Source organism: Peptoniphilus rachelemmaiella (assembly GCF_943169845.1).
Classification (GTDB): Bacteria; Bacillota; Clostridia; order Tissierellales; family Peptoniphilaceae; genus Aedoeadaptatus; species Aedoeadaptatus rachelemmaiella.
The window spans coordinates 1-57,377 of the sequence record NZ_CALPBW010000010.1 but is presented as its reverse complement, the minus strand read 5'-3'; the positions used below and the strand labels follow the sequence as shown (position 1 = coordinate 57,377).

56 protein-coding genes, 1 tRNA gene, 1 other RNA gene, 2 riboswitches and 2 other annotated features (1 of these 62 running past the window's edge) are annotated in these 57,377 nt (G+C 51.4%); of the genes, 43 read left to right on the top strand and 15 right to left on the bottom strand.

The features are described 5' to 3' along the window. The 3 genes in view from KO087_RS05650 to KO087_RS05640 are tightly spaced (at most 22 nt apart) and all read right to left on the bottom strand, a layout consistent with a single transcriptional unit that may run on beyond the window. Positions 1-275, bottom strand: partial view of a MetQ/NlpA family ABC transporter substrate-binding protein gene (locus tag KO087_RS05650; protein ID WP_215508328.1) — the 5' portion only. Its footprint begins 658 nt before the window's first position; the window shows 275 of its 933 coding nt (coding positions 1-275); its start codon is at positions 273-275; its stop codon lies off the left edge, out of view. Between the two features lie 22 nt (positions 276-297). Further along, a complete protein-coding gene (locus KO087_RS05645; RefSeq protein WP_215508327.1) occupies positions 298-963 on the bottom strand; it encodes a methionine ABC transporter permease in 666 nt (221 codons plus the stop codon). Further along, entirely contained in the window at positions 963-2,003 is a 1,041-nt protein-coding gene (locus KO087_RS05640; RefSeq protein WP_215508326.1) for a methionine ABC transporter ATP-binding protein, read from the bottom strand. The genes KO087_RS05645 and KO087_RS05640 overlap by 1 nt, the downstream gene beginning before the upstream one ends. A 57-nt stretch (positions 2,004-2,060) precedes the next feature. Continuing rightward, positions 2,061-2,292: a binding site (T-box leader), on the bottom strand. 110 nt (positions 2,293-2,402) lie between these two features. On the opposite strand from KO087_RS05640, the gene murB reads away from it, so the two are divergent. From murB to KO087_RS05575, 13 genes are all read left to right on the top strand, one after another. Then, positions 2,403-3,290, top strand: a complete 888-nt coding sequence (gene murB / locus KO087_RS05635) for a UDP-N-acetylmuramate dehydrogenase (RefSeq protein WP_215508325.1) — start codon at positions 2,403-2,405, stop codon at positions 3,288-3,290. Further along, the gene (rapZ, locus tag KO087_RS05630; protein WP_215508324.1) at positions 3,287-4,123 is read left to right on the top strand and encodes an RNase adapter RapZ; all 837 of its coding nucleotides are present in this window, start codon (positions 3,287-3,289) and stop codon (positions 4,121-4,123) included. The genes murB and rapZ overlap by 4 nt, the downstream gene beginning before the upstream one ends. Before the next feature lies 1 nt (position 4,124). Next, positions 4,125-5,120 (top strand): gluconeogenesis factor YvcK family protein, encoded by a 996-nt coding sequence (locus KO087_RS05625; RefSeq protein ID WP_215508323.1) that lies wholly within the window; start codon positions 4,125-4,127, stop codon positions 5,118-5,120. 42 nt (positions 5,121-5,162) lie between these two features. Continuing rightward, positions 5,163-6,107, top strand: coding sequence for a DNA-binding protein WhiA (whiA, locus tag KO087_RS05620; protein ID WP_215508322.1), 945 nt, complete (start codon positions 5,163-5,165; stop codon positions 6,105-6,107). A 1-nt stretch (position 6,108) separates the two neighbouring features. Next, positions 6,109-6,369 (top strand): HPr family phosphocarrier protein, encoded by a 261-nt coding sequence (locus KO087_RS05615; RefSeq protein ID WP_215508321.1) that lies wholly within the window; start codon positions 6,109-6,111, stop codon positions 6,367-6,369. Positions 6,370-6,417: 48 nt separating this feature from the next. Then, positions 6,418-9,846, top strand: coding sequence for a DNA polymerase III subunit alpha (locus KO087_RS05610; RefSeq protein ID WP_215508320.1), 3,429 nt, complete (start codon positions 6,418-6,420; stop codon positions 9,844-9,846). Positions 9,847-9,853: 7 nt separating this feature from the next. Next, complete coding sequence (locus tag KO087_RS05605; RefSeq protein ID WP_215508319.1) at positions 9,854-10,810, top strand: ATP-dependent 6-phosphofructokinase; 957 nt, start codon at positions 9,854-9,856, stop codon at positions 10,808-10,810. A gap of 8 nt (positions 10,811-10,818) precedes the next feature. Then, positions 10,819-12,564 (top strand): pyruvate kinase, encoded by a 1,746-nt coding sequence (pyk, locus tag KO087_RS05600; RefSeq protein WP_215508318.1) that lies wholly within the window; start codon positions 10,819-10,821, stop codon positions 12,562-12,564. Between the two features lie 40 nt (positions 12,565-12,604). Beyond that, a riboswitch (THF riboswitch) is annotated at positions 12,605-12,700 on the top strand. A 28-nt stretch (positions 12,701-12,728) separates the two neighbouring features. Next, complete coding sequence (locus KO087_RS05595) at positions 12,729-13,241, top strand: folate family ECF transporter S component (RefSeq protein ID WP_215508317.1); 513 nt, start codon at positions 12,729-12,731, stop codon at positions 13,239-13,241. A gap of 121 nt (positions 13,242-13,362) precedes the next feature. Continuing rightward, complete coding sequence (gene zupT / locus KO087_RS05590; protein WP_215508316.1) at positions 13,363-14,157, top strand: zinc transporter ZupT; 795 nt, start codon at positions 13,363-13,365, stop codon at positions 14,155-14,157. 65 nt (positions 14,158-14,222) lie between these two features. Beyond that, positions 14,223-14,394, top strand: a riboswitch (Lysine riboswitch). Between the two features lie 84 nt (positions 14,395-14,478). Further along, positions 14,479-16,092 (top strand): Na+/H+ antiporter NhaC family protein, encoded by a 1,614-nt coding sequence (locus tag KO087_RS05585; RefSeq protein WP_215508315.1) that lies wholly within the window; start codon positions 14,479-14,481, stop codon positions 16,090-16,092. Positions 16,093-16,225: 133 nt separating this feature from the next. Further along, a complete protein-coding gene (locus KO087_RS05580; RefSeq protein WP_215508314.1) occupies positions 16,226-16,591 on the top strand; it encodes a metallopeptidase family protein in 366 nt (121 codons plus the stop codon). Then, positions 16,584-17,366, top strand: coding sequence for a J domain-containing protein (locus KO087_RS05575; protein ID WP_215508313.1), 783 nt, complete (start codon positions 16,584-16,586; stop codon positions 17,364-17,366). The genes KO087_RS05580 and KO087_RS05575 overlap by 8 nt, the downstream gene beginning before the upstream one ends. 79 nt (positions 17,367-17,445) lie before the next feature. On the opposite strand, the gene KO087_RS05570 is transcribed toward KO087_RS05575, so the two are convergent. Continuing rightward, positions 17,446-18,246, bottom strand: coding sequence for an NAD(+)/NADH kinase (locus KO087_RS05570; protein WP_251374929.1), 801 nt, complete (start codon positions 18,244-18,246; stop codon positions 17,446-17,448). A gap of 58 nt (positions 18,247-18,304) precedes the next feature. Here KO087_RS05570 and KO087_RS05565 point away from each other — a divergent pair, with 58 nt between their 5' ends. Together KO087_RS05565 and ssrS are read left to right on the top strand one after the other, a co-directional pair. Continuing rightward, on the top strand, positions 18,305-19,159 hold the full coding sequence (locus KO087_RS05565; RefSeq protein WP_215508311.1) for an RluA family pseudouridine synthase: 855 nt from the start codon (positions 18,305-18,307) through the stop codon (positions 19,157-19,159). A 54-nt stretch (positions 19,160-19,213) separates the two neighbouring features. Next, a non-coding RNA gene (gene ssrS / locus KO087_RS05560) (6S RNA) lies at positions 19,214-19,393 on the top strand. 243 nt (positions 19,394-19,636) lie between these two features. Here the strand turns inward: ssrS and KO087_RS05555 are convergent. From KO087_RS05555 to KO087_RS05525, 7 genes are all read right to left on the bottom strand, one after another. After that, positions 19,637-21,034, bottom strand: coding sequence for an ABC transporter ATP-binding protein (locus KO087_RS05555; RefSeq protein ID WP_215508310.1), 1,398 nt, complete (start codon positions 21,032-21,034; stop codon positions 19,637-19,639). Continuing rightward, complete coding sequence (locus tag KO087_RS05550; RefSeq protein ID WP_251374928.1) at positions 21,022-21,651, bottom strand: energy-coupling factor transporter transmembrane component T; 630 nt, start codon at positions 21,649-21,651, stop codon at positions 21,022-21,024. Before KO087_RS05550 ends, KO087_RS05555 begins: the two co-directional genes overlap by 13 nt. 59 nt (positions 21,652-21,710) lie before the next feature. After that, the gene (locus KO087_RS05545) at positions 21,711-22,292 is read right to left on the bottom strand and encodes an MptD family putative ECF transporter S component (RefSeq protein ID WP_215508308.1); all 582 of its coding nucleotides are present in this window, start codon (positions 22,290-22,292) and stop codon (positions 21,711-21,713) included. 8 nt (positions 22,293-22,300) lie between these two features. Then, positions 22,301-24,019 carry an ABC transporter ATP-binding protein gene (locus KO087_RS05540; RefSeq protein ID WP_215508307.1) on the bottom strand — a complete coding sequence of 573 codons (1,719 nt, stop codon included), beginning with the start codon at positions 24,017-24,019 and terminating at the stop codon, positions 22,301-22,303. Then, positions 24,003-25,760 (bottom strand): ABC transporter ATP-binding protein, encoded by a 1,758-nt coding sequence (locus KO087_RS05535; protein ID WP_215508306.1) that lies wholly within the window; start codon positions 25,758-25,760, stop codon positions 24,003-24,005. The genes KO087_RS05540 and KO087_RS05535 overlap by 17 nt, the downstream gene beginning before the upstream one ends. Positions 25,761-25,820: 60 nt before the next feature. Then, positions 25,821-26,405, bottom strand: a complete 585-nt coding sequence (locus KO087_RS05530; protein ID WP_215508305.1) for a TetR/AcrR family transcriptional regulator — start codon at positions 26,403-26,405, stop codon at positions 25,821-25,823. A 244-nt stretch (positions 26,406-26,649) separates the two neighbouring features. Then, entirely contained in the window at positions 26,650-27,678 is a 1,029-nt protein-coding gene (locus KO087_RS05525) for an endonuclease/exonuclease/phosphatase family protein (RefSeq protein WP_215508304.1), read from the bottom strand. A 287-nt stretch (positions 27,679-27,965) separates the two neighbouring features. On the opposite strand from KO087_RS05525, the gene KO087_RS05520 reads away from it, so the two are divergent. From KO087_RS05520 to KO087_RS05415, 22 genes are all read left to right on the top strand, one after another. Continuing rightward, complete coding sequence (locus KO087_RS05520) at positions 27,966-28,613, top strand: hypothetical protein (protein WP_215508303.1); 648 nt, start codon at positions 27,966-27,968, stop codon at positions 28,611-28,613. 221 nt (positions 28,614-28,834) lie between these two features. Further along, positions 28,835-29,755: an aspartate carbamoyltransferase gene (pyrB, locus tag KO087_RS05515; protein ID WP_215508302.1), complete on the top strand. Its 921-nt coding sequence runs from the start codon at positions 28,835-28,837 to the stop codon at positions 29,753-29,755. After that, a complete protein-coding gene (locus tag KO087_RS05510; protein ID WP_215508301.1) occupies positions 29,739-30,416 on the top strand; it encodes an iron-sulfur cluster-binding protein in 678 nt (225 codons plus the stop codon). The genes pyrB and KO087_RS05510 overlap by 17 nt, the downstream gene beginning before the upstream one ends. Continuing rightward, the gene (locus tag KO087_RS05505) at positions 30,409-31,305 is read left to right on the top strand and encodes a dihydroorotate dehydrogenase (RefSeq protein WP_215508300.1); all 897 of its coding nucleotides are present in this window, start codon (positions 30,409-30,411) and stop codon (positions 31,303-31,305) included. Before KO087_RS05510 ends, KO087_RS05505 begins: the two co-directional genes overlap by 8 nt. Before the next feature lie 10 nt (positions 31,306-31,315). After that, the gene (locus tag KO087_RS05500; protein WP_215508299.1) at positions 31,316-32,356 is read left to right on the top strand and encodes a carbamoyl phosphate synthase small subunit; all 1,041 of its coding nucleotides are present in this window, start codon (positions 31,316-31,318) and stop codon (positions 32,354-32,356) included. Positions 32,357-32,365: 9 nt separating this feature from the next. Beyond that, positions 32,366-35,587 carry a carbamoyl-phosphate synthase large subunit gene (gene carB / locus KO087_RS05495; protein WP_215508298.1) on the top strand — a complete coding sequence of 1,074 codons (3,222 nt, stop codon included), beginning with the start codon at positions 32,366-32,368 and terminating at the stop codon, positions 35,585-35,587. 79 nt (positions 35,588-35,666) lie between these two features. Beyond that, a complete protein-coding gene (locus KO087_RS05490) occupies positions 35,667-35,909 on the top strand; it encodes a glutaredoxin domain-containing protein (RefSeq protein ID WP_215508297.1) in 243 nt (80 codons plus the stop codon). Continuing rightward, a complete protein-coding gene (thiW, locus tag KO087_RS05485; protein WP_215508296.1) occupies positions 35,902-36,396 on the top strand; it encodes an energy coupling factor transporter S component ThiW in 495 nt (164 codons plus the stop codon). Before KO087_RS05490 ends, thiW begins: the two co-directional genes overlap by 8 nt. 55 nt (positions 36,397-36,451) lie before the next feature. Then, positions 36,452-36,682 (top strand) — a binding site (T-box leader). Between the two features lie 39 nt (positions 36,683-36,721). Next, positions 36,722-37,228, top strand: a complete 507-nt coding sequence (locus tag KO087_RS05480) for a tryptophan transporter (protein ID WP_215508295.1) — start codon at positions 36,722-36,724, stop codon at positions 37,226-37,228. Positions 37,229-37,347: 119 nt separating this feature from the next. Further along, positions 37,348-38,181: an energy-coupling factor transporter ATPase gene (locus tag KO087_RS05475; RefSeq protein ID WP_215508294.1), complete on the top strand. Its 834-nt coding sequence runs from the start codon at positions 37,348-37,350 to the stop codon at positions 38,179-38,181. Then, entirely contained in the window at positions 38,154-39,017 is an 864-nt protein-coding gene (locus KO087_RS05470; RefSeq protein WP_215508293.1) for an energy-coupling factor transporter ATPase, read from the top strand. Before KO087_RS05475 ends, KO087_RS05470 begins: the two co-directional genes overlap by 28 nt. Beyond that, a complete protein-coding gene (locus tag KO087_RS05465) occupies positions 39,010-39,822 on the top strand; it encodes an energy-coupling factor transporter transmembrane component T family protein (protein ID WP_215508292.1) in 813 nt (270 codons plus the stop codon). The genes KO087_RS05470 and KO087_RS05465 overlap by 8 nt, the downstream gene beginning before the upstream one ends. After that, positions 39,819-40,562 (top strand): tRNA pseudouridine(38-40) synthase TruA, encoded by a 744-nt coding sequence (truA, locus tag KO087_RS05460; protein WP_215508291.1) that lies wholly within the window; start codon positions 39,819-39,821, stop codon positions 40,560-40,562. The genes KO087_RS05465 and truA overlap by 4 nt, the downstream gene beginning before the upstream one ends. A gap of 82 nt (positions 40,563-40,644) precedes the next feature. Next, the gene (gene rarD / locus KO087_RS05455) at positions 40,645-41,508 is read left to right on the top strand and encodes an EamA family transporter RarD (RefSeq protein WP_215508290.1); all 864 of its coding nucleotides are present in this window, start codon (positions 40,645-40,647) and stop codon (positions 41,506-41,508) included. A gap of 111 nt (positions 41,509-41,619) precedes the next feature. Further along, a complete protein-coding gene (locus tag KO087_RS05450) occupies positions 41,620-42,327 on the top strand; it encodes a lantibiotic protection ABC transporter ATP-binding protein (protein WP_215508289.1) in 708 nt (235 codons plus the stop codon). Next, positions 42,324-43,064 (top strand): lantibiotic immunity ABC transporter MutE/EpiE family permease subunit, encoded by a 741-nt coding sequence (locus tag KO087_RS05445; RefSeq protein ID WP_215508288.1) that lies wholly within the window; start codon positions 42,324-42,326, stop codon positions 43,062-43,064. Before KO087_RS05450 ends, KO087_RS05445 begins: the two co-directional genes overlap by 4 nt. Continuing rightward, positions 43,061-43,801, top strand: coding sequence for a lantibiotic immunity ABC transporter MutG family permease subunit (locus KO087_RS05440; RefSeq protein ID WP_215508287.1), 741 nt, complete (start codon positions 43,061-43,063; stop codon positions 43,799-43,801). Before KO087_RS05445 ends, KO087_RS05440 begins: the two co-directional genes overlap by 4 nt. A gap of 38 nt (positions 43,802-43,839) precedes the next feature. After that, a complete protein-coding gene (locus KO087_RS05435; RefSeq protein ID WP_285814622.1) occupies positions 43,840-44,520 on the top strand; it encodes a response regulator transcription factor in 681 nt (226 codons plus the stop codon). Then, the gene (locus KO087_RS05430; protein WP_215508286.1) at positions 44,511-45,887 is read left to right on the top strand and encodes a sensor histidine kinase; all 1,377 of its coding nucleotides are present in this window, start codon (positions 44,511-44,513) and stop codon (positions 45,885-45,887) included. The genes KO087_RS05435 and KO087_RS05430 overlap by 10 nt, the downstream gene beginning before the upstream one ends. A 111-nt stretch (positions 45,888-45,998) precedes the next feature. Continuing rightward, on the top strand, positions 45,999-46,373 hold the full coding sequence (locus tag KO087_RS05425; protein ID WP_215508285.1) for a GntR family transcriptional regulator: 375 nt from the start codon (positions 45,999-46,001) through the stop codon (positions 46,371-46,373). Further along, positions 46,373-47,227, top strand: coding sequence for an ABC transporter ATP-binding protein (locus KO087_RS05420; protein ID WP_215508284.1), 855 nt, complete (start codon positions 46,373-46,375; stop codon positions 47,225-47,227). Before KO087_RS05425 ends, KO087_RS05420 begins: the two co-directional genes overlap by 1 nt. Then, on the top strand, positions 47,214-47,882 hold the full coding sequence (locus tag KO087_RS05415; protein ID WP_215508283.1) for an ABC-2 transporter permease: 669 nt from the start codon (positions 47,214-47,216) through the stop codon (positions 47,880-47,882). Before KO087_RS05420 ends, KO087_RS05415 begins: the two co-directional genes overlap by 14 nt. Before the next feature lie 42 nt (positions 47,883-47,924). Here the strand turns inward: KO087_RS05415 and KO087_RS05410 are convergent. Then, positions 47,925-48,000 (bottom strand) — tRNA-Thr (locus KO087_RS05410). Positions 48,001-48,168: 168 nt separating this feature from the next. Here KO087_RS05410 and KO087_RS05405 point away from each other — a divergent pair. The 5 genes from KO087_RS05405 (at position 48,169) to KO087_RS05385 (ending at position 53,480) form a co-directional block, all read left to right on the top strand. Next, positions 48,169-48,987, top strand: coding sequence for a tRNA 2-thiocytidine biosynthesis TtcA family protein (locus tag KO087_RS05405; protein WP_349665973.1), 819 nt, complete (start codon positions 48,169-48,171; stop codon positions 48,985-48,987). 1 nt (position 48,988) lies between these two features. Beyond that, entirely contained in the window at positions 48,989-49,744 is a 756-nt protein-coding gene (locus KO087_RS05400) for an exodeoxyribonuclease III (protein WP_215508281.1), read from the top strand. An 81-nt stretch (positions 49,745-49,825) separates the two neighbouring features. Then, positions 49,826-51,034 carry an FprA family A-type flavoprotein gene (locus tag KO087_RS05395; protein WP_215508280.1) on the top strand — a complete coding sequence of 403 codons (1,209 nt, stop codon included), beginning with the start codon at positions 49,826-49,828 and terminating at the stop codon, positions 51,032-51,034. A 250-nt stretch (positions 51,035-51,284) separates the two neighbouring features. Then, entirely contained in the window at positions 51,285-52,379 is a 1,095-nt protein-coding gene (locus tag KO087_RS05390; RefSeq protein ID WP_215508279.1) for a copper amine oxidase N-terminal domain-containing protein, read from the top strand. 321 nt (positions 52,380-52,700) lie between these two features. Continuing rightward, complete coding sequence (locus KO087_RS05385) at positions 52,701-53,480, top strand: copper amine oxidase N-terminal domain-containing protein (RefSeq protein WP_215508278.1); 780 nt, start codon at positions 52,701-52,703, stop codon at positions 53,478-53,480. A gap of 98 nt (positions 53,481-53,578) precedes the next feature. On the opposite strand, the gene gorA is transcribed toward KO087_RS05385, so the two are convergent. Both gorA and KO087_RS05375 read right to left on the bottom strand, forming a co-directional pair. Next, positions 53,579-54,928 (bottom strand): glutathione-disulfide reductase, encoded by a 1,350-nt coding sequence (gene gorA, locus KO087_RS05380; protein WP_215508277.1) that lies wholly within the window; start codon positions 54,926-54,928, stop codon positions 53,579-53,581. A 75-nt stretch (positions 54,929-55,003) separates the two neighbouring features. Next, positions 55,004-56,017, bottom strand: a complete 1,014-nt coding sequence (locus KO087_RS05375; RefSeq protein ID WP_215508276.1) for a YeiH family protein — start codon at positions 56,015-56,017, stop codon at positions 55,004-55,006. 100 nt (positions 56,018-56,117) lie between these two features. On the opposite strand from KO087_RS05375, the gene KO087_RS05370 reads away from it, so the two are divergent. Beyond that, on the top strand, positions 56,118-56,978 hold the full coding sequence (locus KO087_RS05370; protein WP_215508275.1) for a LysR family transcriptional regulator: 861 nt from the start codon (positions 56,118-56,120) through the stop codon (positions 56,976-56,978). 172 nt (positions 56,979-57,150) lie between these two features. Here the strand turns inward: KO087_RS05370 and KO087_RS05365 are convergent. After that, on the bottom strand, positions 57,151-57,377 hold a 227-nt coding region (locus KO087_RS05365), incomplete at its 5' end, for a transposase (protein ID WP_215507030.1).

The following is a 57,377-nucleotide window of genomic DNA, read 5'->3' as shown; positions in this document are numbered from 1 at the left end:
GGGGTGTTGTAGTCGGTAAAGACCACGATGTCCAAGGTAACGCCGTCTTTGGCAGCATTTTCTTTCGCTTTTTCCCAAAGGCGTTGGTCGTCGCCGACGACGCCGATTTTTACCACTTGGCCTTCTTTTTTCGCATTGGCCGTTTGTGCGGTATTATTTTTTCCGCTGTTGTCGGCATTGTTTTTTGCCGCGTTATTTCCTCCGCCGGCACATCCGGTGAGCACCAGGGCCGAGAGAAGGGCGATAGAGGTAATTTTCTTAACTAATTGCTTCATTTTAAGCTCCTTTCGCTTTTGCTTAGTGTTGTACTTTCTTCACCCACAGGTTAAAGAGGCCTTGGGTAATAAAGACTAAAATTAATATAAGGACGGTGGACACGATGATGATGTCGTTTTGATAGCGGTTGTAGCCGCGGGTAATGGCCAGGTTGCCCAGGCCCCCTGCGCCGACGGCACCGGCCATGGCGGTGAGGCCGATGAGGCTGATGATGGTCATGGCGCTGGCCCGTAAAATGGCGGGAAGGCCTTCTTTTAAATAAACGCCGAAGACGATGTTCGCCGGGGAATCGCCCATGGATTTCGCCGCTTCGATGATACCACCGTCTACTTCGGCCAAGGCATTTTCAATTTGCCGTGCGTAGAAGGGGGCGCTGCCCACAACCAGGGGAACGATGGCGGCGGTATTGCCGATGGTGGTCTTGACGATGGCGCGGGTTACCGGGGAGATGAGGGCCAGTAAAATAATGAAGGGAATGGAACGGAAGATGTTGACCACCTTATCCAAGACCCAATACACTTTTTTGTTTTCCCACAGGCCGCCCTCTTGGGTCAGGGTCAAGGCCAGGCCGCCTAACATGCCGATGATGCCGGCGATAATCGACGTGACCACCACCATGTAAATGGTGGCGCCGGTTTCCGTAATAAAATCTTGTTTCGATGCGATGGCATTGGCAAAGAAGTCCATTAAATCACCTCCTTATCGACGACGCGAAGGTCGACGTTTTGATCGATCATGTATTGTTTTGCCTGTTTAATGGCGTCGGGAGAGCCTTCAAAGAGCACCACAAGATTGCCGAAGGGCACATCTTCTAAAAATTCGATGCTCCCGGACAAAATATTGGTCTTCACGTGGAATTTCGTGAACACGTCGTTTAAGACCGGGTTGGTGGCGGAGGCGCCGATGTAGCGCAGGTGGATGAGCTCGCTGGTGGGATCGTCACCATTAAAGTAGCCGTGGTCCTTGAGCTTGTCGATGGTTTCATCCCAGTGGCTTGCGGTGTTCACAAATTGCTTTGTGATTTCCTCTTGAGGATTGGCAAAAATGTCGATTAAGGAGCCGGCTTCCACCACCCGCCCCGATTCCATGACGGCGACTTTGTTGCAGATTTCTTTCACCGCCTGCATTTCGTGGGTAATGAGGACAATGGTTAAATTCATCTCCTCGTTTAACCGCTTCAAGAGATGGAGAATGGAGGTGGTGGTCCGGGGGTCCAGAGCCGATGTGGCTTCGTCGCAAAGCAGAATCTTCGGATCGTTGGCCAAGGCCCGGGCGATGGCCACCCGCTGTTTCTGTCCGCCGGAAAGTTCTCGGGGATAGCTGTTGGCCTTGTCTTCAATGCCCACCAGTCGCAGAAGATCCATGGCTTTTTTCTCTTTGTCTGCATCGGAAAGCTTGCTGTCTTTCAGAGGATAGAGCACATTGCCTAAAATGGTGCGGGCGTTCATAAGATTAAAGTGTTGAAAAATCATGCCGATTTTTTTGCGGCGCTTTCTCAGCTCCTTCACCGGCAATTTGGTTAAGTCTTCGCCGTTTACGACGACCTCCCCGGATGTGGGGGGCTGCAGTAGATTAATGGTGCGAACCAGTGTGGATTTGCCTGCACCGGAGTAGCCGACGATGCCGAAGACATCCCCCGGCGCCACGTGGACGGACACATCGTCCACCGCCGTAAAGGCCTGGCGGTCTTTTTCAAAGACCACGGAAATATGTTTTAAGTCGATCACGATGAACCTCCTCGTTCAAAATGAAAATAAAAAAACGTCCTTCTTTTCCCATAGGAAAAAAAGGACGATAGAAATCGTGTTACCACCTTTATTTATGTAAATCTCACGATTTACACCTCAACGAGTACCATCATACTCCGGCGCTGTAACAGGCGCACCTGTAAGAATCTAGTATCGACCCTTAGAGTCAGAGGCCATGTTCGCCCGAAAACCAAAACGCTTCTCTCACCAAATGAAGCTTCTCTGTAGTTCGATCCCTTCAGGTTACTCTCCTCGTCAAACTCGGTGAAGCAATTCTAACAAGGACATCCTCTACTTGTCAACCCCCTTTTTTGAACTTTCTTTGCATTTGTTTGGTACAATAGGTTTACAGAATTAAAAATAAAGGAGTTTAGATAGATGGACAGATTTGTAAGAGAACACGTGATTGAGCATCGCCCCATGAAGGAAGTGACCAGTTTTCAAATCGGCGGGCCCGTGGATTATTTTATCGAACCCCGCACCGAGGAGGAGCTGCGCCAAGTCATCGTTGCGGTTCAAAAAGAAAACTTGCCATGGATGGTCATGGGCAAGGGCACCAATATGGTGGTTTCCGACAAGGGGATCCGTGGCGCGGTGATCCGTCTGGAAAACTATTTTGCAGGCGTTCGGGTGGACGGCACGCGGGTCATCGCTCAAAGCGGTGCCTCACTCAGAAAAGTGGCGGAGGCGGCCTGTAAGGCATCCCTGGAGGGCTTGGAATTTGCCCACGGGATTCCCGGCGCCGTGGGAGGCGCCATGACCATGAACGCCGGTGCCTACGGCGGGGAAATGAAGGATGTGGTGGAATCGGTGAAGGTCATGCATCACGACGGCACCACGGAAGTGATCCCCGCAGATGCAATGGACTTTCGCTACAGAAACAGCCGCGTCTACGACGAAAAGCTCGTGGTGTTAGAGGCCACTTTCGCCTTGAAGCCGGGGGATGCGGCGGCCATTCAAAGCCGTATGGATGAATTGTGGCAACGCCGCCTCGCGAAACAGCCCCTGGAATACCCCTCGGCGGGGAGCACCTTTAAGCGCCCCGAGGGCTACTTCGCAGGGCAGCTCATCGATCAGGCGGGCTTAAGGGGCCTGAAACACGGCGGCGCTCAAGTGTCTGAAAAGCACTGCGGCTTCGTCATCAATTGCGGCGACGCCACCTGCAAAGATGTGGTGGAGCTCATCCGCACGGTACAGGAGGCGGTCTATGAAAAACACGGCGTGGAACTGGAGACGGAAGTGAAAGTGTTGGGAGAAACGGAATGAAGCTTTTAGTACTCACAGGCTTATCCGGTGCCGGAAAAAGCCAGGCCCTAAAGGCGGCAGAGGATTTAGGCTATTACTGCGTGGATAATTTGCCTCCGGCGCTGTTTCCGAAATTCATCGACATGGTGGAAGAGGCCCAAATGCCCTTGGTGGCACTGGTTTTAGACATTCGCTCGAGCCTGTTTTTTAACGAGCTGGATGTGGCCATTCAAACCTTGGACAAAGAGGTGGACGATGTGACCGTCATCTATTTGGAGGCGGATCCCCACGTGTTGATTCAGCGCTTCAAGGAACTGCGCCGTCCCCATCCTTTGAGCTCCTCTATCGCTAAGGGCATCGAAGAGGAAAAGCGGCACATGGAGCCCCTCCGCGCCCGGGCGGATCACATTATTGACACATCGAAAATGACCAATTATAATTTAAAAATTCGCCTAAAGAGCATTTTAATCGAGGAGCGAGGCAAGCTAGGCATCTCCGTGATCTCTTTCGGCTTTAAAAACGGCATTTTGGAAGAGGCGGATCTCGTATTCGATATGCGCTTTTTGCCCAATCCCTACTATGTCAGCGAGTTGAAGGCGAAAAACGGATTGAATCCCGAAACCCGGGACTACGTCTTCGGGAAGAAAAAGGCGGAGGATTTCGTCGCCTTTATTGTCAACTACATGAAGACCTTCGGCGACGATTACGTGGCAGAGGGGAAGGAGCATTTAACCATCGGCATCGGATGCACCGGCGGTTTCCATCGCTCCGTGGCCATGACGGAAAGACTGGGAGAGGCCCTGCGCGAGGCGGGCTATAGGGTCATCGTGGGCCACAGAGATTTGGGCGTGTAGCATGAACGATCCGAAATTTGTAGTCATCGGCGGCGGCACGGGGATCTCCGTTCTTTTGCGGGGCCTGAAGCGCTTCAGCGACGACATTACGGCCATCGTCACCATGGCCGACGACGGGGGCAACAGCGGCATGCTGAGGAGAGACTACGGCATGCTTCCCCCGGGGGATGTGCGGAACTGTTTGGTGGCTCTCGCCAATGCGGAGCCTTCGCTGAAAAACCTCCTGCAGTACCGCTTTAAAGACGGGAATTTAAAAGACCAGAACATGGGCAATTTAATTATTACGGCTCTGACAGATATTCACGGCGGCTTCGCCGAAGGGGTGAAAGAAGCGGCGGAGGTACTCAAGATCACCGGGCGGGTGCTTCCCGTGACGGAAGAATCCATCGCCCTCATCGGCCATTACGCCGATGGGGCGAGCATTCGCGGCGAATCCGCCATTCCCCGCTACGCCTACGAAAATGACGCGGCCATTACCTCCATCGAGCTGGATCCCGAGGCGCCGAAGGCCAACGGCGATTGCATCGATGAAATTTTCGCGGCGGATCTGTTGGTCCTGGGGCCCGGGAGCCTTTACACCTCCCTGATCCCCAACATCCTCGTGCCCGAGGTCGCCCGTGCATTAAACGAGGCCCGCGCCCCCTTGGTCTATGTGGCCAATATAATGGAGCAGCGCGGCGAAACCGAGGGGATGAGTTTAAGCGATCACTTAGAGGCATTAAAAGCCCACGGCCTTACGAGACCGGTGAAGTGCATCCTTGCAAACGATGCAAAAACGGATCCGAATCTCCTGGAAAAGTACGCCCGAGAAGAAGGGGTGCGGCCCATTTATTTAGCGGCCGAAGAGCGGAAGGATCTGTCGAAAAAAGGCGTAGATGTGGAGGAAGGCGCCTTTATGGCCACAGGGGGCGATCTCATTCGCCACGACGGCCTTCGCGTGGCTCAACGACTTTTAAGCTTATGTGACCGTTATGGGGAAATCCATTGCAAGGGATGAAAAACTGCTCTATAATAGAGAGGTAGTAGAATCGAGGAGACTGTGAGTTTTTCAAAAGATGTAAAAAATGAATTGGCCCGCGTGCCCATGGAGGACATGGCGATTCTTCACGCGGAGCTTGCGGCTTACGTGCGCACCTGCGGCGTGATCCGCCTGAGGGAAGGCCTTAAAATAGACCTTTCCTTCCACACGGAGAACGCCTCCGTGGCGCGGCGCATCCTTTCCGCCATCAAACGCCTCTTCGGCAGCGATGTGGAAGTGGCGGCGACGCAAAATATGTATTTGAAGAAAAACAAGCAGTATCGCATTCGCATGACCGACGAAGGATCGGTTCGCTCTCTTCTGATGGATAGCGATTTCCTTCGTCCCGACAATGTTTTTCAAATGCACTATGCCGTGGATCCGGCCCTGTTAAGAGATGCGGCGTCGATCCGCGCCTACATCCGCGCCTCCTTTTTAGGGGCGGGGTCCGTGACCAGTCCGTCGAAGGGCTATCATCTGGAGATGATTTCTCACGACAAGGTCCACGGCGAAGACATAAGAAAATGGCTTTCGCGGGCGGGCTTTTCGGCCAAGGGCATTTACAGAAAAGACGATTACATCCTGTACTTAAAAGAGGCGGAAAAAATTTCCGATTTCCTGGCATTTATGGGGGCGAGTCGCTCCGTCCTGGAATTTGAATCCACCCGGGTGGTTAAAGACGTCAGGAACAATGTGAACCGCCTGGTAAATTGCGAAACGGCCAATTTGTCCAAGACGGTGAACGCCGCGGCGAGACAGATGAGAGACATCGATTGGATCCGAAAGACCGTGGGCCTTTCGTCTTTAGGCGAAGAGCTCATGCCCGTGGCCCTCTGTCGCATGAATCATCCCGAGGCCAGTTTAACGGAGATTGGCGAAATGATGGTGCCGAAAATGTCGAAAAGCGGCGTGAACCATCGCATGAAAAAAATACACGAGCTGGCGGAAAAGCTGAGAGGAGTTTAAATTGAAAGAGTCTAAGGTTATACTTAAAAACAAAGAGGGTCTGCACGCCAGACCGGCGGCCATGTTTGTTCGGGTGGCCAATCAGTACGAATCGGATATTACGATTGTTCGCGACGGCGAAGAGGTCAACGGCAAAAGCATTATCGGCATTATGAGTTTGGGTATTTTTTCGGGTCAAGAGATTATCCTGCGGGCCGAAGGCAAAGACGAGGACGAGGCCATCGAGGGCATGGTTGAATTTGTAGAAAAACAATTAGATTAAAAGAGCTGGCCTTTTCGACAGCTCTTTTTTTATTTAGAGAGGACGACTATGGGATCTTTCGTACATTTGCATTTGCACTCGGAGTATTCACTTTTAGATGGCTTTACGAAAATCGCCGATCTCCCCGAGCGGGTGAAGGCCATGGGCATGGATGCCGTGGCCCTGACGGATCACGGAAATATGTACGGCATGGTGGCTTTTTACAAGGCGGCGAAGGCGGCGGGGATCAAGCCCATCTTGGGCTGCGAAGTCTATGTCACGAAACAGGATAAATCGGTGACGGAGAAGAGCAATCGGCGCTACCACCTGATTCTTCTCGCGGAAAATCAGCGAGGCTGGGAAAATTTAATGGCCATCGTCTCCACCGGCTATGTGGAGGGCTTTTACTACAAGCCTCGGGTGGATATGGAGGATTTAAGAAAGCACAGCGAAGGGATCATCGCCACTTCCGCCTGCTTAGGCGGTGAGGTGCAACAGGCCCTTCTTCAAAACGACGAGGCAGGGGCCAAAGAGGCGGCCCTGCGTTACCGGGAAATTTTCGGCGAAGACAGTTTCTTTTTGGAGCTTCAGGACCACGGCATGCGGGAGCAGAAAGAGGTGAACCGCAAGCTTTTGCGTCTTTCCAAAGAGACGGGGATCGGCCTTGTCGCCACCAACGACTGCCACTACTTAAATAAAGAAGATGCCGACGCCCACGACGCCCTCTTGTGCATTCAAACGGCATCGATTTTAGACGAAGAGCAGCGCATGCGCTTCCCCTCCGACGAATTTTACGTGAAGAGTCCCGAGGAAATGGCGGAACTTTTCCCCTACGCCCCCGAGGCCTTGGAGAACACAGTGAAAATCGCCGCCCGCTGTGATGTGGAGCTGGAGTTTCACCACCTGCACCTGCCCCATTTCGAACTCCCCGAGGGCTACACCAACGAAGGCTATTTGCGGGAGCTGGTGGAAGAGGGACTCGTGAAGCGTTACGGCGAAGTGAATGAGGCCGTGCGCAGTCGGGTAGAATTTGAATTGAACACGATTTTTTCCATGGGCTATACGGATTACTTCCTCATCGTGTGGGACTTCATCGCCTTTGCCCGTGCATCGGGCATCGAAGTGGGACCTGGCCGCGGCTCTGCGGCGGGGAGCGTGGTGTCTTACGCCTTGGGAATCATCGACGTGGATCCCTTGAAATTCGGTTTGCTCTTCGAGCGATTCTTAAATCCCGAGCGGGTGAGCATGCCGGATATCGACGTGGACTTTTGCTACGAACGCCGGGAAGAGGTCATCGACTACGTCATCGACAAATACGGCGAAGACCACGTGGCGCAAATCGTCACCTTCGGTACCTTAGGCGCCCGCGCCGCCATTCGCGACGTGGGCCGGGTCATGGACCTGCCCTACGGCCGGGTGGATTTTGTGGCGAAGCAGGTGCCCAATGAATTAAACATTACTCTGAATCGGGCCTTGGAGATTTCGCCTTCTTTGAAAAAAGCCTACGATGAAGAAGAAGACGTGCATCGGCTCTTGGATTTGGCTCGCCGACTGGAAGGGGTGCCTCGCCACACCTCCACCCACGCCGCCGGTGTCGTGATCAGTCAAAATCCCATGACCGACTACGTGCCCCTGACGCGAAACGGCGAGATTATCTCCACCCAATTTAATATGATCGAGTTGGAAGAGCTCGGGCTGTTGAAAATGGACTTTTTGGGCCTAAGAACCCTGACGGTGATTCGCGACGCCCTGGCCTTTATCGAGCGGGACTACGGCAAAAGGATCGACTTCGATGCCATGGACTACGACGATCCCGAAGTGTTGAAGCTCTTTCAGCGGGCGGAAACCCTGGGCGTGTTTCAATTTGAAAGCGGCGGGATGCGGGCCTTTTTAAAAGACTTAAAGCCCACGAAATTTGCCGACCTCGCCGCCGCCAACGCCCTCTTCCGGCCGGGGCCCATGAATCAGATTCCGAAATTTGTGGAATCGAAACACGATCCTTCGAAGATCTCCTATCCCTACGAGGCGGTGAAGGATATTTTGGAAGAAACCTACGGCTGCATCGTGTATCAGGAACAGGTTATGGAAATCGTGCGCCGGGTCGGCGGCTACTCTTTGGGCCGCGCCGACTTGGTGCGGAGGGCCATGAGCAAAAAGAAAATGGCCGTGATGGAACAGGAACGGCAAAACTTTATTTACGGCAGCTTAACCGACGCCGGGGAAGTGGACGTGGCAGGCGCCCTGAGAAACGGCGTGGACGAGGCCAGTGCCGACAAGATTTACGACCTCATGATCGACTTTGCCAACTACGCCTTCAACAAATCCCACTCCGTGGCCTACGCCGTGGTGGCCTACCGCACGGCCTGGCTGAAGCGCTACTACCCGGCGCAATTTATGGCGGCACAAATCACCTCCTTTATGTCCAACACCGATCACATGCGCATGTACATCGAGGAAGTGAAGCGGCTGAACATTCCCCTCTTGCCGCCGGATGTAAACAAGAGCTTTTTGAAATTCAATGTGGAAGACGGGGCCATTCGCTTTGGTCTGAAGGGCATTCGCAATGTGGGGGCCAATTTCGTCCGCGCCATTGAGGACGCTAGGTGCGAGGGGCCCTTTGCCTCCATGACGGAATTTATTCGCCGAGTGGATAAAGCGGCCCCCGGCGCCATGAATAAGCGCAGCATGGAATCTTTGATTAAGGCCGGCGCCTTCGACAGCCTGGGAGGAAACAGGCCCCAGTATCTGGCCGTTTACGACAAGCTCATGGATCAGATTCAGGGAGAAAATAAGCGGAACATTCCCGGCCAGGTCAGTTTGTTTCAACAGACGGAAAGCGCCGCAGGCGACGTGCTTCCGAAGCTGAAGGACTACGACCAAAAACAGAAGCTGGAATACGAGCGGGACGTGCTGGGCATTTACGTCTCCGGTCATCCCCTGGAGTCTTACAGCGAAAGCTTAAAGCAACAAACAAATTCAAACACGGCGGATATAAAAGAGGCTCTGGAAACCGCCGATGTCTTGTTTAATCGCACCTTAGGCGGCATGTTGAGAGAGACCAGAACCTTGGTGACGAAGAAAAATAAAATGATGGCCTTCGGCATTTTGGAAGACCTTTACGGCACCATTGAGCTCGTGGTCTTTCCCCAAGTCTATGCTTCTCTGCCCCCGGGCTTTTTTGAAGAGGGCAAGCTTATTACCGTCACCGGCCGCATTGAAGGAAGCGAAGTGGAAGAAGGCAAGGTCTTGGTGGAATCCATTCGTCCCTTGGAAGAGGCGGCGCAGAAGGTGTTTATTCGCCTGAAAAATCGCGACCTTCAAGAGGAGATTGAAGGGGTGTTGGAAAAGCACAGCGGCGCCCTGGATGTGATTTTATATTTCACCGAGGAGCAAAAAGCTCTGGGTCTTCCGAAGCGCTTGGCGGTCAACTACGACGACGAATTGATTCGGGATCTGAGTGTGTACGTGGATCCCGCGGAAGATATTATCAGAAAGTGAGGCGACTATGGCCATAGGCATATTAACCAGCGGCGGCGACGCCCCTGGCATGAACGCAGCCATACGGGCGCTGGTGCGCTCGGCGGTGTACGAAAACATCGAGGTGCTGGGGATTCGAAACGGCTACACCGGCATTTTTAACGAAGACGCCATGTATATGGACCTGTCTTCCGTGGCGGACATTATTCACAAAGGCGGCACCATTTTAGGCACGAGCCGCTCGGAAAAAATGCGCACGGACGAAGGGCTTTTTGAAGCGAAAAAGCATCTGGAGGCCATGGCCATCGAGCACCTGGTGGTCATCGGCGGCGACGGCTCCATGCGCGGGGCCCTGTCCCTGTCGAAACTGGGTCAATCGGTGATTACCATTCCCGCCACCATCGACAACGACCTGGGCTACCAACACGGAAGCATCGGCTTTTACACGGCCATCGAGACCATTTTAGATGCCATCGGAAAGATCCGCGACACCTCCAGCGCCCACAAGCGGGCCAATATTGTGGAAGTCATGGGCAGACACTGCGGCGACCTGGCCCTTTACGCGGGCATCGCCGGCGGGGCGGAGAGCGTGATTTTGCCCGAGGTGGATTTCGACTTCGAGGCCGTGAAGAAAAAAATGCTCGCCGGCAAACTTCGCGGTAAGCGCCACCACATTATTCTTCTCACGGAAGACAAGCTTTCATCCTACGCCCTGGCCAGGGATTTGGAAGAGGCCACGGGCATCGAGACCCGGGTCACGGTGCTGGGCTATGTGCAGCGAGGCGGCATACCCACCGGCGCGGACCGCATCAACGCCTCCCGCTTAGGGGCGGAAGCGGTGAACTACTGCCGAGGCGGAAAAAAATCTCTGGCCCTCGGGATGATACAAGGCAAGCTTCAGGCCGTGGATTTGGAAGAAGCCCTGGCCGTGGAAAAAACCTTCGACAAAGATATGTACCACTTACTGGATAAAATTTCGATTTAGGAGAGACGATGAAAAAAACAAAAATCGTAGCGACCATCGGCCCGGCGTCTTGGGACGAGGACATCTTGCGGGCCCTTTTCACCGAAGGCGTCAATGTGTGTCGCTTAAATTTTTCCCACGGCGACCATAAGAGCCACAAAGAGACCATGGATAGGATCAAAAAAGTGCGGCGGGAAATGGATCTGCCCATCGCCCTCATGTTGGACACGAAGGGGCCGGAGATTCGCACCGCCACCTTTAAAGGCGGGGAAGCGGTCCTCGAAGAAGGGGGCGCCTTTGCCCTTTACGCCGAGGAGATAGAAGGTGACGCATCCGGTGTAACCATCACCTACGCCGGCCTCTACAAAGACGTTTCACCGGGGCAGGTGATCTTGCTTGACGACGGGCTCATGGCCCTTGAAGTGGCAAGCATCGAAAATAGGACCATTCACACGAAGGTCTTAAACGGCGGCGTGATTAAAGACCACAAGGGCATCAACGTGCCCGGTGCCTCCATTCAGTTGCCGGCCCTCACGGAAAAAGACGTGGAAGACATTCGCTTCGGCATCGACGAAGGGGTGGACTTTATCGCCGCTTCCTTTATTCGAAAAAAAGACGACCTCATCGCCATTCGCAATGTTTTGGAAAGCCACGGCGGCGAGGGAATCAAGGTCATTGCGAAAATTGAAAACAAAGAAGGCATCGACAACATGGATGAAATCGCCGCCTTTGCCGACGGCATCATGGTGGCGCGAGGGGACATGGGCGTGGAAATCGAAACGGAGCGCGTGCCCCTGGTGCAAAAGCAATTAATCGATCGGGCCATCGACGAGGGAATCCCCGTCATCACCGCCACGCAAATGCTGGATTCCATGATTCGAAATCCCCGGCCCACTCGGGCGGAAGTGGGGGATGTGGCCAATGCCATTATCGACGGCACCAGCGCCGTCATGCTCTCGGGAGAAACCGCCGGAGGCAAATACCCGGTGGAAGCGGTGAAGACCATGGCCAAGGTCTGCGCCTTTACCGAAGCCGCCCTGGACTACGAACACATTTTGAAAAAGAGCGACCAGTTTAAGCGAAACACCACCAATGTCATCGTGCGCCACGCCGTGGAAATGGCGGAAGAGCTTTCCGCCGATGCCATCGTCATCGCCACGGCCACAGGCTACAGCTCGAGAAATTTGGCGAAGTTTCGCCCGAAATCCGATGTCTTTGCCGTTACCGAAGACGACGCCGTGCTGCGGCAAATGAGCCTTCAGTGGGGCGTAACAGGCGTCAAGGGAAAGACCAATCAAAGGCAAATTTTTGAGGAGACGGCGAAAATCGTGAAGCGGGCCGGCTTTATTAAAGAGGGGGATTTAATCGTCATGGTGGCGGGAATTCCCCAAGGGGTGGCCGGCAGCACCAATGTGGTGAAGGTCCATCAAGTGGCATCCACCCTGCACAAAGGCGTGGGCATTGTCATGGGCAAAAAGACCGCCCGCGCCCGCATCGTCTCCGAAGACGGCACTTATATGCGTGATTTTACCGACGGCGACATTATCGTGGCGAAGGGCTATGAAAAATCGCTGGCGCCTTATTTGGCTCGGGCCGGCGGCTTTATCTCCGAAGAAGAAGGCCTTACGTCCCCTTCGGCCATTGCCGGCTTGTCCTTGGGCAAGTGCACCATTGTGGGCTGTAAGGGCATCACCGACGGCTTGAAATCCGGCGAGGTTATTACCATGAACGCCGACACAGGGGAAGTCTTCTTGGGAAGCGTGCGCACGAAGTAGCCTTGCACGATGGGCGTGAAATGTTTATAATTGTTTCGTAAGTAGAGTAGACAAAAGGCGTTAAGTGTTGAGAGATGGGAAGTTGCTCTCAAACGAAGAGTGAAGAGGCTCGCTATCTTTTGTCGCATCCGCTGCTGTCCTCTTAAGCAGCTTAAGGAGGAAAAATGAAACAATTGAATACGAAGAAACTTGCCTTTTTGGCCTTGATGGTGGCGATGCAAATCGTCTTTACCCGAACCTTGGGAATCGATCTCGGCAGTGTGCAGAGAATCAGCTTCTCATTTATTCCCGTCACCTTGGCATCGGCGGTGGCAGGGCCCATTCCCTCAGGGATTGCGGCGGCTGTGGCCGACATCATCGGGTTTTTCACCAAACCCACGGGACCTTACTTTCCGGGATTCACCTTTAATGCCTTTTTAGGCGCCGTGATCTACGGCTATTTCTTCTACAAGAAAGAGCTGACGCTAAAGCGCATCATCCTGGCCAATGTGGTAGCCACCTTGGTGGTGAATGTTTGCTTAGGTACCGTGTGGGTGCACATGCTTACGGGCAATCCCTACGGCCCCTTATTTACAGCCAAACTTCCTTTCCAAGGCTTGATGCTCGTCATTAAAATCGTCGTACAGGCCCTGATTCTGAAGCGCCTCACCGACGAGGCCGCGCGGCTGTTTCGATAAACAAGCGCCTCGCTACGGTAAAACCGTGGCCGGGCGTTTTTTTATTGCAAATATGGTAAAATAATGGACGTTAGTCATTCTTCCGGTACTGCCGGCGAAAAGAAACAGGAGTAAAAGCAGTATGTCCAATGTCGCAATCGCATTTTTAAGTTCCGCCTTGGCGGGCCTCGCCACCATGCTCGGGGCGGTGATCGTCTTTTTGTCGAAGTCGGACAATAAAAAATTTCTCTCCTCCGCCTTGGGCTTTTCCGCCGGCGTCATGATTTATATTTCCTTTATGGAAATGATGCCCATGGCACAGGAAAATTTTCTGAAGACCATGGCCGACAAGCAGTCGCAGTGGATGATGTTGGCCTCCTTTTTCGGCGCCATGGCCGTCTTCGGCCTTATTTCCCATTTGGTGCCGGAAGCCGACGCGCCCCACGACATTAAAACCGAACACGAGCTGGAAGAGAAGAGCAAAGAGCTGGCCCTGGAAGTGGTGGGACTGAAAAGCGCCATCGCCATCGGTGTCCATAACTTTCCCGAGGGAATGGTTACCTTCATGACCGGACTTATGGATCCCGCCATGGGCCTGTCCATCGCCGTGGCCATTGCCATGCACAACATCCCTGAAGGCATCGGCGTGGCGGCGCCTATTTACTTTGCCACGGGGGATAAGAAGCGGGCCTTGTGGCTCACCTTTTTAAGCGGCGTCTCCGAGCCTGTCGGCGCCATGTTGGCCTACCTTTTGCTGCGCCCCTTCCTTACGCCTACCCTCTTCGGCGTGGTCTTCGGCGCCATCTCCGGCATCATGGTTTTAATTTCCTTCGACGAACTTTTGCCCGCTTCCCGTGCCTACGGCGAAACCCACTTGTCTTTGTTGGGTCTGATCTTCGGCATGATGGTTATGGGGGCCAGTCTGGTTATTTTATAAAAAGAATTTGATTATTTCCTTGACATTTCTTTTATCTCTGTTATACTCATAGTCAACAATCGAATCCACATGATAGAGGCGCATTTCACATCAGTAGCGATTATCTCCGGTCAATGGATAATCGTGAAAGGGTGACGTGCCGAGGGTTGGGTGCTTGTGTCCACAAGTATCTTTCACCGGGACGTAGGAGAATATCCTGCGTACTGTCGTTCTACGGAACGGAGAGCTATCGTGCCTTTTGCGTTTCTTTTCGTATAACCAAGAGTCATGATAGTATCATGGCTCTTTTTTTCGATTGAAAACGCAGAAAGGAAGATTTACATGACAAACCAACGCAATCTTATTATCGCCTTAATTTTAGGCATTATCGCCATCGGGGCGAGCTTTGCCGTCGCCGCATCGGGTGCGAGCACCGAGGCCACGGCCTGGTCCCTCTTGCCGCCTATTGTGGCCATTACCTTAGCCCTTATTACCAAAGAAGTTTTCCCCTCCCTCTTCACCGGGATTTTCGTCGGCGCGATCTTGGCCAGCGGCGGCTCCTTTACCACCACCATGGACCACGTCATTAACGAAGGGTTAATCGGCGCCGTATCCGGTACGGCGGGGATTTTCCTCTTCCTCGTCCTCTTGGGCATGCTCGTCGCCCTCATCAATCGCAGCGGCGGCACCAAGGCCTTCGGCGAATGGGCGGCACAACACATTACCTCCAGACGGGGCGCGCAAACGGCGGCCTTCTTCCTGGGCATTTTAATCTTCATCGACGACTACTTTAACTGCCTTACCGTAGGCAGCGTCATGCGACCGGTCACCGACCGCTTCAAGATCTCCCACGCCAAGCTCTCCTACATCATCGACGCCACGGCGGCACCGATTTGTATGATCGCCCCTATTTCCTCTTGGGCGGCGGCCGTATCCGGCTATGCGGAAGGCACGGGCATGAGCGGCATTACCATGTTCGTTCGGGCCATTCCCTACAACTTCTACTCCCTTTTGACCCTGATCTTCGTCATCGTCTTGATTTGGCGTCGCGACGATTACGGTCCCATGCTTCGCTACGAAGAAGCGGCCCTTCAGGGAGACGACATTTCCGCACTGGAACACGAAATGCAAGTGGTTGAAACGGCGGAACACGCCAGTCTTTTCGACTTGGTCATTCCCATTATTTTCCTCATCATTACCTCCGTCGTCGCATTGATTTACGTCGGCGGCTACTTCGATCCCGCATCGGACTTCACCGGCGACTTCGTCGGCGCATTCGGTAACACCGACGCCACCGTGGCACTGCCCTGGGGCGCCACCATTACCTTGTTATTCACCATTTCCTATTTAATGATTCGCCGCGTGTTGAGCTTCAACACCTCCATGAATTGTTTAACGGAAGGGTTTAACTCCATGGTCGCCGCCATCATGATCTTAACCATGGCGACGGCACTGAAGAGCATTTCCAATGATCTTTTAGGCAGCGCCGAATTTGTCGCAGGCATAATGAGCAATGTGGCAGGCAGCCTGCAATTGTTCCTCCCGGTGGTTATCTTTATCGTCGCGGCCCTCTTGGCCTTCGCCACCGGCACCAGCTGGGGCACCTTCGGGATCTTAATCCCCATCGTCACCAGCATGTTTAATGTCGAAAACCACTTGTTCTTCATCGGTTTGTCCGCCTGCTTGGCCGGCGCCGTCTGCGGCGATCACTGCTCGCCCATTAGCGATACCACCATTATGTCTTCGGCCGGGGCCCAATGCAATCACGTGGTTCACGTCTCCACCCAATTGCCCTATGCCTTGACCGTGGCCGCCATCAGCTCCGTCTGCTACATTATCGCAGGCTTCATCCAAGACCCCTACATCCCCTTAATCATCGGGGTTGTTATGGTCGTCGGTCTGCTGTCTCTTGTGGGACGTCAAAACAAGCATCCGGAACTGAGAGACCAACTGTAAAAATTTGCGAGGCTTCGGCCTCGCTTTTTTATTGGCAACATGGCGCTGTCAATAGTGAAGACAAATCGAAGATTTTATGAGCACCTTTATAATTGACGGTCTTTCTTCTATAATGAAAGTTCAGGAGGTGGGTATGGAAGATCGATTTGAAGAAATGGCCACGATTTTAGATGATTTGGTAGACGAATTGCCCCAACATTATTTTCGCGGCCTCAACGGCGGCGTGATTTTTTCGAGAGAAGAAATGCGCGATGAGACCTTTTCGGACCTTTGTGTCATGGGCCACTACAAGTCCGAGCCCATGGGCAAGAGCATCGTCTTGTACTACGGCTCCTTTATGGCCCTTTACGGCTACGAATCCCACGAAGAGATTACGGAGCGGTTGAAAGAAACCTTGTACCACGAACTGACCCATCACTTAGAAACCTTGGCCGGCGAAAACGACTTGGTCCTTGAGGATGCGGCTTTTATGGAGCGGCACAGGAGGGAACATGAATAAACTTTACGGAAACATTTTTAAATACGTGGGCACCGCCATCGACTATGTGCTGGAATTTTTCATTGCGGTCTTCAGCCTGCTCACAGAGCTTTTCCGCTCCTTTCGCAGCCTGCTCTTGTCCCTGCTCTTTTTCGGCGGCTGCTTATTCTTCTTTATCTTTTTGATTCCCCTGAGCTTCTCCTCACGAGGCGGCGGGAACTGGGGCGGGATTCTGCTTTTGATTTTAATCTTCCCTGTCATCGGCTCCTTTGCGGTGAGCCGGCTGAAATATGTACAGTACATGGTGACGGAGTATTTTTACGAGCGGGCGGACTACTACCTGTTGGGAAAAGACATTACCTACGACACCATGGGGGATTACGGCAGGCGCTACCAACGTAAAATCGAAGAAGAGCGGCGCCGTCAGGAAGCGGCCCGCGCCCGCATGGAAGAAGAGCTGTTCCGCCGACAATTCGAAGCCTTTTTTAATCAGGCCAATTACTACGGACAGGGCGCAGGTGACTACGGCAGCTACAATCAGAGCGGCTACCAAGGAAGCTACGATGGGGGCTTTAAGGAAAAATACGAAGCCGCCATTCATCGCCTGGGCGTCGATGTGACCGCCGACAAATACGAAATCCGCCTGGCCTACAAAAAGCTCGCGAAAAAGTATCACCCGGATTTAAATCCCGAGGAAGACACGACACAGCTCTTTCAGGAAATCAATGCAGCCAACGACTTTTTAAGCGACGAAAACATCGCCCGCTACAAAGCCGCCTACGGGAAGCAGCAGTAGAAGCAGAAAAAGGAGCCGGCGGGCTCTTTTTTCTTTGCCTGCTTGGGCGGGCAATAAAAAAAGCCCCGAGGGGCTGATTTTACAGGAATTTACTTTTAATATTTTCCCAATAATTGTTTTCCATGACTAATTTATGAATGCGTTGATCGGAGAAGCGAATATTGATCCGCTTCAACTGGCTGTAGCTGTGTTCTCTGCCGTCGACCAAAACCAGATTGCTGTTGGCGTAGCGCCGCTCGGGGACGAGAGAAATCACGTGTTCGCCGGGGATCACAATGGATGTGGTGAGGGAGCGGTAGCTTTGCGAGGAAATAGGCGCCATGGGCGTCATGGCCATGGCTTCCACCTTGGGATGGATCATGCCGCCACCTAAGGACAGATTGTAGCCGCTGGAGCCCGAGGGCGTGGAGACGAGCATCCCGTCGCCGGAAAATTTTTCCAAATGGTTTCGATCGATAAAGACATTCATGTGAATGACCTTCGAATTTTGCGCCTTTAACACGATTTCGTTAATGGCCTGTACGAAATACTTTTTTTGATTGGTATAAACTTCCGCACCTAATAGGGGAAGGGCCTCGATGTGGTAATTTTTATTCTTGTAATCCTCGATAAAAGCATCCAAACGATCGGGGTTGATTTCCTGATAAAAGCCCAGGTGGCCCGTGTTAATGCCCACAATGGGCGTGGAAGAAAAATTCATGCGGTTCACCGCCTTAATAAAGGCGCCGTCGCCGCCGATGGTAATGGTCAGCTCCGCTTTCGGCGACAGCGTCGTCGTAGGCGTATAATGGTGCTGCTTTAATATTTGAATCAGTCGCTTCGTAGTCTTGCGACTTTCGAAATTCGAGTTAGAAATAATATTGATGATGGAACTTGCCACAAGTTCACCTCCTTTACGAAAACTTCCGTTACTTATATGGTAATGCAAAAGAGGAAAAATGAAAAGCACAGACATAAAATTTACGACAGAAAGAAACTATGCCCGGGCGGACAGCTTCCTGAAAAGCGTGGGTTTTTCCCACACCCATAGTCGCCGCGCCTTTCTCGCGGGCCTGGTGACGGTGAATGGGCGGAAGATCGTAAAATCCACGCCCTTGGCGGCGAAAGAGACCGTGGTCGTGGCATTTGCCGACGAGGAGACGAACCTCGCCCCGTCGCCCATGAAGCAAAAAATCTGCTACGAAGATGAAGACATCCTCGTCATCGACAAGGGCGTGATTCCCGCCATGCCCTGCAAAATGTATCCCGACCACACACTGGCCAACGAGCTTTGCGGCTATTTTCAATCGAAAGGCTTGAAGCGGAAGGTGCGCATGCTCGGGCGACTGGACAAGGAGACCACCGGGCTTTTGGTGGTGGCGAAAAATCCCTATGCCTACGGCGTCCTCGAGAAGGACCGCACGAAAAACAAAAGCTACCTGGCCCTGGTGAATGGGGAAGTGGCGGCGGCGGGGACGGTGGATGCACCCATAGGCATCGGGGACGCGTCCCTGGTGCGCGTTGTACGAGACGACGGGCAGGCGGCTATTACCCACTTCAGGCCCATTCATAGGGGGAAGGTGAGTTTGCTGGAGATTCAGCTGGACACCGGGCGCACCCATCAAATCCGCTGCCATATGGCCCACATAGGCCACCCGATCCTCGGCGACGAACTTTACGGCGGCGGACGGGGCGGCGTGCACCTCCACGTTCATAAAATTTCCCTCGTCCATCCCCGCACAAAGGCGCCCATGGTATTTACATCCCCCATGCCCGAGGCGTGGCTCAAATTTTTCGGCGACGATCGCCTCTGAGGTGTCGATTCTTGATTAAGAAGAGCCGTCGTAGTATAATAAAGACAAGATAAATAACCCCTGCGCGGTTCGATACCTTCTATTAATTCAACCGACAAATCAGACACGGGAAATTGTGTCTAGTTACCTATAACAAGCCTCCACTGAGTGGAAGTTAGACGTAGTTAGCAAATTACCCACCTTTACTTTAAGGGCGGGTCTGAATTAAACGAAGCCCGGCCCTGCGGGGGATCCAAAGATCCGGCGAGGTCCGGGTCTTTTTTTATTGCATTAGAAAACCCCCGGTTAGCGTACTGACCCCCAAAAGTTGGACCCAGAAATCCAACCTTTGGGGGTCTTTTAATGGCAAAATACAATTATGAATTGAAGAAGCATAGGACGAATGGTATGTAAAACAAAATCGAGCAAGCGAAATGCTTACTCGATTAAGCTCAACTTTATGGGGTCACTCTACTAAGGTTAACCTGCTTTTTTAGTTTAATTCTTTTGAATTTCGAAAGAACCCATGTCGATGATCTCATCTGCCGTGCGATTTAAAAATTCCGTATCGTGGGACACGACGATTAAAATCGCCCCGTTTCTCGCCATGGACCGCATAAGCTTTGAAATACTTACCATGTTTTCGAAATCCATGCCGCTTGTCGGCTCGTCAAAACCGATAATTTCCCGATCGCTCAATAAAACCGAAGCAATGGCGACCCGTTGTTTTTCGCCGCCGGACAAGCTCATGGGATGGCGCTCTTTCTTATCCAAAAGGTTTAAGCGATCCAATATTCGTTCGCGCCTTTCCTCGTCGAACGTCTTTTGCCCGAGTACGACTTCCCCCGCCACGGTGTCGCTGAAAAGCTGATGGTTTACATCCTGCATAACCAATGCGGAATGTGCCAGTCGTTTACGCCGCGGTATTCTCGAGTCGTGAAACTCGATATCGTCTAACGCGCTCTTTTCGATGCCGAGAAGGCTTCTGAGGAATGTGGATTTTCCACAACCATTGGTTCCGACGATGCCGTAAACCTTTCCTTTTGCAAGGCCAATACCTTCTACGGAAAATCCCTTGGCTGATCCCTCAAAAATATGCTGTAAACAGTGGATTTTGAGATCCGAGCCGTTACACTTTCCCGACTTTTCATTTAACGCCACATGTTGCGTCGAACGTAAACCTTGGTCGTACAACGCTTTTTCGGAAAGATCCAAAAACGCACTTTTGCAAAAAGTTGTTTTCAACCTTCCCTTCTCCATAAGATAAATTCTATCTACGAGATCCATAAGGTAATAAAGCCGATGTTCGGCAATCACTAATGTGATGCCTTCTCGTTTTAGCACATAAAGCATATCGTGTAAGGTTCGGGTCGCCTTTTCATCTAAATTTGACGACGGTTCGTCGAGGAGAATAATGGGTGCACCGCTTATATAGGCTGCGGCGATACTCAAGACTTGTTTTTCGCCGCCGGATAATTTGAAAATATCACGATCCATTAAATGTTCGATATGGAAAAGAGCGAGCATTTTCTCCAATCGCTCCTTCATTTTTTCGCGACAAAGGCCTATGTTCTCCAAATAAAATACCAGTTCCAAGGTCGTATCCACATTGAAAAAATGGGTCTTTGGGTTTTGAAACACGCTGGCTATCATTTGGGACAGATCGGCCATGCTCATTTTTTCAACTGCACGACCGTCGATCAGTATCTCCCCTTCGAGGGATGCCCCGTCGTAAGAAGGGGCGATGCCGTTGATGGCGCGTAAAATGGAAGATTTGCCGGATCCGCTCTTTCCCGCGAGCAAGACGCATTCGCCGTCCGCCACAGAAAAGGTAATGTCGTGTAAGCTTTTTTCGGCCTCGCCATACGTTAAGGACAGATGTTTTATCTCGAGCATAACCAGCCTCCCAATACAAAACCGAACACGCCTAGGAAATACACGAGGTCGACGACGCCGCGTTTCACTTCCCGAAAGCGCGTTTTCTCTCCCTCGATGCCGATTCCCCGTGTTTCCGCCGCCATGGCAATATCATCGGCAATAGTCGACGATAAAATGAGCAATGGAACGCTTACATATTCCCCGTAGCGCAAAGGATTTTTCCGCGTAATCCCTCGTATTTTCATCGCCTGCTGAATGTGATGATGTTCTTCCTTAAAGGAAGGAAAAAAACGAAACATGACGGCGACGGGGATGGCAATGGCTCGTGGCACATGGACGGTATCCATAGAGGTGATAATATCGCCTACGTCAGATGTTTGAATCAAGTATTTCCCCGCCATAAAAGGCAAGTAAAACATTTTAACCACGACTAAAAGGGCGACAAACATTTTTAAAAATCCGGGAAGAGCCATAACGCCTTCAAAATTCGGCAGGAAATAAAGAAGAGCGAAAACCAAAAAACTTCGCAATGCTTCTTTTTTAAACCCTCTTAACCAAAAAAACAAACTGATCCACACCATCACACCCCAGGCAAAGAGTCCAATGGGGTGTAATACGGTAAAGCTTACGAGCATGGTAACAATAAATTTCGTAATGGGGTTTGGATTAAATGAAACACTTGGCGCTCCATTCATTATGCAATGCCCGCCTTAATGAAGTGTTTTTTAAGCATGGCGCGGCCGATCCACGCGCCGACGATGCCGCCCATAAAGGCTCCTACGTAGACGATGGCCATATGGGGGTAGGTGATAAGTTTTTCAAGCGCTTGAACATAATCCGATCCCATCATGGCACACATTTCCATGTATTTTTCCTTTACTAAGAGCATTTGCATAAGGGATCCGCAAATCCACATGTTAAAAATACCAAAGGCGATGGCGTTATATTTAAAGGAACGATAATTTCCGCCTCGGCGAATACATTCGGCGATCAACATGACCACTAATGCGTGTACAGGCACCACGTAAGTATGTCCCATGACAAACATTCCGAGGGGCGTTAACATTCCGAAGATAAAAAGCGCCCAGGGTTTTTGCTCTTTCGCCATAAACAACATGACGATGACGCCGCTAACGATGCCGAGAATGGTCGGATAGATTAAAAATAAAATAGGGATCATGCCGATCATGCCGACGCCGAATATTACAATAGAATAGATAACGTAAAAGATCCCGATGGTAACGAGATCTTTGACCTTTAATTTTTCATTCTTCATACTTCCTCCTAATACACAAAGGCTTCCGCCATTTCAGATTTTTCTATAAGGTTTCGGTAGGTCGGCGAGGTTTTCAGCAGTTCGTCATGTCTGCCTTCCCCCTCGACTTTTCCTTTGTTTAAGACGACGATTTTATCCGCTTTTTCCACGCTCTTTAAGCGGTGGGAAATGATGACCACGGTCTTATTTTGAATCAAATGGTTCAGCGATTGTTGAATGGCCCGTTCGTTTTCTACATCCAAGCTGGATGCGATTTCGTCGAGAATTAATATGGGCGCATCTTTTAAGAAGGCGCGGGCGATGGAAAGCCGTTGCCGTTGACCGCCGGAAAGTTCCTGTCCGTTTTCTCCGATGGCCGTATCAAACCCTTCGGGCATTTCGTCGATAAAGTCCATGCAATTGGCCATACGCGCCGCTTCTTTTACTTCCTCGTCGGTGGCATCCAAACGCCCGATGCGGATGTTTTCCATGACGCTCGTATTAAAGAGCATCACGTCTTGGAAGACGATGGATGTCTTTTTAAAGAGGGAGTCGGTGGAAACATTTTGAATGTCGTAGTCGTCGATGCGAATGGCGCCGGAATCGTAATCGTAAAGGCGGCTCATGAGTTTTAAGAGGGTACTCTTGCCGCAGCCGCTGGGGCCGACGAGGGCGGTAACGTCCCCTTGGCGAGCGGTGAAGTTCACGCCGTCCAGCACGTTCTTTTCGCCGTATCCGAAGTGAACATCTTCTACATCAATGCTTACGCGACGAAGATCCACGTCTTTTCCCTTTTGGAGGGGCGCATCTTGAATAGAAGCTATATTTTCGACGCGAGGGGTAATGTAGCGAATTTCCAAAGCCGTTTCGTTGGAAAGATCAATTAAATCTTTAAGCTTCATGGCGGCGAGGACATAGCCTACGACATAAAGTAAGCTCACTTCCCCTTTGGCGAGAAGGCCGACGCCGACGTAAAGAACGATGCCGAGACTAATGAAAGAGAATAAATTCGACAAAGCTATAATGATGAAGTTAACGCCTTCGGTCTTCATATGGATCTTTTCGCTTTCGTCCATTTTTTCGTCAAGGTCTTTTTGAACCTCATCCGTTAAATGGTAGCTCCGGATTTCCTGATGCAGCTCGATGGCCTCTTGAAAATCTTCCGCATTGGCCCGCAGCTTATCGAAGAATTTTTTATTACTCTTAATGCCTTCTCCTTTAAACGCGACGAGGATTAAGAGGCGCAGGGTCATGGGAAGGATGACCGCAAGGCCCAGCTTAACATTCCCTATCAACAGCATGATGCCGAGAATGGGAATGAAGAGGTAGAGCCCGTAAATTTTCGGAATGGCGTGGCTCATGGCGTGTTCCATAGCATCCACGTCGGACATAATGGATTGTGCCAAATCGCTTAAATTGCGTTTTGAGAAAAAGGCCAGAGGCAATTTCGCCAAAGTCTTCCCTAAATTTTCTCGCAAGTTCGCCGATTCTTTGTATGTGGCGTTATACATGCGCTCGTACTCCACGAGGAGAGCGACAAACAATATGACGCAAATGCCGAGAGATAGCGCGAAATAAAGTGTTTGCGAATAGAATGTGCCTTCTAAAATCTGCTGACCCAGCAACATAAGAATCATGACGGGAAACATGGCGATGACGTTGACGATAAAGCTCGCCCATACGGCGCGTACCAATCCCCGTGCACCTTCTTCGGTTACATGGAATTTCTGTTTAAAGTGCTCTTTCATCGTTGATCCTCCAATCATTGGCCATGTTATAGCGCAAAAGTTCCCGCTTGTAGTAGCTGTCTTTTGCCATCAGCACGTCGTGGCTTCCTCGCTCCACAACCTTCCCCTTTTCCATGACGAGGATTTCATCTACGTTTCGCACGCTCGTCAAGCGGTGGGCGATCATAATGACGGTCTTGCCTTCCATGAGCTTTTTAAAAGAGGCCTGCAATTTGTACTCATTGTCGGCGTCGATGGCGGCGCTGGCTTCGTCCATTACCACGATTTTTGCGTCTTTCAGCATGGCGCGGGCAATGGCGATCCGTTGTTTTTCTCCACCGGAAAGGTACACGCCCTTGGCGCCGATTAAGGTGTGGATGCCCTCGGGCAGGTTTTCGATAATGTCCATGGAGGCGGCGTCTTTCAGCGCCTTCAACACCTCGTCTTCCGTGGCGCCGCCTTTGGCGACGGCAATGTTGTCGAATATGGAGCCGTTAAAGAGTTTCGGATCTTGGAAAATAAAGGCGATGTTTTTCGCCACGGCTTTTTCCGAATAATCGGACAAAGGCGTTCCGCCGATTAAAATGTCGCCGCCGTCGATTTTATAAAATCCGGAAAGGAGTTTGGCGAGGGTAGATTTCCCCGATCCCGACGCGCCGATAAGGGCGTAGGTTTTGCCCCCTTCCAAGTTCAGGTTGAAATCCTTAAAGACGGGCTTGTCCCCGTAACCGAAATCCACGTGGGAAAAGGCGATGTCTTCCCCGTCGAATGTTTCCTTCGTTCCGAAGGCGATTTTATCTTTCAGCATGTCGTCGTACATTTTCTCTAAATTGGAAAGGGCGTAGTTGGCGTTAAAAATATATATGCTGGAATACATGATCCGCATGAGGGATGAAAAGACGACCCCCGAAATAAAGAGGAGCATGATCAGTTCCACGTAGAAAGAACGCATATCGCCTACGCGGTGTAAGTAGAATGACAGGGGAACCATGACGATGGCGATGACGCCGATTAAGAGCCATTGAATCGCCGTGTAGGGCAATTTGCAGGATTTGGAATAGGCGTAGGCGTATTTTGCGTAATCGTGAATGGCGTCGTGAAGTGCTTTAAAGGATTGAACGTCGGCGCCGAAAATTTTGACAACTTGAATGCCCCGAATGTATTCCACCGTTTCGGCACTCATGCGCTTTAAGGCGTCTTGGTAAATTTGAATAAATTTTGTTTCCCCGCCCATCATGGATTTAAAGAGCAAACCGCCGATGACGATAAGGACGACGAGGACGATGCCCAATCGAATGCTCACGTAAAAACCTAAGATCAAACTTAGAATGGGCACGACAAAAGCTTGCCCTAAATCGGGAATCATGTGTGCCACCGATTGGTGCGTTAACCCGGCGTTGTCGTCGATGGTTTTGCGAACGACGCCGCTGGGATTGAGATCGAAAAAGCGGAAGCTGGCTTTTGCCACGCCGTCGATGCCTTTTTTGCGAAGATTGGTTTCCAAGTGAAAACCTAATTTATGGGATGCGAAGCCCGATGCGAAATAAAGCAAACTGCCTACTGTCAAGGTTATCATGGTGCGAATAGAGAGCGCCATGGCGTGGGCGACGTTGCCTTCTTGAATCAACGCCACCATGACGCAGTAGACGAAATAATAGCCCGCCACGAGACCTGCGGCGCTTGCAATGGATAATAGCAGAGATAAGTAACCGTAACCCTTCGCCTCGGGTACATAGGAAAATATTTTTTTGTAAATGGCCATAAGACCTCCTTCCTCGTGATAATAGTTATCACGAAATCTTGTAAAAAAACTTAAACCGACTTAGACTGTCGATTTAAGTATGTTTTGGGTGGCGGCGAGAAGAAGTTGGCGATGCTTTTTAAAATTTTCCCGTGCATCTAAAAGTTCGCTGCCGAGGATCATCGTGTTGATGAAATCCGTGAGCAAATCCAGCATGTCCTCATTCATCTGCACGCCCTCTTTGGAAAATAAAAATGCGTTTAATTCTTCCAGGGTTTGCTCCTTTAATTTTAAAAACAGCTTTTCCAATTTTTCATTGCGACGTTTGGCGAGTAAAAACTGCACGTACACCGGCATATAGGGGTTGTCATCGAGCATTTTCTCTACGATGCTCTCCGCAACAAATTTCGGATCGATCGGGCCGTCATAGCTTGCCGTGGCATCCTTGATGATGTCGTTCCGGTAGCGAAGGCCCTCCACCATTAAATCGTAGAGAATGTCGTCGACGCTTTTGTAGTAATGGTACAGGCCGCCCTTGGAAAGCCCCGTCGCCTCTACAACATCTTCCATGGTGACGTGGCTGTAGCCTTTCTCCGTTATGAGTTTTGCCGCCGCAGCTAAAATTTCTTTCTTTCGCGCCTCCGGACGTAAACGCTTTTTGACCATAACCTCTCCTTCCTTTTCCGCTACCGACGGTTCCGTCGGTAGTAATAATGTACAACGATTTTCATTTTTCGTCAATCTTTTTCCGCGCTTTTTCGCCCACAAAAAAAGCAGCTCCGAAGAGCCGCTTTTTTGCATTAGAAAACCCCCGGTTAGACCGGGGGTTCCGTTGCACTTCGATTGCAATTTGAACAATAAAAAAGCGACGAAGATATCATTCTAAGTCGCTCGCTTCATAACGTAAATTTTAATTGGTTAACTCCTGTATTTCTGTAAACACACACAAATGGTCTGAGTTGCTATGGGCTTTAAGCTCTATGCTTTTCACACCATACTTATTATTTGGTATTAAAATATGATCTATTCTTGTCCTAAAAGGCGATGGAATATCTATGTTCCATGTTCCCGAATTAAATTTCGGTACATGCTCCAAAGCATCGACATGTGTTTTTATAGTATTAAGACGACCATGCTTCATTGTGGCATTGAAATCTCCAATTATAATCGAATCTTTATTATGCTTAGAAAGGTCTGAAATTAAATCTAAATCATTTTTCCAAATGCCCATTAACCCCGGAAGCGGAGGTGCCGTGTGCAATCCTATAATGGACGGTTTTCCCTTTGTAGTTGGAGATAAATAGACTGTTCCAAATCTCGTCATAGGTGTTTTCTTGTAAAAATTGTAGCGACCGAATGACCTCTTTATCACGATTGTAACGGGAGCTATACTGCCCTCCGTCGGTTCCGAAACATAGACTTCATACTTTTCGAAATCAATACCGGCTTTTTTGAACAAATTAATGAGCCTGCTATTCGAATGATCCCCTTTTTCATATCCTCCAAGTTCCGGGAACACAGCTATATCAGCGTCAAATTCGCCGAAAATATCTCGGATGTTTGCCTCGTTTATATTGTCAGCTACATTCCATTCAACGAGTCTAATTGTCTGACCATCACGGCTTGTCTCGACTAGTTTATCTGTGCCAGTTCCTCCGAAAATAAAAAGCATTGAAAAAATCATTGATGAAATTAAAATTGAATTTGGCGTATCAAATTTCAATTTAAATCCATTCTTTAACAAGGTAATTGCCACTGCTAATAATGAAAAAAGGAGCATTACAAGGCATATCATGGTAAAAAAAGAATATAAATGGGCAAATCCGAATGTTGTTGTGAGCATTCTATTTAATTTGTACTCCGAGAAAAAAGCATAGCTACATCCAAAAATGGCATAGATCAGAAGAAATAGGCAAAATAAAATGTCTCTCTTTTTCATAGTAAAATCCATTCTCCTTCACTGTATAAAATTGTTGCTCATCCTGTGGCGAGTAGCCTATCTTTAACATATTTTCCCTTTATTAACATATTTTCCCTTTATTTTCGTTTTTAAAATTTCGGCTCTTTTTCTTAGACGAAACATCAATTTTCCCTCATCTATTTGTAACGCTTCAAGGCGGAAGGAGGCGTATATTAAGATTAACTATCGGTATCTAAAAATGTGCCGGAGAATGAAAGCGGTCGGCACCGTACATAGAAAGAAAAAAGCACAGAAGGAGGATGAATATGAAGAAGTTACTTTTAATCGGCGGCGGATTGGCCCTCGTGGCCCTTGTGGCGGCTTTTTGCATCGTGCCCTACATGTCCTTTGCGAAAAGCGAGAAAAACCAGTGGAAGGAGCCCTGCTTGAAGACGGCGCGGAATTTTGTTTTAAACGACTTTTGTGATTTCGCTGAGGATAAGGGATTGAGCACGACCAATCTGAGCAAGGACTCGAAGAAGCTTCAACAGTTCATCAAAGACAAACGAGTCATGAATTCCTATCGTTGTGAGGTAGTGGGGCGAAAATACGTCCTTGAAAAGGCGATCTTCGAGGACGAAAAATTTATCGATAACGGCGACGGTACCTACGACGTTACCATGTTCGTGGATTTTTACTTCTACGACGGCAAGGAACACGCCTCTGTGTGCAACTCTTACAAAGTCCATCTCGTCATCGAAGAAGGCGTGCCCAAGGTTTTGGCGGCCATGGCCGGCGACACGGGGGCCTCTTGGTTAATCGACGGGGCTTATGGCAACACCACCGACAAAATGGATTACAGTTGGCAGCTTCCGGGAAAGAAGAACGTGCCTTACGATTTAGAAAAGTCGAAAAAAGAACTGAAAGCCGATCACGATGCGACGCCGTGGCCGGGAGGTAAAGAGGAAGTTTGAAACAATGCTCGAAGGACATTATGCGTCCTTCGGGCTTTTTTATTTCTTCCGTTATTTTTTCTTGACGAACGGCCTCGGGGAGCGTAGACTATTTGTAGCGAAGATACTTTAATTTAGTGCGAGACACTAAAAAGGTCGCAAAACAGAATACACCTGTCCCGAGGGATGGGTCTCTCTTTGTGCCTTTTACCTTTGTAAAAGCTTTTTTTATAGGAGGCCATATGCTGAAACACTTCATAGAACCTGACGATATGACAGAAAGAGAGTACGACGATTTATTTAGACTGGCGCAAGCAATTGCATCGGATCCCGCAAAATACGCCCACGCGTGTGACGGAAAGATCCTGGCCAGTCTTTTTTTTGAGCCTTCCACGAGAACCCGCATGTCCTTCGACGCGGCCATGTACCGCTTAGGGGGCCAGGTGCTTCACTTAGGCGACGTGAAAGTCTCCAGCATGGCCAAGGGGGAAACGGTGCGGGACACCTTGCACATCGTGGATCAGTACGCGGACATTTGCGCCATGCGCCATCCCCACGCTTACACCCAACACAAGGCCGTGGACGTGCTGAAAAACATGCCCCTCATTAATGCCGGCGACGGGGACCACGCCCATCCGACGCAGACCTTGGCGGACATTTTTACCATTCGCAAGCACAAAAAGGCTTGGTCCGGCTTAAAGATCGGTTTTTGCGGCGACTTACGCTACGGCCGCGCCGTTCACTCCCTGTTTCAGTTTTTAAACCACTACGACAACGAATTCGTCTTCATATCTCCGGAAGGGCTGAATATGCCGGAAGAGTACTTGGACACGGCCCGCTGCCCCTACGCGGAGGTGGACGACCTCAAGGGCGTCATCGGCGATTTGGACGTGCTTTACATGACTCGGGTGCAAAAAGAGCGCTTTATCAGCGAAGAGGAAGCCAAGCGCTACGAAGGCTCCTATTTGCTGAACGCCGATGTGCTGAGTGCGGCATCCGATGATTTAATCGTGCTCCATCCTCTGCCGCGGGTAGACGAAATCGACGCGGAAATCGACAGCGACCCTCGGGCCCTTTACTTCGAGCAGGCACAAAACGGCATGTACATGCGCATGGCCCTGATCCTGACTTTGCTGGAGGCGAAAAATGAAGGTCATCGGTAATCGGCCGTTAGGCGAGGGGCTCTTCGTCCTCACCTTGGCCTACGAGGGCAGCGCGTCGCCGGGGCAGTTTTTCATGGTGAAGCCTCGGAATCGGGCGAAGCTGTTGGGCCGGCCCATTTCCATCTTTTCAATAAAAGACGGCGCCCTGTCCTTTCTCATAAAAAAAGTCGGCGGCGGCACCGAGGATTTGGCGCAGCTCCTCGTCGGCGAGGAGATTGCGGTGGAAGGGCCCTTCGGCCGAGGCTTTCCCGAAATAAAAGAAAAGACCCTCTTTATCGGCGGCGGCACGGGCATCGCCCCCTCCCTCCACTTGCTGGAAGGGGACGCGGAAGGGAAGCTTTCCGTGGCCATCGGCCTTCGGGAAGAAAACGAGGCCCTTCAGGCCATTTACGCCCCCTACGGCGATCGGGTGAAATTTTACATCGGCGCCAATATTTTCGACGAACTTGCCATTGCAGATGAAGTGATTTACACCTGCGGGCCGGATCCCATGATGCGAGAAGCGGTGAAGCGGGCGAAAAATAAAATCTACGTGTCCATGGAAAAGCACATGGGCTGCGGCTTCGGCGCCTGTTTGGCCTGCACCTGCGAAAAGGGGAACGAGCGGGTGCGGGTCTGCAAAGACGGCCCGGTCTTCGAAGGGAGGGCGATCTATGCTTAAGACGGAACTTTTGGGATGTACCATGAAAAATCCCCTCATCGGCGCTTCGGGCACCTACGGCTTCGGCGAGGAATACGCCCCCTTTTACGATCCCGCCATCATCGGCGGTATTTCATCGAAGGGGCTCACATTAAATCCCCGCCCGGGCAACACAGGGCAGCGGGTCTATGAAACCCCGTCGGGGATTATGAACTCCATCGGCCTGGAAAACCCCGGGGTGAAGCATTTCATCGAGGTGATTTTGCCCGAGATGCGGAAAATCGACACGGTGATTCTCGCCAATCTCGGCGGCCACAGCGTGGAGGATTACTTAATTGCCGCGGAGATGTTAAACGAAGCGGATATCGACATGATCGAGCTCAACATCTCCTGCCCCAATGTGGCCTCCGGCGGCATGGCCTTCGGCCTACACTGTCAGGACGCGGCGGCCATTACGGCCAAGGTAAAGGAAGTGAGCCGCCACAAAATTGTGGTGAAGCTTTCCCCTAACGGCGACAATCCGGCGGAGCTGGCGAAAGCCTGTGAAGCGGCGGGGGCCGACGGCATCAGCTTGGTGAATACCTTCCAGGCCATGGCCGTGGATGTAAAAAATCGCCGCGCCGTTTTCGACAATGTCTACGCCGGCCTGTCGGGCCCGGGGATTTTCCCCATCGCCCTCAGAATGGTGCGGGACGTGGCCCGAGCGGTAAAGATTCCCGTCGTCGGCATGGGGGGGATTCAGTCGGCGGACGACGTCATCGCCATGATTATGGTGGGGGCGCAAGCGGTGGAAATCGGCACCATGAATTTAGTGGATCCCCACATCGTGCCGCGCCTCATCGCCGATTTAGAAACATATATGAAAGAAGAAAACATCGGATCCTTCGACGAGATTCGCAAGATCATTTAAAGGAGCGACTATGTATATTCAATTAGAAGACGGCACCGTCTTTACGGGCAAAGAGTTTAGCGGCAAAAAGCGCAGAGTAGGCGGTCGCTTTACGGTACACAGCACCATGATCGGCCACGAAGAAGTGATGACGGATCCGGCCAATTTAGATCGTATCCTGCTTTTCACCTATCCCTTGGTGGGCGGCTACGGCATGAATTTCGAGGACAATCAATCCGACGGCCCGACGATCGCGGCCTTTATCTGCCGCCGTGCCATGGAAAATGCCACGAATTTCCGCAGCGAAATGGATCTGAAAGAATACTTAAATTACTACGACGTGGTGGGCATCGAAGATGTCGACACCCGCGGGCTCATACGCCACTTAAAGGAAACGGGGATGCAACGGGGCGTCATTACCGACCGCCTCATGACGCCCTCTGAAATGGACGAATACTTCGCCGAACAAAACCCCAACACCATCGAAGAAGTGAGCACCATCGAGGTCACGGAAATCGAAGGGGAAGGCCCCACCATCGCCCTTTGGGACTTCGGCGTCAAAGACGGCATTTTAGAAGCATTAAACGACGCAGGCTACCGCCTCATCGTCTATCCCGCCATGACCAATTACGAAGCCATTTTGGCAGATAAGCCGGACCTCTTGTTCTTAAGCTCCGGCCCCGGCGTCGCCGCCCACTACCTGGATCTGGTTCACGACATCGGGCAAATGATCGGCAAGCTGCCCATTTACGGCATGGGCCTCGGGGCTCAGTTCCTGGGCCTGGCTTTAGGCGGCGATTTGGTGAAACTTGCCTCGCCCCACGCCGGCGCCTCCATCGCCGTAAAAGGTGAAGGGGAGCGGGTGTATATGACGAGTCAAAACAGAGAGTACGGCATCGAACACTTGCCGGAATCCGTGGCCATCGACTACAGAAACGTCGCCGACGAATCCGTGGAAGGCTTTACGGACAAAGAAAACAAAGCCGTCGGCGTGCTCTTCGATCCCTTCGGTCTGCCCGGCGCACGGGATTTGTTAAGCACACAATTAGCCCTTATCAGTGAATTAGCCTAGGAGGAAATCATGTCCCGCAACAAAGATATTAAAAAAGTACTCGTCATCGGCAGCGGCCCTATCGTCATCGGTCAGGCGGCGGAATTCGACTACTCCGGCACCCAAGCCTGTGAATCCCTTCGGGAAGAAGGGGTGGAAGTGGTCCTCGTCAATTCCAATCCGGCCACCATTATGACGGACAGGGAAGTGGCGGACAAGGTCTACATCGAGCCCTTGACCACGGAAGTCATCGAAAAAATCATCGAAAAAGAACGCCCCGACGCTTTGATCGCCGGCATGGGCGGGCAAACGGGCCTAAACCTTTCCATCGAGCTCTACGATTCCGGCGTCTTGGAAAAATACGGCGTGGACATTATCGGCACCTCCATTCCCTCCATTAAGAAGGGCGAAGACCGGGAAGAATTCCGTCAACTCATGGAAGAAATCGGCGAGCCCATTATCGAATCGAAAACCGTGGAAACCGTGGAAGATGCCGTAGCCTATGCAAAAATCATCGGCTACCCCGTGGTGGTGCGCCCGGCCTTTACCTTAGGCGGCACCGGCGGCGGCATTTGCGACACGGAAGCGGAGCTCAGGACCATCGCCCACGCCGGGATTCACCTTTCCCGCGTCGGTCAGGTACTCATCGAAAAGTGCATTACCGGCTGGAAAGAAATCGAATACGAAGTGATTCGCGATTCCAAGGGCAGCTGCATCTGCGTCTGCAATATGGAAAACATCGATCCCGTCGGCGTCCACACCGGCGACTCCATGGTCGTGGCACCGACCCAAACCTTGACGGACATCGAACACGGCATGCTTCGTGAAGCGGCCTTCCGCATCATCGAAGGCGTAGGCATCGAAGGGGGCTGCAATGTGCAGTTCGCCGTGGAGCCTAACAGCTTGCAATACGCCGTCATCGAAATCAATCCCCGTGTGAGCCGCTCTTCGGCCCTGGCATCGAAAGCCACGGGCTATCCCATCGCCCGCGTGGCGGCAAAAATCGCCCTGGGCTTGGGCCTCGACGAAATCGAAAACAAAATCACCGGCACCCGCTCCATGGCCTTCGAACCTTCCATCGACTACGTGGTCGTGAAGATTCCCAAATGGCCCTTCGACAAATTCTTTAACGCCGATCGCAACCTCGGCACGAAAATGATGGCCACCGGCGAAGTCATGGCCATCGGCCCCACCTTTGAAGTGGCTCTGTTAAAAGGCTTGCGCTCCTTGGAAATCGGTGCCTTCAGCCTCCTTCACCCCCGCTTCAAAACCATGGACATCGCTACATTAAAGGAAAATGTGAAGCGGCCCAACGACGAGCGCCTCTTCTATTTGGCGGCCCTTTTAAACACGGGCTACGACATTAACCGCCTCTCCAGAGAAACGGGCATGGACGCTTACTTCCTGCGGATCATTAAGCGCATCGTCGGCGTGGAAGCGGAACTGGAAGCCATGAAGAAGGAAGACTTGACGGAAGACAAGCTCCGCGAAATGAAACGGCTGGGCTTCAGCGACGAAATCATCGCCAATCGCTTAAACGTCAGCGAAAAATTCATTCGCGAGCTGAGAAAGCTCTTCGGCATCGAAGCCAAGTACAGAAAAGTGGACACCCAAGGGGGCCTCGCCGATGCCAAGGCCAATTACCTCTACTCCAATTACGAGGGCGAAGACGAATCCCCGGTTCACGAAGACAAGCGCCGCATCATCGTCATCGGTAGCGGCCCCATTCGCATCGGCCAAGGGGTGGAATTCGACTACGCCTCCGTCCACTGCGTCAAGACCCTGCGCAAAGAAGGCTACGAAACCATCATCATTAACAACAATCCCGAAACCGTCTCCACGGACTTCGACATTTCCGACAAACTTTACTTCGAGCCCCTTACGGCGGAAGATACATTAAACATCATCGAAAAAGAAAAACCCGAAGGCGTCATCCTCCAATTCGGCGGCCAAACGGCCATTAAGCTCGCCGGTGTCTTTAAAGAAGAAGGCATCCCCATTTTAGGCACGGATCCCACGGCCATCGACCGGGCGGAAGACCGTGAAAAATTCGACGCCATGTTGGAAGAGTTGAACCTCGTTCGCCCGAAAGGCGTCGGCGTCCACGGTGTGGAAGAAGGCATGGAAAAAGCGGAAAGCCTGGGCTATCCCGTCCTCGTACGCCCCTCTTATGTCTTGGGCGGCCAAGGCATGGAAATTTGCACCGCCGATGAAGATCTGCGCTACTATCTGGAAGAATCCTTCGCCATGGATCCCAAGCGCACCGTGTTAATCGACCAATACATTCAAGGCATGGAATGTGAAGTGGATGCCATTTGCGACGGCACCGACGTGTTCCTGCCCGGGATCATGGAACACTTGGAACGGGCCGGCGTCCACAGCGGCGACTCCATCAGCATCTATCCCAGCCGCCACATTTCGAAAAAAATGGACGAAGCCATCTTAGATGCCACGAAAAAAGTGGCACTGGAGCTGGGCGTTATCGGCATGATTAACATTCAATTCATCATTAAAGACGACACCCTTTACATGATCGAAGTGAACCCGAGAAGCTCCCGCACCGTGCCCTATCTCTCGAAGGTAACGGGCATGAACATTACGGAAATCGCGACGAAAGTCATGCTCGGCGACAGCTTAAAATCCATGGGCTACACCACGGGCATCGGCCCCGTATCCCCCACGACCTGCGTGAAGATCCCCGTCTTCAGTACGGAAAAACTCCACCGGGTGGAAGCGTCCCTGGGACCGGAGATGCGCTCCACCGGCGAAGTCTTAGGCGTGGGCCGCACGGAAGAAGAAGCCATGGCCAAGGGCTTTTTGGCCGCCGGCACAGACATTGCGGCGAAGAGCCGCCGCGCCCTGTGCACCATTCGCGACCGCGACAAAGAGGAATTTTTGCCCATCGCCAAATCCCTGGCGGAAGACGGCGTTACCTTCTACGCCACCAAGGGCACCAAGGCCTTCTTAAATCAACACGGCATCGAGGCCGAAGAAGTGCGCCGCATCGGCGAAGAAGCCCCCACCATGATCGACTTGATTCAAGGTGGCGAAATCGACCTGGTGTTCAACACCCCAACCAAGGGCAATGACTCCAAGCGCGACGGCTTCCTGATCCGTCGAAACGCTATCGAATGCGACGTGGAACTTTTCACCAACTTGGACAAGGCCAAGGTCTTTGCCCAAACCTTAAAGAACAATCCCTTAAAAGACGCCCTGAATCTTTACGAAATCGGCGACTACAACGTAAAGTAATGACTTAAAGGATTCACAAGGGTTAAGAACAAAATAAAAGAATAGCCGGCAGAAATGCCGGTTTTTTGTAGGAGGAGCAATGAAAATTTACGGAACGGACCTTTGCCCCGATTGTTTAGCGGCAAAGAAAATTTTAGACGAAAAGAACATTCCCTACGACTACGTGGACGTGACGAAAAACATCGCCGACTTAAAGGCCTTTCTGCAGCTGAGAGACACATCCCCCGCCTTCGATGAGGTGAAAAAAGCGGGAAACATCGGCGTGCCCGCCTTTATTTCGGAAGACGGCGGTATTTCATTTGAGGTGGAAGCATATGAATAAAAAGACTCGCCTCTTAACGGCTACGGCCATTCTCTGCGCCCTTTCCGTCACCTTGTCCACCTTGGTGGTCTTCCCCAATATGGCGCCCTTTCAACACGCCATCAATGTCATCGGCGCCGTGATCTTAGGACCTTGGTACAATTTCCTCTGCGCCCTGTTAACCGGGCTCATTCGCATGGGCACGGGCAGGCCCATTACCTCCGTCATCGGCGCCGTGGTGGGCGCCCTGCTCTCGGGCCTCGCCTACAAAAAAACCGCCTCCCTTCCCGCCACGTGGGTAGGCGAAGTCTTCGGCACGGGGATTTTAAGCGCCATCCTGTCCTATCCCTTTATGAAATACCTTTACGGATTGGATTTGGGCAGTCCCTTTTACTACATTCCCTTTTTCGTGCCCTCCACCGTCGTCGGTGCATCCATCGGCATCTTGGTGCTCTTGTCTCTGAAACGGGCGGGCAAACTCTCCGATCTGGAACTGTGGAAAAAGTAAAAAAGCAATTGCAATTTCATTTTTTTCTGCTATACTGTTAGTAATCCTAACAAATATGAAAACGTCGAGCAGAAGCAAGTAGCTTCAGGTGCCCTTCTCAGAGAGTCGGTGGTTGGTGTGAACCGATGAAGTTCCCTGTTGTGAATGGGTCTGTGAGTGCGAGGTGAAGAAAAGTAGCCGAGCCGGTTCTCCCGTTACCGAGATAGGATATGTTAGTATCTAAAATAAGATGCGTCCTTTTGGGCGCAACTAGGATGGCACCGCGAATTCACCATTTGCTCCTATACGAGCAAATGGTTTTTTTGTGCCGAGAAAAGGAGTTATTATGAACACGAAAACATTGGTACAGGGCGCAATTTTCATCGCATTGGGCACGATTTTACACGCCGTCGTCCCCGGATTTTTTAACGGCATGAAGCCGGACTTTATGCTTTTTTGCTTAATCGCTTACATTATTCTGAATCCGAAGCCCCTGCCTACCTTGGCCATGGGCGTAGCCACCGGCGTTATGGCGGCATTAACCACCCAATTCCCCGGCGGTCAATTGCCCAGCATGTTTGATAAAATCATCGCCGCATTCGCTGTCCTTTTTATGGTGCGCGCCTTCCCCGGTGACGGCAATATTACAAAAGCCATTATTTATTTTATCGCCACCGTCATCAGCGGCGCCGTATTTTTGGGAACGGCCCTGATCTTCGTGGGTCTGCCCGGCGATGCAGCCTTTACGGCCATGTTTGTCGCCGTGGTTCTGCCGACGGCAGTGATGACAGCGGTTTTAGGCGTGATCTTCGAAAGAGTCATCGCCGTGAATTACAAACGCAATCGCGCCTAGGCATTGAGAGCGAGGCGATCTCACCCTCGCTCTTTTTCTATGTCATTGAAATTGAGCGGGGCCTTTGGCCTGTGGTATAATGCATAAGTTAACGCAACAGTAGAAGCGAAGGAGCGCGTATGATCGAGATCAAAAATCTAGTCTATCAATACGAGGACGGCGTGAAATGTGCGGTGGACGGCGTGAGCCTCACCATCGAAAAAGGGGAATTCGTCGCCGTCCTGGGTCACAACGGCAGCGGCAAATCCACCATGGCCAAGTGTTTAAACGGACTCTATCGGCCCACCTCCGGCGATGTCATCGTCGATGAGATGAACACGAAAGATGAGGCGGATATTTGGAAGATTCGCGCTCGGGCGGGAATGGTCTTTCAAAACCCCGACAATCAAATCGTCGCCACGGTGGTGGAAGAAGACGTGGCCTTCGGCGCGGAGAATTTGGCCGTGGAGCAATCGGATCTTCGCCGGCGGGTCGACGAGGCGCTGGCGGCGGTGGAAATGACAGAATACAAAGACGATCAGCCCCACAAGCTTTCCGGCGGACAGAAACAGCGGGTGGCCATTGCGGGCATTCTCGCCATGAATCCCGATTACATTATTTTAGACGAGCCCACGGCCATGCTGGATCCCGTGGGACGTCAGGAAGTCATGAAAACCATCCTGCGTCTGAACAAAGAAGAGAAGAAGACCATTATCCTCATCACCCATTTTATGAACGAAGCCGTGCAGGCGGATCGGGTGGCGGTGATGGAAGAGGGCAAGCTCATTCTCGAGGGGCCGCCGCGGGACGTGTTTAATCAAGTAGACACCATGAAATCATTGGGTCTGGACGTGCCCCAGGTGACGGAGCTCGCCGCCCGATTAAAAGCCGTGGGCGTACCTCTGCCCGACGGGATCTTAGACAGAGAGGAGTTTGTCAGCGCCTTATGCCGAGTATCAGCATCCGAAATGTAAGCTACATTTATAATAAAGGCCTGCCCTTTGAAAAACGCGCTCTGGACGACGTGAGCCTGGACATCGGCGAAGGCGAGTTTATCGCCCTGGTGGGCCACACAGGCAGCGGCAAGTCCACCTTGGTTCAACATCTAAACGGCCTGATGGAGCCCACGGAAGGAGAAATCCTTTACGACGGCGTCAATTACCGGGAAAAGGGAAACAGCATCGCCGTCTTGCGCCAAAAAGTGGGCCTGGTGTTTCAATATCCGGAGTATCAGCTCTTTGAAGAAACCATCGCAAAAGACATCGCCTACGGCCCGAAGAATTTAGGCCTTTCCGACGAAGAAGTGGAAGATAGGGTGCGCCGGGCCATGGAAAAAGTGGGCCTGGACTACGACCAAAAAGGGGAGCAAAGCCCCTTCGCTCTTTCCGGCGGACAAAAGCGGCGGGTGGCCATTGCGGGCATTCTCGCCATGGAGCCGGAGGTCTTGGTCTTGGACGAGCCCACGGCGGGCCTGGATCCCCGAGGCAGCCGCGAAATTTTAGAAGAGATTCGCGGCATCTTTGAATCCACCGGCACCACCATCGTCCTCGTCTCCCACAGCATGGAAGAAGTGGCGCGACTGGCGAGCCGCATGATCGTTATGGACCGCGGCCGCGTCTCAATGGACGGCACGCCTCGGGAAATTTTTGCAAGAGAAAAAGAACTTCGCGCCATCGGTTTGGGCGTGCCCCAAGTGCGCCGCACCATGACCGATTTGGCGGAGAAAGGCATCGCCATCAAGGAAGACTGCATCACCGTCGATGAAGCATTCGACGAATTAAAGACATGGTGGGAGGGAAGACGTGCTTAAAGACATTACCATCGGGCAGTATTTCCCCGCCAAATCGCCGGTTCATTCCCTGGACCCCCGCTACAAGATCATTATTATGACGATTTTCATCGTCAGTCTGTTCTTCATCAATCATTTTTGGCCCTACATCTTTATTTTCGCCTGGCTCTTTTTCACCATCGCCGCGGCGAAAATTCCCGTGGGCATGGTGGTGAAGGGCTTAAAGCCCCTCCGGCTCATTTTAATCTTCACCTTCATTATGAATGTGTTCTTCATTCCCGGTGAGGTGATTTTCAAACTGGGCTTTTTAACCATCTCAAGAGAAGGCCTTACACAAGCAATCTTTATGGCCATTCGCCTGGTGCTCCTCGTTATGGGCACGAGCCTGCTTACCTTGACCACCTCGCCCTTGGCCCTTACCGAAGGCATCGAAAAGCTCATGAGCCCCTTAAAACGCGTCGGCTTTCCCGCCCACGCCATCGCCATGATGATTACCATCGCCTTGCGCTTCATCCCCACCTTAATCGACGAGGCGGACAAAATCATGAAAGCGCAAATGGCACGGGGCGCCGATTTCGAATCGGGCAATGTGTTGAATCGGGCGAAAAACCTCGTGCCCCTTTTGGTGCCCTTGATTTTAAACGCCCTTCGCCGGGCGGAAGAGCTGGCTACCGCCATGGAAAGCCGCTGCTACCGCGGCGATGAACACCGCACGAAATTAAATCCCCTTCAACTGACGGGAGAAGACCATCTGCTCTTTACCGCGAATATGATCTTCTTCATCCTCGTTTCCGCCACCCGGTGGATGCCCGTGCCCTTGCCATGAGAAACATTTTAATCACCATCGCTTACGACGGCACCCACTTTCACGGCTATCAGGATCAGGGGCCGAAAAAGCTCCGCACCGTGGAGACTCTGCTGCGGGCGGCTCTGGAAAAAACCGTGCATCATCCCGTGGCGCTGCAGTCGGCGGGCCGCACAGACAAAGGCGTCCACGCCCTGGGGCAGAAGGCCAACTTTCTCTCCGATACGCCCATCGATCTCGGCAACTTCCCCCGGGTAGTGAACTACCACCTGCCGCGGGATTTAAGCATTACCGAGGCCGTGGAAGTGCCCATGGATTTTCACGCCCGCTACGGCGCCAAGAAGAAGCACTACAAATACCGCATCTATAACAGCAAACAGAGAAACGGCATGCTGGATCGCTACGCCGCGCACGCCCCCTTTCCTCTGGATGTGGTGCGAATGGCGCGGGCCCTGAAAAAAATCGAAGGCTTTCACGACTTTTCCGCCTTCATCGGCCGCTACGCATCCCCGGCCAACCCCAAGCGGGCCATCGACGAAATTACCGTCACCCGAGCGGGAGAGATCATCGAGGTGGATTTTTACGGCAAAAGCTTTCTGAAAAACCAAATCCGCATCATCATGGGCTGCGCCATGGAAATCGGCCGCGGCCTCATGCCGGAAGATCAACTGCTCAAGGCCACGGAAACCCTGGACCGAAAGGATTTGGGCCCGACGGCTGCGGCCAACGGACTCATCCTCATGTCCATCGACTACGAATAGCACGAAAAACGTGCTATTTTTTTGCTTAAAACATGGCCTTTACGTGATAAGATAAAAGACAATACATAGAAAGAGGTGCACGATGCCCGGAAGTTTAAAAGTATTGGCCTGCTACTTAATGTGGGCCTTCCTCGTTTTGTATTGGCCCCTTTTCGGCGCCATGGATCCCTTGGCCGTTCTGTCCTTTCGAATCATCTTTTCCATGCTCTTTTGTCTCATTGTCATGCTCATTATGGGTCAGGGCCCTGCCATCCTCGCCTTAATGAAAGACAAAAGGCAGATGCTCTTTTTGCTCTTGGCGGGCATCACCATTACGATTAACTGGGGCGGCTACATTATCGCTGTCATGACCGGCCGCGTTATCGACGCCTCCCTGGCCTATTACATGTATCCCATCTTCTCCATCGTCCTGGGCTTTTTCATTTACAACGAACGGCTCCGGCCTCTGCAGTGGGTGGCCTTCGCCTTGGCCATACTCGGCGTTACCGTGCCCATCGTCGCCTACGGCAAGCTGCCCGTCTTTGCCATTATTATCGGCACCAGCTTCGCCTTCTACGGCGCCATAAAAAAACAAATCACCGCCTCGGGGATGCTGAGCATCTTTATGGAAACTTTCCTCGTCGTGCCCGTCGCCCTGATTTACCTCGTGGCCTTTAGCCACCTCGAAGGCCTTGGCGTGAGAGAATACCTGCTCATCCCCACCATGGGCGTCGCCACCACCGTGCCCCTCATCTTTTTTGCCGTGGGCATGAAAGACACGAGCCTATCCCTCGCCGGTGTCTTAATGTACATCAACCCCACCATCCAACTCCTCCTCGGCGTCTTCATCATGGGCGAGGAATTCACCACCATCCACGCCATCATGTTCGCCTTCGTGTGGTCCGGCGTGGTACTGTTTCTGGCGGACGGCTTCAGAGAGAGGAAGAAAACGGAGCATATAGAATAAATGTACCCGGCGATTCGCGGCATGGGCCATCGCCGGTTTTTTAGCGCTTCCTTATAAAATCCTTAAAGTTGTTCCGTATACTCTCCTTAGAAATAGAAGGAGGGATAAGCTATGGAAAAATATATTTTAGAAACAAAGGGCTTAACGAAGACGTTTAAAGAGCAAATTGCCGTGAATCATTTGGATTTAAAGGTGGAAAAAAACACCGTTTACGGATTGCTTGGGCCAAATGGCGCGGGAAAATCGACGACTTTAAAGATGATTGCGGGCATGCTTCACAAGACATCGGGAGATATTTTATTTGATGGACATCCTTGGAGCCGCAACGATTTAGCGGCGATCGGTGCCCTTATCGAAACGCCGCCTTTGTACGATAATTTAAGCGCTGAAGAAAATCTGAAGGTGAGAACCCTGTTATTGGGATTGGGCGACGAACGCATCGATGAAGTTTTGGACATTGTCGATTTAAAGGATACGGGGAAAAAGAAGGCGGGACAATTTTCCATGGGAATGAAGCAACGGCTGGGCATTGCCATCGCCTTGGTGAACCGACCAAAGCTATTAATTTTAGACGAGCCGACCAATGGTCTGGATCCTGAGGGCATTCGGGATTTGCGTGATTTAATTCGGAGTTTCCCGAAAAAAGGCATGACGGTCGTTTTATCCAGTCACATTTTAGGAGAAGTGGCGCAATCGGCCGACCACGTGGGAATTATCGTCGGCGGTGAATTAAAGTACCAAGAAAAAATTGCAGAAAACGACGATTTAGAGTCGCGCTACATGACGGTCGTCAATGGAAGCGAGGGGTGGCGCAAATGAAAAAATATATTCTCGCTGAGCATTTAAAGCAGAAGCATACCTTTTTAAAAACATTCGTCGTTATCATGTCCCTAATGCCCCTCGCCATGGCTTTCGTACTTATGCCGCCCTACTTTTCTGTCGATGCATACAACTGGTGGTATGTGATTCTATTGCCGGCGACCTTTGCTTTGGTACCAGCCATGGTGCATCGAAGAGATGAGAGAAAATTGGCTTACCGCGCCATTTTTTCTCTTCACGTCGATCTAAAAAAAGTGTGGGTTGCAAAAGTACTTGTGGCTTCAGTGTATCTTTTATTCGCCTCTGCCATCCACATGACGGGTGTCGGAATCCTACAATCTTTTCTGGGTAGTCAACTGACGCCGAATCTGGGGTGGGACACCCTACTTTTTGCCAGTGGTGTATTATTTTTTGTAAACCTGTGGCAAGTGCCTTTGTGCCTGTTTCTGGCGAAGAAGTTCGGCTTATCGGCCGCCGTGTCCATCAACATCTTGTTGGGCGCGGCATTGGGGGCTATGTTCGCTGATACGTCCATGTGGCTCCTTTGTCCCTACGCGTGGGGTGCGCGTTTAATGGTACCGATTCTGCACCTCCTGCCCAACGGTCTTGTGGCGGAAGTTGCCGAACCCATGATCGAAAACACGTCGATCATCATTCCCTGCGCGCTATCTCTTGGGATTTTTATCTTATTGTCCGGGATAACGGCTCGATGGTTTGCGACCCAGGAGGTAAAATGATGGGTAGAGTTTTAAAAGCAGAGCTTTATAAAATTAAACACACGTGGATTCTTTGGATCCATGGTATTTTACCGGTACTCTACGCCCTAGCCTTCTATGGGGCATGTCAATTTACCGGCATAAAAAATTTTATGCCCGATGAGACGATTCAGAACTATTTCACGCTTTTAGGCGCGGCAGTGCCCATCGTAGTCGGTGTTTTGATATCTAAAGTGGCGGAGATGGAAAGCGGCGCAGGCCATTTTCAACTGTTGCTTTCGGCGCCGTCAAGGACGAGGGCTTATTTGGGAAAAGCGGGGGCCCTGTTTCTTGGATTCATTTGGGCGACGTCCGTAGCCGTCGGCGTCTTTGGAGGGCTTTTCGGTCACCAAACACTTGCTGTTTGGTTTGCGGCGCTGTTGCTTCTTTTAGCCGCATCCGTTGCCGTCTACTTGATTCACTTGTGGGTGGCATTGGCACTGGGTTCGGTCCCGTCCATGGGGCTTGGTGTTGTAGAAACACTCATCGCCCTTCTCGCCATCACCGGATTAGGCGATAAGCTTTGGTATTTTATCCCCTGCACCTGGCCCGCACGCTTGCCGGGGACCTATATTTTAGCCAGTGCGCACCAAAACCATTCCCTTCTAGCAGCAGAGATGGCGAAGTGGGGATTTTCGGCCCTTCCCATGACGGCAGTGATCTTTATCGGCTCCGTCATTTGGTTTAATCGGTGGGACGGAGGACAATGGGGCGATTGAAATCCTATAAATAATCAATTAAGAAGAAAAAGCGCTAGATGCATAGCGGAGGTGATTTTGTGGCGACGATACTTGCCGTCGACGACGAAGAGGATATGCTCGTGTTAATCGAAAATATTCTGAAAAAGAATGGCCATTGCCTTCATGCGGTTCAAAATCCGTTGGAATTAGACGAAAACAGTTTGCGAAAATACGATTTGATTTTACTGGATGTCATGATGCCCGGGATGGACGGCATGACTTTCTGTAAAAAAATTCGTCGCATCGTGGACTGTCCCATTCTCTTTTTAACGGCAAAGTCCATGGAGGCAGACATTGTGGAAGGGCTTTTAAGCGGCGGAGACGACTACATTACAAAGCCTTTCGGCGTACAGGAATTGCTCGCGCGGGTGGAGGCGCACTTAAGGAGAGAGCAGAGAGAAAAACATGCCGGATTCAACCTTGGATCGATTCGCTTTGATCTGTCTTCAAAAAGCATTTTTGTAGAAGAAGAAAAAGTACCTTTGACGAAATCCGAGTACCGGATTTGTGTGCTTCTGGCTGAAAGAAAAGGGCAGGTCTTCTCGAAAGAGCAGATTTATGAACAGGTTTTCGGCTACGAGGGGGAAGGCGAACCATCGGCGGTTTCCGAGCACGTAAAAAACATTCGGGCGAAGTTTCAACGGGTCGGCGAAAAGCCCATTGCGACTGTGTGGGGAATTGGCTATAAATGGAACTAAATAAAAAAGGGCAGTCCCTAAAACTCGTCTTTCTTAAGTATTTGCTCAGTATCGCACTCGGTCTTGCAGCATCTGCGGGCCTTGCACTGGTTCTTTTTGTGGCGGCGTATCGATTGAACGGAATCGTACCAGCTGATGCGACGGAACAGTTAATTCTTCGAAACAAGGCGAAAATCGCCCAGGCAGAGCCATTTGATCCCGCTATGATTCCTGAGCACGTCGGTTACGCGTATTTCGCAGATAACGGGCATCTGGTCGACTCCAATATCTCGGCGGCGGAGAGGAAAAAAGCAATGGCCTTTCTCCGGGGGCAGGTAATGTCCACGCCGTCTTCCGCTTATATGGAGATCGAGCGCCGGGAGGGCGTGGTGGTAGCCCACTACACCCTGAAGCCTCGCTATTCCAATCCCTGGATGGAGGCCCACTTCCCTCCCGTAAATTATTTGTTTTCCGCCCTCATGGTAAGTTTATGCTTTATAAGCGCCATGACCATTACCCTGATTTGGGCGAGACGTTTGACGAAGCAATTGACGCCGATGATCGAAGCGTCGGAGGAAATCGCGAAACAGAATTTAGATTTTGAAATAGGGATGTCGACCATTAAAGAATTTAACGGTGTATTAAATGCTTTGGAAAAGATGAAAATCGCATTGAGTCGATCCCTGAGAGAAAAATGGACGGAAGAGGCGAATAGGAAAAACCAAATTTCCTCACTGGCCCATGATTTGAAAACGCCCGTCGCCATTATCCGGGGGAACGCGGAATTGTTGAAAGAGACGAAATTATCCGATGAGCAAAGAAGCTACGTTGATTTCATTGAAAAAAATTCGACGCGGATTTCGGCCTATGCCCACGCCCTTATGGAAGTGAATCAGTTCGGTGTTTCCGAGGAATTGGATTTAAAAAGATTGCATATTTCTGTTGTCGCGGAAAAAATAACGGCCCTGGCTCGGGAAATAGCGAACACTTATGGGTGCCCAATCGAGGAATCCTTGCATGTCGGAAACAGCTATGTGTCGGTGGATTTAAAACAATTGGAGCGAGGGGTGCAGAATCTACTCATGAATGCCATTCACTATGCGCCCGAGGCATCGGCTGTGGAACTGCTTATTTCAACAGGAGAAAACACCCTCGAAATGACCGTTGGCGATTACGGCCCCGGATTTTCCGACGAGGATTTAAAGCGAGCTTCGGAACCCTTTTATCGCGGCGATAAGAGTCGTCACAGCTCGATCCATTACGGCTTGGGACTTTACACGGCAAAAACCGTCGCCGACTTGCATCACGGCTATCTGAAAATAAAAAATCGCCCGTCGGGGAAGGGGGCGATGGTTACCTTGATTCTGCCTCTGGAACCTATTGCGTGAGAAAACATTGGAACGAAGGCCATTTCTAATCTGGTTAAGATTGGAAATGGCTTTTTTTTATTGACAAGTGTTCATTACTGTTATACACTGTTATGGAAATGAGGGATAGCCATGGACATCATCATTGACAATTCCGCCTCGGTTCCCATTTACGAACAGCTGCGGAATCAAATTCGCGATCAAATTATAAACGACGTGTTGGCATACGACGAAAAGCTTCCTTCCATTCGCGTCCTCGCCAAGGATCTTTCCATTAGCATTATGACGGTGAAAAAAGCCTACGATGCGCTGGAGGCGGATGGATTTATCGTGACGCGGCAGGGGAAGGGATCTTTTGTCGCCGAGAAAAACGAAAATGTGGCGCGGGAAATCGTGCAAAAAGAAATAGAAGGGCACATGGAAGCCGTTGTCGCCATTGCCAAGGATCACGGCATCGCCAAGAAAGATATTGTGGCCATGCTGGATGTGTTATTCGGAGGTGACTAATGGATCGAATCGCATTAAAAGAGATTCGCAAAGAATACAGCGCCTTTACTTTAAATGGGGTCAGTTTTCCCGTGAAAGAGGGATTTATTACGGGGTTTATCGGCCCTAACGGCTCGGGCAAGACGACCACCATTCGCGCTATTTTAAATCTCAATCATTTAAATGGAGGCGAGGTGCACTACCGCGGCGTGCGGCAGGAAGACAACGACTACCTGCAGGATGTGGGCATCGTCCTCGATGAATCTTATTTTCCGAAAGACTGGTCTGTGGAAGACGTGAACAATGTCTTGTCCGTGGGCTATAAAAATTGGAAGGGCGCGGAATTTTTGAAGCGCGTGGCCGCTTACGGCATCGACAAAAAACTAAATGTGAAGAGCCTCTCTAGGGGCATGACGACGAAGCTTATGCTCGCCGCCGCTCTGTCCCACGGCGCCAAGACCTTGATCTTGGACGAGCCCACCAGCGGGCTGGATCCCCGCTCTCGGGATGAATTTCGCGACACCATTCAGCGCTACATGGCGGAGGATGAGGAGAACACCGTGCTCTTTTCCACTCACATTACGGAAGATTTGGAGGCCATCGCCGATTACATCGCTTTCATTATGGACGGCGAGATGATTTTTTACGGCACGAAAGACGACTTTTTGGAGACTTATCGCATTGTAAAATGCAGTGAGGCGAATTTAAGTGGGATGGATCCGAAAAAAATTCTCGGCAAGAAAAAAACATCCACCCACGTGGAAGTATTGGTGACGGCAGAAGTCGCGAAAGCTTTCGGCGAAAACACCGTGGTGGAGAAGCCCTCCATCGACCGCATTATGACGTTTTACCATCGAGGTGATGAAGATGCTTAAAACCTGCAAAATGGATTTTTTGAGCATTCGCCCTTATATTACGTGGAAACCCATCGCTTTTTTCATCCTGTTTTCCGTGGGCTTTACTTATTTTACGGATCTTTCTTTTTTCCCCATGGTCTTCGCCATGACCATGTCTTTGATGATCATGACCTATCCCTTCGTCACGGGAGAAGATTCCGGGACGGAACGGCTCTACCGCATGATCGGCATGGAAGATGAGGACACGGTGCGGGGGCGCTACCTTTATTCTTTCGTGGTATTTCTCGTCACGACGCTTGTCGCCCTCGTCATTATGAACGGCGTGAATCTGGCGAAAAGCGGCGCGCTTATTATCGGCGAAAGCTTGGCCGTCGGCGGGGGTTATCTCGTCATGTACATCCTTTTTATGGACATCAATGTGCCGATTTTCTTTGCCGTGGGTCACAAAAAAGCCAAGGCAGTGGCCGGGGCAGCCCTCATCGCCGCGACATTAGTTGTCGTCGGCATATCCGGCTTTGCCGCCTCGGCATTCCCAAAGGAAGTCAAGGCCCTATACCTGTGGGCGACGAGCCACGTGGCACTCATCGTGCTTCTCGGCATCGTATTTTTGGTACTCATGACCGTGCTTTCCTATACGGCGGCTTTAAAAAAGTTCAAGAAGCGGGATTTGTAATCTGTGAAAAAGGCATAAAAAAAGACGCCCGTAGGCGTCATTTGGAGCTAACGAGGGGATTTGAACCCCTGACCTGCTGATTACGAATCAGCTGCTCTACCATCTGAGCCACGTTAGCGAGTACTCCTATTATTTTAGGCTATAGTAGCGGAAAATGCAAGGGGCGTGTAAAAATTATTTCAACGAGGCGGGCGGCGATTGAAACGGCCCGCCTTTTATAGTACCATGAGAGTGGTATGGTATGATCCCGGGGAGCCGGGATTTTTTAAATAGAGAGGACGAGCACGTGTCCATAGCAGAAATTGAACGAAGCATTATAAAAAAATATCGGAAGACCATTTGGCGCCGTTTCATTAAGGGCATCAACGACTACGATTTAATCGAAGACGGGGATGTCATCGCCGTAGCCATTAGCGGTGGCAAGGATTCTTTGCTTCTCGCGAAGCTTTTGCAGGAATTGAAGCGCCACGGCAAGAAGCAGTTTGAGCTTTTGTTTTTAACCATGGATCCGGGCTACCTGCCCGCCATTCGAACGCAGGTGGAGGAGACGGCGAAGGCCATGGGGATTCCCCTTCAGATCTACGACAGCAATGTCTTTGAGGTGGCGGAGGACATGGGCGGGGAGAAGCCCTGCTACATGTGCGCCCGCATGAGGCGGGGGAGCCTTTACGACAAGGCGAAGTCTTTGGGTGCGAATAAGCTGGCTTTAGGCCACCACTTCGACGATGTTATCGAGACGGTGATGATGAATGTGCTTTTCGGAGGCAGCTACAAGACCATGATGCCCAAGCTTCATTCCACGAATTTCGAGGGCATGGAGCTGATTCGCCCCATGATTTTTATTCGGGAATCGGACATTCGCCAGTGGGTGAAATACAATGACCTCACCCCCATCGACTGCGCCTGCACGGTGACGGCAAAGGAAAATTTCGGCGCCCGTGCCTATGTGAAAAACCTCATCGAGACCATTGCGGAGGAAAATCCCAACGTGGCCATGTCCATTTATCGCTCGGCGGAAAATGTGGAGCTCGGGGCGATTTTAGGCTATAAAGACAGCGAAGGAGAGAAGCACAGCTTTTTGGAACACTACGAGGAAGGAGAGTAGTATGCGACTGATTTCATGGAATGTCAACGGCATTCGCGCCGCCATAAAAAAGGGCTTTATGGACTTTTTTAACGGCGTGGACGCGGATATATTCTGCTTGCAGGAAACCAAGCTTTCCGCCGGCCAGCTGGATCTGGAGCTTGAGGGCTACCACCAATACTGGAACTACGCGGAGAAAAAAGGCTACAGCGGCACGGCGGTTTTCACGAAGGAAGAGCCCATTCACGTGTCCTACGGCATCGACATGGAAGAACACGACAAGGAAGGGCGGGTCATTACCTGCGAGTACGAGGATTTCTTCCTGGTAACCTGCTACACCCCCAATTCCCAACGGGGCCTGGCCCGCTTGGATTACCGCATGGAATGGGAAGAGGATTTTCGCAAGTACCTGAATATGTTGGATCAGGTGAAGCCCGTGGTGCTCTGCGGGGATTTAAACGTGGCCCACAAGGAAATCGACCTGAAAAACCCCGCGGCCAATCGTAAAAACGCGGGCTTTTCCGACGAAGAGCGCAGCCAATTTCAAAATCTCTTGGACGCCGGCTACACGGACACCTTCCGCCACCTTTATCCCGATGCGGCGGATCGCTACAGCTGGTGGAGCTACATCACCAAGGCCCGGGAAAGGAACGCCGGTTGGCGCATCGATTACTTTGTGGTGAGCGACCGTTTGGCCGATGCTATTGTGGAGGCAGACATTCGCGACGACATTTTCGGAAGCGACCACTGCCCCGTCTATTTAGAATTGGATATTTAGAGAATCCATTGAAAAATAGCGGGTAACAAGGTAAAATCTATTGTGGTATATGAAATGAATTTTTAAAAGAAAGGTGATACAATGGCAGCAACGCGATTTGTAAAAATCAATGATCACGTCCATTACATCGGTGTAAACGACCGCTACACCCATTTATTCGAAGGCATGTGGCCCCTGCCCGACGGCATCAGCTACAACTCCTATCTCTTCGACGGCGGCAGCAAGACCTGTCTTTTAGACTGTGTCCGCATCGACTCCGTGTCGGAATTTTTCGAAAAATTAGACGACGCCCTTAACGGCAGAAAGCTCGATTTTGTCGTGGTCAACCACATGGAACCGGACCACACCTCTTCTTTAAAGAGCGTGTTGGAACGCTACCCGGAATGTAAGATCATTACCAACAAAAAAGCCGTCACCATGATGGAAAACTTCTACGCCATCGGCGAAGACCGCGCCATTCTCGTAGGAGACGGCGAATCCGTGGACATCGGCGAGAGGAAGCTCACCTTTTACACCACGCCCATGGTTCACTGGCCCGAATCCATGGTCTGCTTCGAAGAAGAAACGGGCATTCTCTTCAGCCAAGACGCGTTCGGCGGCTTCGGCACCTTAGACGGCGCTATTTTCGACGACCAAGTGGATTGGGAAAAATACCGCGAAGAAACCATTCGCTACTACACCAACATCGTCGGCAAGTACAGCGTGCAAGTCATCCGTGCTCTGAAGAAATTAGGTGGCTTGGACATTAAGATGATCTGCCCGGACCACGGCCCCGTATGGCGCGACAACATCGGCCGCATCGTGAGCCTTTACAGCGATTTAAGCGAACAAAAAACCGAAGACGGCGTCCTTATCGTCTACGGCTCCATGTACGGCAACACGGAACAAGTCGCCGAAGCCATCGCCCGCTCCTTGACCCAAGAAGGCGTGCGCAACATTCGCATTCGCGACGTATCCAAGACCCATATCAGCTATTTAATCAGCGAAACCTGGAACTACAAGGGCATTATCTTGGGCTGCCCCACCTACAATGTCGGTCTGTTCCCGCCCATGGCCAATTTGGTCGAAGTGCTGAAGAAACAAAAAATGAAAAACCACATCTTAGGCACCTTCACCAACGCCAGCTGGGGCGGCGGCGCGGAAAAAGTATTCGCCGCTTTCGCCGAAGAAAGCAAATGGGACGTGCTCCCCACCACCGTGGATGTTATGGGCGCCCCGAAACAAGAAGACTTAGACAAATGTGCACAATTGGCCAAGGAAATGGCCGAAGCCTTAAAGGCAAGCAAGTAATGAGAAGCGTCGGGAAACCGGCGCTTTTTTTATTGTACGGAAATATTTCATCGGCCGAGAGCGATGGTGGCCTTGCCCATAAAGCATTGAAAAACTGTCGGGGGGGGGTATAATAAAAGTAGGAAAGCACAAATTCTTCTGCTACGATCCATTGATTATGGGTGTTTTTTGTAAATTCACCGTGGAAGCAAGAGATGACGTGAGTGTAAGATAAAATGCAATCATCTATGGATGATCGAAGGAGGTATTTATGAAAAAGTTAGCCACATTGTTACTCTGTTTCCTGCTCCTTCCATCGGCGGCCTTGGCGAAGGGGCCCGATCCCATTGCGGTTTACGTCAACGGCCGGGAACTTTTTACCGAAGATGCGGCGCCCGTCATTCGCCACGACCGCACCTTCCTGCCCTTGCGGGCCGTCACCGAAGAATTGGGCTACACCGTGGCATGGAACGGAGACAAAAAAGAAGTCACCTTGACGAAGGGCGACGCCTCCGTGGTCATGACCATCGGCAAGAAATCCTATCGCCTGGGCGACAAGACGGCCTCCATGGACGTGGCTCCTTATTTGGAAAAGGACCGCACCTTTATTCCGGCTCGCTACCTAGGCGAGGCCACGGGTCTTCCCGTCAAGTGGATGCCGAAGGCGCGCATCGTCACCGTGGGAAGCTATCCTCAAAAAGACGCACCGACATCGCGAACCGTGGACCGGGTGATTTTTTGCGGGCAACTCTTGGACACATCGGACTACGTGGAAAAAAACGGCAAGGTCTTCATCGACGAAGAGGTGGTCATGGAAAAGGCATGCTATCTGCCTGTGAAAGACGATAAAAATGTGTCCTTTAAAACGACGCGGGAGAAGATCATTCAAATACCCATTCGAAAGGATACCGTCCTCCGTCAAGGCGACAAGCGCTACGTGAACATGGAAACGGTCTTCGAATCGCAGAAAAAGACCGTCTGCTATGATGAAGAGAAACATCTTCTCATCTTAGGCACCTTTGATCGAAGGGATTTGGCCTACAGCGACATCACAAAAAAAGAAAGCCTGACCAAACCCGACATTACCTGGGACTGGCCGGAAGACGGCATCGAAGGCGTGGAAGTGGTAAAGGGCAAAGGCAGCATCGCCTTTAAGTTTAAAGCCACCGGCGAAATTTTAGGCACCATCGAAGAAAATTCCAAAGACTTCCCGAAAAAAGGCCAGCTCCTCTTAGGCGCGAAAGACGGGAACTATTTGGTCGCCACATTGAAAGAAAAAGAACCGCGAAAACAGGGCGAGGTGCCGAGCCGACGCTCCTACGCCATCGACGGCATTATGTCCGTCTTGACTTCGGTAAAGATGTAAAATTAAAAATCAAGTACACGACAAAGGGCGAAAGCATCTCGGTGAAGAGATGCTTTTTTGCATTAGAAAACCCTCGGTTAGATCGGGGGTTCCCTTGTTGAACGAAAAATTTCATCGGGCGTAAGCGGTCGATGCCCCGTGCTCATATAAGTATTGAAAAACTGTCGGGGGGGGGGTATAATAAAAGTAGGAAAGCACAAACTCTTCTGCTACGATCCATTGATTATGGGTGATTTTTTGTAAATTCACCGTGGAAGCAAGAGATGACGTGAAGTGTAAGATAAAATGCAATCATCTACGGATGATCGAAGGAGGTTTTTTATGAAAAAGTTGGCCACATTATTAATCTGCTTGCTGCTCCTTCCCTCGACGGCCCTGGCGAAGGGGCCGGATCCCATCGCGATTTACGTTAACGGCCGGGAGCTGATAGCCGAAGAAACGACGCCCGTCATTCGCCACGACCGCACCTTTCTGCCACTGCGTGCCGTCACCGAAGAGCTGGGCTACACCGTGGCGTGGGACGGCGATAAAAAAGAAGTGACCTTGACGAAGGGCGATGCTTCCGTGGTCATGACCATCGGAAAGAAATCCTATCGCCTGGGCGACAAGACGGCCTCCATGGACGTGGCGCCTTACCTCGAGAATGATCGCACCTTTATTCCGGCCCGCTACTTAGGCGAGGCCACGGGGCTTCCCGTCAAGTGGATGCCGAAGGTGCGCGTCGTCACCGTGGGAAGCTATCCCCAAAAGGATGCGCCGGCCGGCGAGCGCATCTATGTGAAAGACGTGGACATGTCCTTTGTGCTGCCCAAGGATGTGGCGATCTCCTACAAGCTCGAAGGCACATGCCTCCACTTCTACGAAAAATCCAATGACGATGCGGGCAGCGACGGCTTCCTCTTCTCCCTTTCCCGTGTGGAAAATCCGCGGACGGAGTGGTACAATTGGCCCGTCATTCTCGCCTACAAAGACGGCGTTTATTACGGCGCGGATTTCAGGGGCGACCCGGCGATGATTCAAGACAAGGCCCTGAAGGAAAAATTCGAAAAGGCGAGTGACCGCATCGACGATATTCTCATGACGGTTCGCGTAGGAAAATAAAGAGACGAAATCCTGTCGGCGATGTTGCCGGCGGGATTTTCATTTTCAAGAAAAAACGCCTCTACCAAGCTCAGTAGAAGCGTTTTGTTTTTTATTCATTATCTCATGGTAACCATTTCTTCCGCCCCGGTGGGGTGAATGGCCACGGTGGCGTCGAAGTCGGCTTTGGTGGCACCCATTTTCACGGCCACGGCAAAGCCCTGCATCATTTCGTCCACGCCTTCGCCGACGGCGTGAATGCCCACGATTTTCTCCTCCTCGCCGGCGCAGACGAGAAGCATTTTATTGGTGAGCCCGTCTGCCGCCACGCTGGAGCGCATGTCCGTAAAGGAGGTGTCGTAGACCTTGATGTTTTCTTCGCCGTAGGCTTTTACAGCAGCTTTTTTTGTGAGGCCCACGGAACCCATGGGCGGGTGGGAGAAGACCACCGTGGGAATGTCTTCGTAGACCAAGTGGGCGTCTTTCTTGCCGCCGAAGAGGCGATCGGAAAGGCGACGTCCGGCGGCAATGGCCACCGGAGTGAGATCCAATTTCCCAGTGACATCGCCGACGGCATAAATGCCCTTTTGGCTCGTATTTTCGTAAGTGTCGGTGACAATGCGGCCCTTGTCGTCCACATCGACGCCGGCCTTGTCTAAACTCAGATCCTTCGTGTTGGGGGTGACGCCGCCGGCCCAAAGGATGCGGTCGTAGACGGCGGTGGTGCCGTCTTTAAAGGTGATTTTTATGCCTTCATCGACCTTTTCGAAGCGCTTGGATTCCGTGTCGAAGTGAATGTTCACGCCGCCTGCTTGAATCATTTTCGTGACTTCATCGGTAATGGCTTCGTCGAATTTCTTTAAGATCCGATCGCCCCGCACCAGGTAGTGGACCTCCACGCCCATGCCGGCGAGGAAGGAGGAAAGTTCCGTGCCGATGTAGCCGCCGCCGACGACGGCCACGGATTTCGGCAGTTCTTCCCAGCGGAAAAAGTCGTTGGAATAATCCACCAACTCGCCGCCCTCAATGGGGCAGGGCGTGGGGGAGGCGCCGGATGCAATGGTAATGTGCTCGGCGGTGTATTCTTCGCCGCCCACTTCCACGGTGTTGGCGTCCACAAAGCGTGCTTGGCCCTGAATGTGGGTAATGCCGTTGTTCTTCATGTTTTTTTCGTAGGCGCTTCGAGCCCGATCCACATAGGCCATTTGGGACTCCCGCAGCTTCTTGTAGTCGAAAGACCATGGGCCGAGGTCATAGCCGTAGGGCGATGTTTCCGTTTCCAGTGTGCGGCGAATGCCCGAGGCGTACCAAAGGATTTTTTTCGGCACACAGCCCCGGTTCACGCAGGTGCCGCCTAATTGGTTTTGTTCGACGACGGCCACCTTGGCGCCGTATTGGGCTGCCCGATTGGCCGTGGCAATGCCGCCGCTGCCGCCGCCGATAACGATATAATCAAATCTATGAGACATAAGAACTCCTTTCACAGATAAAATAGCGTAATAAAAAAAGAGGATTCCATGATCCTCTTTTTAATATACCCATTTTTATACGAGACCCATAAAATATTCAACGCCGATGGCGACGATAACCACGAGGGCGGAAATCACGAAGCCGTGAAGCATGGGGCCGGTGCCGGCGCTCTTCATGTCTTTTAACGACGTCTTCAGGCCAATGCCTGCCAGGGCCATAACCATAAGGAATTTGCTGATGACCTTGAAGTTTTGGCTGACTACAGCGGGAATAAAGCCGGCGGTGTTAATGACCGTAAGTGCCAGGAAGCCCAGAATGAACCAGGGAACCACGTGGGTTAGGGAGAATTTTGCTTTTTCGTGTTTGTGTTCCGCTTTGGATTTTAAGTGGGCGCTGATTAAGGCGAAGATGACGACGGTGGGAATGATGACCAGCGTTCTGGTCAGCTTTACCATGGTGGCGAAGTCCCCGGCGCCGTCGGAGAAGGCGTAGCCTGCAGCCACAACCGACGAGGTGTCGTTCACCGCCGTGCCTGCCCAGAGGCCGTAGGCCATGTCGGAAAGGCCCAAGGCGTGACCCATAAGGGGGAAGGCGACGATCATGACCATGTCGAAAATAAAGGTGGCGCTCATGGCGTAGGCGATGTCCAAATCGTCGGCTTCAATGACCGGGGCGATGGAAGCGATGGCGCTGCCGCCGCAAATGCCCGTGCCGGCGGAAATCAGATTGGACATTTTCCAGTTCAGTCCGAAGAATTTACCGGAGAAGTGGCCCAAGCCGAAGCAGGTGAGCAGAGTAAAGATCATGACGGAAAGGGACAGGCGGCCCACTTGGAATACTGTGGCCATGTTTAAGGATGCCCCCAATAAAATAATCCCCAGCTTCAATAATTTTTTCGAAGCGAAGGTGGCGCCTTTGTGGACGGGATGGTCGGACGCTAAAAAATGATTGATGATCATGCCGATAAACAGAGCGATCACCGAGGCGCTGATTAAGGGCATAGGCAGTATGCTTTCGATAAATTTTGAGGTCGCGGCGATGACAACGGTCAACAGGACCCCGGGAATAATTGCTTGGATGGATTTCAACGGTATGCTCCTTTCTTTGTGCATTGATCATCTCATAAAACTGAGATAAAATAAAATTATAATTCATTATGGAGCGATAACGAAACGATATGGAGGCATTGTGGACATTCGATTAAGTACCTTTTTGGAAGTCTTGGCCACGGGCAATTACACTCGGGCGGCGGAAAATTTACACATCACCCAACCGGCGGTGACCAAGCACATGCGTTCCTTGGAAGAGGAATTCGGCGCCGTGTTTTTCCGCTACGACGGAAAGAAGATGGTGCCTACCGAGGAGGCCCGTGTGCTGGAAAACTACGCCCGCAGCCAACAGAAAAATTACCGGGACACACTGGATCATTTTAGAAAAGAAAAGGCCCGCACAATTCGCATCGGCCTTACGAAAACCCTGGGGGAATACGCCTATGCCCAAAAGCTCGCCGCCTTGGTGAAGGATCGGCCCAATGATTTCGTCTTGACCGTGGACAATACGGAAGCCCTTTTGGAGCGGCTGCGAAACGCCCGCTTGGATTTTCTCATGGTGGAAGGGCAGTTTGCGAAAAACGAATTTGATTTCGATGTGTTAAAAGAAGAAACCTTTACCGGCATCTGCAGCGTCGATCACCCTTACAAGAACCGCACCCTTGCCATGGAAGAGGTGACCGGGGGCTGTTTGGTCGTGCGAGAGTCGGGGAGCGGCTCACGGGAAATCCTCGAAGATAAACTGCGCTACAAAGGTTACGAAGTGCGGGACTTTAAGCGTCTGGTGACCACATCGAGTTTGGCCTTAATTTCGCAATTGGTGGCGGCGAATGTAGGCATCTCCTTCGGCTACGAAAGCCTTGCGAAAAACAATCCCCGCCTCGCCACCTTTCACGTGGAGGGAATCACCGATCGCCACGAATTTACCCTGGTGGCATTAAAAGGCACCGGCGGCATCGAATTGTACCAGCGATTAACGGAAGGCGATGAATCCCTGTAAACACAGAAAGTGAAAAGTCCTTTCCCCGAGCATAGGGTAGAGGGCTATTTTTATGTTTGTTTCGCAAGCGTCGTGTTTGTATTTTAAAAGTCGGCAAAAAGAAGGTTCTATGTCAACCATTGGGGAGTCTAGTAAAAACTAGGCTCCTTTTTGTTTTCCTACACACCCTCACTCACTTATCTTTTGAACAAACAAAAAGCAGTTTCGTGCGGAAATGATGAAAGTTACGCATTCCAAAGGCCACGCGCTTCACCGTCTTGATCTTGTTGTGCGTTCCTTCCACGTAGCCGTTACTCCACGGGTAATCAAAGCTGTTGGTGATCTCCTCGAACCAGTTGTTGTAGGCACGTAAGCAGTGGCGCCACTCCTTTAGCCCGCTTTTCTTTGCCTCTTCCATCC

Excerpts from the sequence above, each read along its gene's own strand:
- KO087_RS05435 (WP_285814622.1), top strand. The coding sequence starts at position 43,840 with ATGCATAGCGGAGGTGATTTTGTGGCGACGATACTTGCCGTCGACGAC.
- KO087_RS05425 (WP_215508285.1), top strand. The coding sequence starts at position 45,999 with ATGGACATCATCATTGACAATTCCGCCTCGGTTCCCATTTACGAACAG.
- KO087_RS05480 (WP_215508295.1), top strand. The coding sequence starts at position 36,722 with ATGAACACGAAAACATTGGTACAGGGCGCAATTTTCATCGCATTGGGC.
- KO087_RS05490 (WP_215508297.1), top strand. The coding sequence starts at position 35,667 with ATGAAAATTTACGGAACGGACCTTTGCCCCGATTGTTTAGCGGCAAAG.
- KO087_RS05595 (WP_215508317.1), top strand. The coding sequence starts at position 12,729 with ATGAAACAATTGAATACGAAGAAACTTGCCTTTTTGGCCTTGATGGTG.
- KO087_RS05385 (WP_215508278.1), top strand. The coding sequence starts at position 52,701 with ATGAAAAAGTTGGCCACATTATTAATCTGCTTGCTGCTCCTTCCCTCG.
- KO087_RS05565 (WP_215508311.1), top strand. The coding sequence starts at position 18,305 with ATGAAAAGCACAGACATAAAATTTACGACAGAAAGAAACTATGCCCGG.
- murB (WP_215508325.1), top strand. The coding sequence starts at position 2,403 with ATGGACAGATTTGTAAGAGAACACGTGATTGAGCATCGCCCCATGAAG.
- KO087_RS05545 (WP_215508308.1), bottom strand. The coding sequence starts at position 22,292 with ATGAAGAATGAAAAATTAAAGGTCAAAGATCTCGTTACCATCGGGATC.
- KO087_RS05550 (WP_251374928.1), bottom strand. The coding sequence starts at position 21,651 with ATGCTCGTAAGCTTTACCGTATTACACCCCATTGGACTCTTTGCCTGG.
- KO087_RS05440 (WP_215508287.1), top strand. The coding sequence starts at position 43,061 with ATGATGGGTAGAGTTTTAAAAGCAGAGCTTTATAAAATTAAACACACG.
- zupT (WP_215508316.1), top strand. The coding sequence starts at position 13,363 with ATGTCCAATGTCGCAATCGCATTTTTAAGTTCCGCCTTGGCGGGCCTC.
- KO087_RS05450 (WP_215508289.1), top strand. The coding sequence starts at position 41,620 with ATGGAAAAATATATTTTAGAAACAAAGGGCTTAACGAAGACGTTTAAA.
- carB (WP_215508298.1), top strand. The coding sequence starts at position 32,366 with ATGTCCCGCAACAAAGATATTAAAAAAGTACTCGTCATCGGCAGCGGC.
- KO087_RS05475 (WP_215508294.1), top strand. The coding sequence starts at position 37,348 with ATGATCGAGATCAAAAATCTAGTCTATCAATACGAGGACGGCGTGAAA.
- KO087_RS05585 (WP_215508315.1), top strand. The coding sequence starts at position 14,479 with ATGACAAACCAACGCAATCTTATTATCGCCTTAATTTTAGGCATTATC.
- KO087_RS05415 (WP_215508283.1), top strand. The coding sequence starts at position 47,214 with ATGAAGATGCTTAAAACCTGCAAAATGGATTTTTTGAGCATTCGCCCT.
- KO087_RS05525 (WP_215508304.1), bottom strand. The coding sequence starts at position 27,678 with ATGAAAAAGAGAGACATTTTATTTTGCCTATTTCTTCTGATCTATGCC.
- thiW (WP_215508296.1), top strand. The coding sequence starts at position 35,902 with ATGAATAAAAAGACTCGCCTCTTAACGGCTACGGCCATTCTCTGCGCC.
- pyk (WP_215508318.1), top strand. The coding sequence starts at position 10,819 with ATGAAAAAAACAAAAATCGTAGCGACCATCGGCCCGGCGTCTTGGGAC.
- pyrB (WP_215508302.1), top strand. The coding sequence starts at position 28,835 with ATGCTGAAACACTTCATAGAACCTGACGATATGACAGAAAGAGAGTAC.
- rarD (WP_215508290.1), top strand. The coding sequence starts at position 40,645 with ATGCCCGGAAGTTTAAAAGTATTGGCCTGCTACTTAATGTGGGCCTTC.
- KO087_RS05520 (WP_215508303.1), top strand. The coding sequence starts at position 27,966 with ATGAAGAAGTTACTTTTAATCGGCGGCGGATTGGCCCTCGTGGCCCTT.
- KO087_RS05445 (WP_215508288.1), top strand. The coding sequence starts at position 42,324 with ATGAAAAAATATATTCTCGCTGAGCATTTAAAGCAGAAGCATACCTTT.
- KO087_RS05625 (WP_215508323.1), top strand. The coding sequence starts at position 4,125 with ATGAACGATCCGAAATTTGTAGTCATCGGCGGCGGCACGGGGATCTCC.
- KO087_RS05510 (WP_215508301.1), top strand. The coding sequence starts at position 29,739 with ATGAAGGTCATCGGTAATCGGCCGTTAGGCGAGGGGCTCTTCGTCCTC.
- truA (WP_215508291.1), top strand. The coding sequence starts at position 39,819 with ATGAGAAACATTTTAATCACCATCGCTTACGACGGCACCCACTTTCAC.
- gorA (WP_215508277.1), bottom strand. The coding sequence starts at position 54,928 with ATGTCTCATAGATTTGATTATATCGTTATCGGCGGCGGCAGCGGCGGC.
- KO087_RS05500 (WP_215508299.1), top strand. The coding sequence starts at position 31,316 with ATGTATATTCAATTAGAAGACGGCACCGTCTTTACGGGCAAAGAGTTT.
- KO087_RS05505 (WP_215508300.1), top strand. The coding sequence starts at position 30,409 with ATGCTTAAGACGGAACTTTTGGGATGTACCATGAAAAATCCCCTCATC.
- KO087_RS05390 (WP_215508279.1), top strand. The coding sequence starts at position 51,285 with ATGAAAAAGTTAGCCACATTGTTACTCTGTTTCCTGCTCCTTCCATCG.
- KO087_RS05645 (WP_215508327.1), bottom strand. The coding sequence starts at position 963 with ATGGACTTCTTTGCCAATGCCATCGCATCGAAACAAGATTTTATTACG.
- KO087_RS05535 (WP_215508306.1), bottom strand. The coding sequence starts at position 25,760 with ATGGCCATTTACAAAAAAATATTTTCCTATGTACCCGAGGCGAAGGGT.
- KO087_RS05555 (WP_215508310.1), bottom strand. The coding sequence starts at position 21,034 with ATGCTCGAGATAAAACATCTGTCCTTAACGTATGGCGAGGCCGAAAAA.
- KO087_RS05470 (WP_215508293.1), top strand. The coding sequence starts at position 38,154 with ATGCCGAGTATCAGCATCCGAAATGTAAGCTACATTTATAATAAAGGC.
- KO087_RS05430 (WP_215508286.1), top strand. The coding sequence starts at position 44,511 with ATGGAACTAAATAAAAAAGGGCAGTCCCTAAAACTCGTCTTTCTTAAG.
- KO087_RS05580 (WP_215508314.1), top strand. The coding sequence starts at position 16,226 with ATGGAAGATCGATTTGAAGAAATGGCCACGATTTTAGATGATTTGGTA.
- rapZ (WP_215508324.1), top strand. The coding sequence starts at position 3,287 with ATGAAGCTTTTAGTACTCACAGGCTTATCCGGTGCCGGAAAAAGCCAG.
- KO087_RS05530 (WP_215508305.1), bottom strand. The coding sequence starts at position 26,405 with ATGGTCAAAAAGCGTTTACGTCCGGAGGCGCGAAAGAAAGAAATTTTA.
- KO087_RS05395 (WP_215508280.1), top strand. The coding sequence starts at position 49,826 with ATGGCAGCAACGCGATTTGTAAAAATCAATGATCACGTCCATTACATC.
- KO087_RS05420 (WP_215508284.1), top strand. The coding sequence starts at position 46,373 with ATGGATCGAATCGCATTAAAAGAGATTCGCAAAGAATACAGCGCCTTT.
- KO087_RS05605 (WP_215508319.1), top strand. The coding sequence starts at position 9,854 with ATGGCCATAGGCATATTAACCAGCGGCGGCGACGCCCCTGGCATGAAC.
- KO087_RS05540 (WP_215508307.1), bottom strand. The coding sequence starts at position 24,019 with ATGAAAGAGCACTTTAAACAGAAATTCCATGTAACCGAAGAAGGTGCA.
- KO087_RS05400 (WP_215508281.1), top strand. The coding sequence starts at position 48,989 with ATGCGACTGATTTCATGGAATGTCAACGGCATTCGCGCCGCCATAAAA.
- KO087_RS05610 (WP_215508320.1), top strand. The coding sequence starts at position 6,418 with ATGGGATCTTTCGTACATTTGCATTTGCACTCGGAGTATTCACTTTTA.
- KO087_RS05575 (WP_215508313.1), top strand. The coding sequence starts at position 16,584 with ATGAATAAACTTTACGGAAACATTTTTAAATACGTGGGCACCGCCATC.